At 60.8% G+C, this 57,671-nt stretch carries 49 protein-coding genes, 1 other RNA gene and 1 riboswitch (1 of these 51 running past the window's edge); of the genes, 29 read left to right on the forward strand and 21 right to left on the reverse strand.

Going from position 1 to position 57,671, the window contains the following annotated elements; translation table 11 throughout:
* Positions 1–359: 359 nt before the first annotated feature.
* Positions 360–1,430, reverse strand: coding sequence for a YeiH family protein (locus RV1423_RS18240; protein WP_034299806.1), 1,071 nt, complete (start codon positions 1,428–1,430; stop codon positions 360–362).
* 118 nt (positions 1,431–1,548) lie between these two features.
* On the opposite strand from RV1423_RS18240, the gene RV1423_RS18245 reads away from it, so the two are divergent.
* Entirely contained in the window at positions 1,549–2,454 is a 906-nt protein-coding gene (locus tag RV1423_RS18245; protein ID WP_034299697.1) for a LysR family transcriptional regulator, read from the forward strand.
* A 3-nt stretch (positions 2,455–2,457) separates the two neighbouring features.
* Here the strand turns inward: RV1423_RS18245 and RV1423_RS18250 are convergent, their stop codons facing one another.
* Together RV1423_RS18250 and RV1423_RS18255 are read right to left on the reverse strand one after the other, a co-directional pair.
* On the reverse strand, positions 2,458–3,927 hold the full coding sequence (locus tag RV1423_RS18250) for a sensor histidine kinase (protein ID WP_034299699.1): 1,470 nt from the start codon (positions 3,925–3,927) through the stop codon (positions 2,458–2,460).
* The gene (locus RV1423_RS18255; protein WP_034299701.1) at positions 3,924–4,601 is read right to left on the reverse strand and encodes a response regulator; all 678 of its coding nucleotides are present in this window, start codon (positions 4,599–4,601) and stop codon (positions 3,924–3,926) included. Before RV1423_RS18255 ends, RV1423_RS18250 begins: the two co-directional genes overlap by 4 nt.
* Before the next feature lie 355 nt (positions 4,602–4,956).
* On the opposite strand from RV1423_RS18255, the gene RV1423_RS18260 reads away from it, so the two are divergent.
* The 6 genes from RV1423_RS18260 to RV1423_RS18280 all read left to right on the forward strand — a co-directional run bounded on the left by RV1423_RS18260 (position 4,957) and on the right by RV1423_RS18280 (position 11,515).
* On the forward strand, positions 4,957–5,934 hold the full coding sequence (locus RV1423_RS18260) for a tripartite tricarboxylate transporter substrate binding protein (RefSeq protein ID WP_081768889.1): 978 nt from the start codon (positions 4,957–4,959) through the stop codon (positions 5,932–5,934).
* A 34-nt stretch (positions 5,935–5,968) separates the two neighbouring features.
* A complete protein-coding gene (locus RV1423_RS18265) occupies positions 5,969–7,072 on the forward strand; it encodes an ABC transporter substrate-binding protein (protein WP_034299703.1) in 1,104 nt (367 codons plus the stop codon).
* 229 nt (positions 7,073–7,301) lie between these two features.
* Positions 7,302–9,113, forward strand: coding sequence for an iron ABC transporter permease (locus RV1423_RS18270; RefSeq protein ID WP_034299705.1), 1,812 nt, complete (start codon positions 7,302–7,304; stop codon positions 9,111–9,113).
* Between the two features lie 60 nt (positions 9,114–9,173).
* Positions 9,174–10,253, forward strand: coding sequence for an ABC transporter ATP-binding protein (locus RV1423_RS18275; RefSeq protein WP_034299707.1), 1,080 nt, complete (start codon positions 9,174–9,176; stop codon positions 10,251–10,253).
* A 62-nt stretch (positions 10,254–10,315) separates the two neighbouring features.
* A non-coding RNA gene (locus tag RV1423_RS29140) (sX9 sRNA) lies at positions 10,316–10,390 on the forward strand.
* Positions 10,391–10,453: 63 nt separating this feature from the next.
* A complete protein-coding gene (locus RV1423_RS18280) occupies positions 10,454–11,515 on the forward strand; it encodes a porin (RefSeq protein ID WP_034299709.1) in 1,062 nt (353 codons plus the stop codon).
* 249 nt (positions 11,516–11,764) lie between these two features.
* Here RV1423_RS18280 and RV1423_RS18285 read toward each other — a convergent pair whose 3' ends face one another.
* Complete coding sequence (locus tag RV1423_RS18285) at positions 11,765–12,262, reverse strand: asparaginase domain-containing protein (RefSeq protein WP_034299711.1); 498 nt, start codon at positions 12,260–12,262, stop codon at positions 11,765–11,767.
* A 71-nt stretch (positions 12,263–12,333) separates the two neighbouring features.
* On the reverse strand, positions 12,334–14,949 hold the full coding sequence (locus tag RV1423_RS18290) for a chemotaxis protein CheW (protein WP_034299713.1): 2,616 nt from the start codon (positions 14,947–14,949) through the stop codon (positions 12,334–12,336).
* Positions 14,950–15,275: 326 nt separating this feature from the next.
* On the opposite strand from RV1423_RS18290, the gene RV1423_RS18295 reads away from it, so the two are divergent.
* Positions 15,276–16,031: a hypothetical protein gene (locus RV1423_RS18295; protein WP_034299715.1), complete on the forward strand. Its 756-nt coding sequence runs from the start codon at positions 15,276–15,278 to the stop codon at positions 16,029–16,031.
* On the opposite strand, the gene RV1423_RS18300 is transcribed toward RV1423_RS18295, so the two are convergent.
* Positions 16,009–16,995, reverse strand: a complete 987-nt coding sequence (locus tag RV1423_RS18300; RefSeq protein ID WP_034299717.1) for a D-2-hydroxyacid dehydrogenase family protein — start codon at positions 16,993–16,995, stop codon at positions 16,009–16,011. The genes RV1423_RS18295 and RV1423_RS18300 overlap by 23 nt on opposite strands.
* 86 nt (positions 16,996–17,081) lie before the next feature.
* Entirely contained in the window at positions 17,082–18,086 is a 1,005-nt protein-coding gene (locus RV1423_RS18305; protein WP_034299719.1) for a zinc-dependent alcohol dehydrogenase family protein, read from the reverse strand.
* A 181-nt stretch (positions 18,087–18,267) separates the two neighbouring features.
* On the opposite strand from RV1423_RS18305, the gene RV1423_RS18310 reads away from it, so the two are divergent.
* The 4 genes from RV1423_RS18310 (at position 18,268) to ahpF (ending at position 24,424) form a co-directional block, all read left to right on the forward strand.
* Positions 18,268–19,152: a LysR family transcriptional regulator gene (locus RV1423_RS18310; protein WP_034299721.1), complete on the forward strand. Its 885-nt coding sequence runs from the start codon at positions 18,268–18,270 to the stop codon at positions 19,150–19,152.
* A gap of 518 nt (positions 19,153–19,670) precedes the next feature.
* Complete coding sequence (locus tag RV1423_RS18315; RefSeq protein ID WP_034299723.1) at positions 19,671–21,539, forward strand: phosphoenolpyruvate carboxykinase (GTP); 1,869 nt, start codon at positions 19,671–19,673, stop codon at positions 21,537–21,539.
* A gap of 461 nt (positions 21,540–22,000) precedes the next feature.
* Positions 22,001–22,564, forward strand: coding sequence for an alkyl hydroperoxide reductase subunit C (ahpC, locus tag RV1423_RS18320; protein WP_034299725.1), 564 nt, complete (start codon positions 22,001–22,003; stop codon positions 22,562–22,564).
* 264 nt (positions 22,565–22,828) lie between these two features.
* The gene (gene ahpF / locus RV1423_RS18325; protein ID WP_034299810.1) at positions 22,829–24,424 is read left to right on the forward strand and encodes an alkyl hydroperoxide reductase subunit F; all 1,596 of its coding nucleotides are present in this window, start codon (positions 22,829–22,831) and stop codon (positions 24,422–24,424) included.
* Positions 24,425–24,605: 181 nt separating this feature from the next.
* Here the strand turns inward: ahpF and RV1423_RS18330 are convergent, their stop codons facing one another.
* The 4 genes from RV1423_RS18330 to RV1423_RS18345 all read right to left on the reverse strand — a co-directional run bounded on the left by RV1423_RS18330 (position 24,606) and on the right by RV1423_RS18345 (position 28,277).
* Complete coding sequence (locus RV1423_RS18330; RefSeq protein ID WP_034299727.1) at positions 24,606–25,754, reverse strand: D-alanyl-D-alanine carboxypeptidase family protein; 1,149 nt, start codon at positions 25,752–25,754, stop codon at positions 24,606–24,608.
* Between the two features lie 276 nt (positions 25,755–26,030).
* A complete protein-coding gene (locus tag RV1423_RS18335; protein ID WP_034299729.1) occupies positions 26,031–26,666 on the reverse strand; it encodes an alpha/beta hydrolase in 636 nt (211 codons plus the stop codon).
* A 35-nt stretch (positions 26,667–26,701) separates the two neighbouring features.
* Positions 26,702–27,031, reverse strand: a complete 330-nt coding sequence (locus tag RV1423_RS18340; protein ID WP_034299730.1) for a ferredoxin — start codon at positions 27,029–27,031, stop codon at positions 26,702–26,704.
* 43 nt (positions 27,032–27,074) lie between these two features.
* Positions 27,075–28,277, reverse strand: coding sequence for a VanZ family protein (locus tag RV1423_RS18345; RefSeq protein WP_051516766.1), 1,203 nt, complete (start codon positions 28,275–28,277; stop codon positions 27,075–27,077).
* Positions 28,278–28,330: 53 nt separating this feature from the next.
* Here RV1423_RS18345 and RV1423_RS18350 point away from each other — a divergent pair, with 53 nt between their 5' ends.
* From RV1423_RS18350 to argB, 4 genes are all read left to right on the forward strand, one after another.
* Positions 28,331–29,179: a biotin--[acetyl-CoA-carboxylase] ligase gene (locus RV1423_RS18350; protein ID WP_034299732.1), complete on the forward strand. Its 849-nt coding sequence runs from the start codon at positions 28,331–28,333 to the stop codon at positions 29,177–29,179.
* Positions 29,180–29,184: 5 nt separating this feature from the next.
* Positions 29,185–29,940 carry a type III pantothenate kinase gene (locus tag RV1423_RS18355; protein WP_034299734.1) on the forward strand — a complete coding sequence of 252 codons (756 nt, stop codon included), beginning with the start codon at positions 29,185–29,187 and terminating at the stop codon, positions 29,938–29,940.
* A gap of 34 nt (positions 29,941–29,974) precedes the next feature.
* Positions 29,975–30,712, forward strand: a complete 738-nt coding sequence (locus tag RV1423_RS18360; RefSeq protein WP_034299736.1) for an SPOR domain-containing protein — start codon at positions 29,975–29,977, stop codon at positions 30,710–30,712.
* Positions 30,713–30,799: 87 nt separating this feature from the next.
* Positions 30,800–31,699, forward strand: coding sequence for an acetylglutamate kinase (gene argB, locus RV1423_RS18365; RefSeq protein ID WP_034299738.1), 900 nt, complete (start codon positions 30,800–30,802; stop codon positions 31,697–31,699).
* Between the two features lie 59 nt (positions 31,700–31,758).
* Here argB and RV1423_RS18370 read toward each other — a convergent pair whose 3' ends face one another.
* Positions 31,759–32,673 (reverse strand): TraB/GumN family protein, encoded by a 915-nt coding sequence (locus tag RV1423_RS18370; RefSeq protein WP_034299740.1) that lies wholly within the window; start codon positions 32,671–32,673, stop codon positions 31,759–31,761.
* 30 nt (positions 32,674–32,703) lie between these two features.
* On the opposite strand from RV1423_RS18370, the gene RV1423_RS18375 reads away from it, so the two are divergent.
* Positions 32,704–33,432 (forward strand): pyrimidine 5'-nucleotidase, encoded by a 729-nt coding sequence (locus RV1423_RS18375; RefSeq protein ID WP_034299743.1) that lies wholly within the window; start codon positions 32,704–32,706, stop codon positions 33,430–33,432.
* A gap of 1 nt (position 33,433) precedes the next feature.
* On the opposite strand, the gene RV1423_RS18380 is transcribed toward RV1423_RS18375, so the two are convergent.
* The 4 genes from RV1423_RS18380 to RV1423_RS18395 form a co-directional block, all read right to left on the reverse strand.
* Complete coding sequence (locus RV1423_RS18380) at positions 33,434–34,009, reverse strand: Fur family transcriptional regulator (RefSeq protein WP_034299745.1); 576 nt, start codon at positions 34,007–34,009, stop codon at positions 33,434–33,436.
* A gap of 112 nt (positions 34,010–34,121) precedes the next feature.
* Positions 34,122–35,090, reverse strand: a complete 969-nt coding sequence (xerC, locus tag RV1423_RS18385) for a tyrosine recombinase XerC (protein ID WP_034299747.1) — start codon at positions 35,088–35,090, stop codon at positions 34,122–34,124.
* A 35-nt stretch (positions 35,091–35,125) separates the two neighbouring features.
* Positions 35,126–35,794 (reverse strand): DUF484 family protein, encoded by a 669-nt coding sequence (locus tag RV1423_RS18390; protein ID WP_034299749.1) that lies wholly within the window; start codon positions 35,792–35,794, stop codon positions 35,126–35,128.
* 241 nt (positions 35,795–36,035) lie between these two features.
* A complete protein-coding gene (locus RV1423_RS18395; protein WP_034299751.1) occupies positions 36,036–37,226 on the reverse strand; it encodes a porin in 1,191 nt (396 codons plus the stop codon).
* A gap of 370 nt (positions 37,227–37,596) precedes the next feature.
* On the opposite strand from RV1423_RS18395, the gene RV1423_RS18400 reads away from it, so the two are divergent.
* The gene (locus RV1423_RS18400; protein WP_034299753.1) at positions 37,597–39,177 is read left to right on the forward strand and encodes an SEL1-like repeat protein; all 1,581 of its coding nucleotides are present in this window, start codon (positions 37,597–37,599) and stop codon (positions 39,175–39,177) included.
* Between the two features lie 83 nt (positions 39,178–39,260).
* Here RV1423_RS18400 and dapF read toward each other — a convergent pair whose 3' ends face one another.
* From dapF to RV1423_RS18415, 3 genes are read right to left on the reverse strand one after another with little or no spacing between them, the layout of a single operon-like run.
* Positions 39,261–40,112, reverse strand: coding sequence for a diaminopimelate epimerase (dapF, locus tag RV1423_RS18405; RefSeq protein ID WP_034299755.1), 852 nt, complete (start codon positions 40,110–40,112; stop codon positions 39,261–39,263).
* Positions 40,113–40,130: 18 nt separating this feature from the next.
* Positions 40,131–41,012 carry a lipid A biosynthesis acyltransferase gene (locus RV1423_RS18410; protein WP_034299757.1) on the reverse strand — a complete coding sequence of 294 codons (882 nt, stop codon included), beginning with the start codon at positions 41,010–41,012 and terminating at the stop codon, positions 40,131–40,133.
* Complete coding sequence (locus RV1423_RS18415) at positions 41,009–41,902, reverse strand: lysophospholipid acyltransferase family protein (RefSeq protein WP_255344224.1); 894 nt, start codon at positions 41,900–41,902, stop codon at positions 41,009–41,011. Before RV1423_RS18415 ends, RV1423_RS18410 begins: the two co-directional genes overlap by 4 nt.
* Before the next feature lie 131 nt (positions 41,903–42,033).
* Between RV1423_RS18415 and metK the strand changes: the two genes are divergently transcribed.
* The 4 genes from metK to metF all read left to right on the forward strand — a co-directional run bounded on the left by metK (position 42,034) and on the right by metF (position 46,182).
* Positions 42,034–43,197, forward strand: coding sequence for a methionine adenosyltransferase (gene metK, locus RV1423_RS18420; protein WP_034299760.1), 1,164 nt, complete (start codon positions 42,034–42,036; stop codon positions 43,195–43,197).
* An 82-nt stretch (positions 43,198–43,279) separates the two neighbouring features.
* Positions 43,280–43,356, forward strand: a riboswitch (S-adenosyl-L-homocysteine riboswitch).
* Positions 43,357–43,404: 48 nt separating this feature from the next.
* Positions 43,405–44,820: an adenosylhomocysteinase gene (ahcY, locus tag RV1423_RS18425; protein WP_034299813.1), complete on the forward strand. Its 1,416-nt coding sequence runs from the start codon at positions 43,405–43,407 to the stop codon at positions 44,818–44,820.
* Positions 44,821–44,938: 118 nt separating this feature from the next.
* On the forward strand, positions 44,939–45,292 hold the full coding sequence (locus RV1423_RS18430; RefSeq protein ID WP_034299762.1) for a phage holin family protein: 354 nt from the start codon (positions 44,939–44,941) through the stop codon (positions 45,290–45,292).
* 47 nt (positions 45,293–45,339) lie between these two features.
* Positions 45,340–46,182 carry a methylenetetrahydrofolate reductase [NAD(P)H] gene (gene metF / locus RV1423_RS18435; RefSeq protein WP_034299764.1) on the forward strand — a complete coding sequence of 281 codons (843 nt, stop codon included), beginning with the start codon at positions 45,340–45,342 and terminating at the stop codon, positions 46,180–46,182.
* A 79-nt stretch (positions 46,183–46,261) separates the two neighbouring features.
* On the opposite strand, the gene RV1423_RS18440 is transcribed toward metF, so the two are convergent.
* Positions 46,262–46,870, reverse strand: coding sequence for a 5-formyltetrahydrofolate cyclo-ligase (locus tag RV1423_RS18440; protein WP_051516767.1), 609 nt, complete (start codon positions 46,868–46,870; stop codon positions 46,262–46,264).
* A gap of 26 nt (positions 46,871–46,896) precedes the next feature.
* Between RV1423_RS18440 and RV1423_RS18445 the strand changes: the two genes are divergently transcribed.
* The 7 genes from RV1423_RS18445 (at position 46,897) to RV1423_RS18475 (ending at position 57,381) form a co-directional block, all read left to right on the forward strand.
* Positions 46,897–48,849, forward strand: coding sequence for a lytic transglycosylase domain-containing protein (locus RV1423_RS18445; protein ID WP_034299768.1), 1,953 nt, complete (start codon positions 46,897–46,899; stop codon positions 48,847–48,849).
* Positions 48,850–48,908: 59 nt separating this feature from the next.
* On the forward strand, positions 48,909–49,883 hold the full coding sequence (locus tag RV1423_RS18450; protein WP_034299770.1) for a complex I NDUFA9 subunit family protein: 975 nt from the start codon (positions 48,909–48,911) through the stop codon (positions 49,881–49,883).
* A 37-nt stretch (positions 49,884–49,920) separates the two neighbouring features.
* Positions 49,921–50,622: a glutathione S-transferase family protein gene (locus tag RV1423_RS18455; RefSeq protein ID WP_034299772.1), complete on the forward strand. Its 702-nt coding sequence runs from the start codon at positions 49,921–49,923 to the stop codon at positions 50,620–50,622.
* A 5-nt stretch (positions 50,623–50,627) separates the two neighbouring features.
* Complete coding sequence (locus RV1423_RS18460) at positions 50,628–51,851, forward strand: multifunctional CCA addition/repair protein (RefSeq protein WP_034299775.1); 1,224 nt, start codon at positions 50,628–50,630, stop codon at positions 51,849–51,851.
* A gap of 29 nt (positions 51,852–51,880) precedes the next feature.
* Positions 51,881–52,588, forward strand: a complete 708-nt coding sequence (locus tag RV1423_RS18465; RefSeq protein WP_034299777.1) for a GNAT family N-acetyltransferase — start codon at positions 51,881–51,883, stop codon at positions 52,586–52,588.
* Between the two features lie 83 nt (positions 52,589–52,671).
* Positions 52,672–53,550 (forward strand): phenylalanine 4-monooxygenase, encoded by an 879-nt coding sequence (phhA, locus tag RV1423_RS18470; protein WP_034299779.1) that lies wholly within the window; start codon positions 52,672–52,674, stop codon positions 53,548–53,550.
* Between the two features lie 228 nt (positions 53,551–53,778).
* Positions 53,779–57,381, forward strand: a complete 3,603-nt coding sequence (locus RV1423_RS18475) for an indolepyruvate ferredoxin oxidoreductase family protein (protein WP_034299781.1) — start codon at positions 53,779–53,781, stop codon at positions 57,379–57,381.
* Positions 57,382–57,518: 137 nt separating this feature from the next.
* On the opposite strand, the gene prmC is transcribed toward RV1423_RS18475, so the two are convergent.
* Positions 57,519–57,671 carry the 3' portion of a peptide chain release factor N(5)-glutamine methyltransferase gene (gene prmC, locus RV1423_RS18480; protein WP_034299783.1) on the reverse strand. It continues 702 nt past the right edge of the window, so only the last 153 of its 855 coding nucleotides appear in the window; the start codon falls outside the window, past its right edge; it ends in the stop codon at positions 57,519–57,521.

Below are 57,671 nucleotides of genomic sequence, written 5' to 3' on the forward strand. Positions count from 1 at the left end.
CCGCAGAGGCGGTGCCGGGAACGATCACATGGTATTGCTGCTGGCCGGTGAGGGTCTTGAGATGCGCTGCAAGGCGGGAGGGATTGAATAGATCGGGCATGGCGAGTGTCCTTTACGAGAGGGAGTGCTCGCCATGCTAGAGAATTTCTTTTTAAAAATGTATGGGCTGGATCGGAAAAAGAATTCTATTTTGTAAATATTTTAAAAAATGAAAATATGTCGATGGTGTGCTGGTTGCAATACGATTAAATGTCGAACGAAATTTGTGAAGGGCCGTTTGCCGACAAAACGTTGTATGCAATCAGACTGGCCTCACCTCTCTCCTGTTTCAGATTTGTTCCCTGGTGATTTCAAGAACCTTAAAAGAGACTGCTCACCGCTGCATTGATCGCAGCACCGCCCACGATCAGCCAGACGAACAGCAAACCTCCCAGCAGCAATGGACGGATGCCGGCGCGGCGCACCGACGACAGGTGCGTGGTCAGGCCCAGCGCCGCCATGGCCATCGCCAGCAGGATGGTATCGAGGTCCAGCAGCGCATCGTTGGCGACGACCGGCAGCGGAAACAGAGAATGCAGCGCGACCACGCCGATAAAGGCAAAGGCAAACCACGGAATGCCGGCAGTGCGCGAAGTCTTGGTTGCTGATGAAGCCGATGATGTCGCCGATGTGCGGCGTTGCACGTAAGCCGACAGGATCAGCAGGAACGGCGCCAGCATCATCACGCGCACCATCTTCGCGATCACAGCCGTGTTGGCGGTATGTTCGTCGATGGAACGTGCGGCCGCCACTACTTGCGCCACTTCATGCACGGTCGAGCCGATGTAGATGCCGAAGTCGGCGCGGCCATGCCACCAGCTCAGCCCGTGCAGCAGTGGATACAAGAAGATCGCCACCGAGCCGAACACCACCACGGTCGACACCGCCACCGTCACCTGTTCGCTGCGCGCGCGCAGCACCGGCTCGGTCGCCATCACCGCCGCCGCGCCGCAGATCGAGCTGCCGGCGCCGATCAGCATGACGGCGTTGCGTTCCAACTTGAACACTTTCACGCCGAGGACGTAGGCAATCGTAAATGTCGACGCCAGCATGCAGGCATCGATCAGCACGCCGCCGACGCCGACCTGGGCAATGTCCTGGAAAGTCAGGCGCAGGCCGTACAGCACGATGCCCAGGCGCAGCAGGTTCTGTTTGGAAAACGTCACGCCGCTGCCGCAACGGGCGGCGATGCGCGGGAACACCGTATTGCCCACCAGCATGCCGAGCACGATGGCAATGGTCAGCGCGCTGAAGCCGTGCGCCAGCAGCCATGCGTTCTTGCTGGCTTCGATTGAGACGAACGCCAGCGCCGCGCTCAGGGCCAGGCCTGGAAGGAAACGCAACAGCGGCGGCGAAGAGATGGCTGTTGCCGGAATCGGCGAGCTGTTCATGATGTGCCTGTCATTCATCGATAATTGGAATGAAGGCACTTTACTTCTCTGTTATATAAAAGAAAAACGCGTTATTTTGTTAATATCTACCTAAATAACAGGTAGATTGGGATGTCGAATGAAACTCACCTTGAGGCAATTGCAGATTTTCCTGGCGGTGGCGCAGTCCGGCAGCACCACTGCGGCGGCCGACATGGTGGCCTTGTCGCAATCGGCGGCAAGCGCCGCACTGAACGAACTGGAAAACGCACTCGACGTGCAACTGTTCGACCGCGTCGGCAAGCGTCTGGTCCTCAACGACAACGGCCGCTTGCTGTTGCCGCAGGCGCAGCACATGCTCGACGCCGCCCGCATCATCGAGCAGCAATTTCTCACGCCCGACCAGGCTGGCGCCGAGTTGCACATCGGCGCCAGCACCACTATCGGCAGCTACATGCTGCCGCAGATGGTCGCCGCCTATCGCCGCGATCATCCGCAGTTGCGCGTGCGCGCGCTGGTGGCCAATACCGCCGACATCGTCGCCGCGGTCAGCAATTTCGACGTCGACGCGGCATTGATCGAAGGGCCGTGCCACGCCAGCGATGTCGAGGTCGAACCGTGGATGACCGATGAACTGATCGTGGTCGCCTCGCCGCGGCATCCGTTGGCGGCGCAGGGCAAGAAGCTGACGTTCAAGAAGCTGAGCGAAGCCGACTGGTTGTTGCGCGAAACCGGTTCGGGCACGCGCGAAGCGGTCGAGCATGCCTTGCTGCCTTATCTGCATCACTTGCCGTCGGCCTGCGAGTTCGGCAATTCGGAGGCAATCAAGCGCGCCACCGCGGAAGGGATGGGCATCAGTTGCCTGTCGCGCGCCGTGGTGCAGGACCTGCTGGAATCGGGGCGGTTGATCGAACTGGCGACGCCGTTGCCGGTTTTGCGCCGGCATTTCTATATGGTGCGCAACAAGCATCGCGTGTTGTCGGTGCGCTTGGCGTCGCTGCTCGATTTTTGCCGCACTTGGGCGGTGCAACACGCGCAGCAGTGAGGCTTATTTGCCGGATGCGGGGAAGCGCACCTTGACCAGCAGTCCCTGATGGTCGGCGCCATCGGCGAGAATGATTTCGCCGCCGTGCGCCGACGCGATGTCGCGCACGATGGTCATGCCGAGTCCGGCGCCATGCGGATTGGCGAGTTGCGCCGACGGCGCGCGATAGAACGGTGCGAATACGCGCTCGCGATCCGCGGCCAGGATGCCGGCGCCGCTATCTTCCACTTCCAGCACGGCGCAGGCGTGTTCGCCGATGTTCTCCCTGAACACGCGCACAGTGATTTTTCCGGCCGCAGGCGTATAGCGGATGGCGTTGTCGAGCAGGTTGACGACCAGCTCATGCAGCAGCAGGGGACTGCCGTCGATCAGGATGTCGCCGACGGCGTCAAAGGCCAGGTCGATGCGTTTGGCGACGGCGTTTTGCGCTAGCTCCAGCGCCGCCTGGCGCGCCGCGTCGGTGAGCGAAACCGGCACCACGCCGCCTTCGGCTGCGCCGTGTTCGGCGCGCGCCAGCGTGAGCAGACGATTGGCCAGGTGCACGGTGGAATCTGTGGTGCCGGCAATGCTCTCGACCAGCTCGCGTAGCCCGTGCAACTCATGCAGCGCGCGGGGATCGCGGGGGGCGCGGTCGAATTCGCGCAGCGCCAGTTCGGCCTGCGTCTTCAATACCGTCAGCGGCGTGCGCAGTTGATGCGAGGCGTCGGCAATGAAGCGGCGCTGTCCTGTGATCAGGGTCTGCAGGCGTTCCATGTAACCGTTCATGGCCAGCACCAGCGGCCGCATTTCCTTGTGCACGCGATCGGGATCGAAGCCGGACAGGTCGGTCGGCGCGCGCGACTCGACGTCGCTGCGCAACTGCATCAGCGGGCGCAGCACGAAGCGCACCGCAAACCAGACCAGCAGCGCCGCCACCGTGACCAGCACGCCTTGCCGCCACATCGTGTCGAACAGTATCTTGCGCGTCATGCCGCGGCGCGCGTCCATGGTTTCGCCGACTTGGATCAAGGCGATGCCGCGCATCGTGTCGTCGTAGACCGGTTGATACAATGCTGCGATGCGCACCGGCTGCTCGTGGTAGTCGGCCTGATAGAAGCGCACCAGCGCCGGGTAGGCTTCCGAACGTTTGACGTCGGCCGGCAGCGGCGGCAGGTCGTCATAGCCGGACACGAATTCGCCCCTGACGCCGGTGACCTTGTAATAGATGCGGCCCAGCGTGTCGGTTTCGAAACTGTCGAGCGCCACATACGGCACGTCGGCCACCACCTGGCCGTTGACCACCGAGACGCGCTCGGCCAGCGCGCGCGTCGATGCCAGCAACGAGCGGTCGTAGGCGATGTCGGCCACTTCCAGTGCGTTGTAATACACCGAGACCGCATCCACCGCAACCAGGATCAGCAGCGGCACCAGCAGCCAGCGCATCAACTGGCCGCGCAGGCTGCCGAGCCTGGCGGCGGCGAAATTCGCTATCATCCCGCTGCTTGCAAGAGATAGCCCAGGCCGCGCAGGGTGGTGATGGAGACGCGGTCCCGCTCGACGGCGTCGAGTTTCTTGCGCAGGCGATGGATGTAGATTTCGATGGCGTCGATGTTGGCGTTGTCGTCCAGCGAAAAAACTTCCTGGAACAATTTTTCCTTCGGCACGGTGCGGCCGGCGCGCACGATCAGCGCCTCGAGCACGGCGTGTTCGCGCGGCGTCAGCGCCAGCATGGCGCCGCCATAGCTGAACATGCGCGAGACCGTGTCGAAACTGAGCGCGCCGCAATTGACGGTCACCGCCTCGTTGCCCTGGGTGCGCCGCAGCAAGGCTTTCACGCGGGCTTCCAGCTCGACCAGTTCGAACGGCTTGGCAAGATAATCGTCGGCGCCGAGGTTGAGCCCGTTGACGCGATCGTTGAGGCCGCCGCGCGCGGTCAGGATCAGCACCGGCGTGCGGCTGCCGCGGGCGCGCAGGCGTTTCAATACTTCCAGTCCATCCATCTTCGGCAGCGTCAGGTCGAGGATGACCAGCGCATACTCCTGCGTCAGCAGCAGGCTGTCGGCGTCGCCGCCGTTGTTGGCGCATTCGACGGTGAGGTGCGCATCCTGCAGGGCCTTGGACAGCCAGCGGGAAAGTTCGACGTGATCTTCAACCAATAGAATGCGCATGATGCCTGTGCCATGAACAAGAGACGAAAACGAAAGACGCGAATTAATTGCTATCAGGCCCTAATACAAGGAAAGAACCATGAACGGACCGACACCGAAAATCAGCGTGCAAGCAGCGACAGTTGCGGATGCTAACAGAAGCCGGACCTTTGCAATAGCGGCGGCGCAGCATGTCGCCGGACTCTTTCGCGGCACTGAAAGCCGAATGAAAGTTTGGCCGGGTAGCATGCGCCCACAACATCAAATCAAGAATAATAAAAATCCTACATTGGAGACACAGCATGATCTCGTTGCGTATTTTCGCGTATTCGCCGTACCGCCTATCCAATATCTTGCGCAGCGTCTGACGGCCGTCATGAAACCGGTCCTCCTGCGTCATCTATCGTCGGCTTGCGTGTTCGCCACTCTGTTCGCCTTGTGCGCCTTGTCTGCGCAGGCGACGGAGTGCATCGTCCCGGCCAAGCCCGGCGGCGGCATGGATGGCGCCTGCCGGATGATGCGCAAGGTGTTGCCGACGAAGGATGGCGTCGCCGCAGCGGTCAAGATCAGTTACTTGCCGGGCGGCATCGGCGCCGTGGCCTGGAGTTCGGTGGTGTCGCAGCGGCGCGGCGGGCCGGACACGCTGGTGACGTTTTCCGGCGGTTCGCTGCTCAACCTGGCGCAAGGAAAATACGGCAAGGCGTCGGTGTCTGATGTGCGTTGGCTGGCCGGCGTCGGCGCCGACTACGGCATGATCGCCGTGCGCAGCGATGCGCCGTACAAGAACCTGCGCGAGTTGATCGACGCCATGCGCAAGGATCCGGGCAAGATCACCATCGGCGTCAGCGGCACCATCGGCAGCCAGGACTGGCTCAAGGTGGCGATGATCGCGCGGCGCGCCGACGTCGATCCCAAGAACTTCCGTTTCGTTGCGCTCGAAGGCGGCGGCGATTCGTTCACGGCGTTGCAGGCCGATCACGTGCAGGTGGTCTCCGGCGACGCGTCGGAGGCGGCGTCCTACCTCAAGGACGGCAAGTTCCGCGTGCTTGCGGTGCTGTCCGAGCAACGCCTGCCGGGCGTGCTGGCCGATGTCGCCACCGCGCGCGAACAGGGTTTCGACGTGGTGTGGCCCATCATCCGCGGCTTTTACATGAGCGCGCACGTGTCCGAGGCCGACTACCGACGCTGGGTCGCGGTCTTCGACCAGGCCATGGCGAGCGAGGAATTCAAGCGCCAGCGCGCGGCCAGCGGACTGTATCCGTTCGCCATGACCGGCGCGCAACTGACCGATTACGTCCGCAAGGTAGTCGAACAATATCGCAAACAATCGCAGGAACTGGGGCTGGTCAGATGACCGCGCCTGCCTGCTCATAACCAGGAGATCTCGCATGTTCGTAAAACGCCGCATCATCACCGTACTGGCCTTGGCTCTGCCGCTGGCGGGCTTGTCCGCGGCCGCGCTGGCGCAGGCGCCCAACTATCCGGCCGACTACGCCAAAATCATCGAGGCGGCCAAGAAGGAAGGCAAGGTCGTGGTCTACAGCACCACTGATTCCAAGGCGGCCGAATCGCTGATCAGGGATTTCAGCGCCCTGTATCCGGCGGTCAAGGTCGAATACAACGACATGAACTCGACCGAGGTCTATAACCGTTTCATCTCCGAAGTCGCAGCCGGCGGCGCCACCGCCGACGTGATGTGGTCGTCGTCGATGGACTTGCAGATGAAGCTGGCCTCGGAAGGTTATGGCCTGGCCTACAAATCGCCTGAAGGCGCGGCGGTTCCCGCCTGGGCCAACTGGAAGGACACCGCTTACGGCACCACCTTCGAGCCCGCCGCCATCGTCTACAACAAGCGCCTGGTGCCGGAAGCCGAAGTGCCCGCCACCCACGCCGACTTTACCAAGTTGCTGACCACCAAACTCGACAAGTACAAGAACAAGGTCACCACCTACGACATCGAAAAATCCGGCGTCGGCTTCAGCCTGATTACGCACGATCTCAAACTCAATCCGCAATTCTGGGATTTCGCCAAGGCGCTGGGCGGCGTGGCGGTGCGCGTGCAGTCGTCCACCGGCACCATGCTCGAACGCATTTCTTCCGGCGAAAACCTGATCGGCTACAACATTCTCGGACCCTACGCGCTGACGCGCGCCAAGAAGGATCCGTCGATCGGCATCGCCTTCACCAAGGATTACAACCTGGTGCTGTCGCGCGTGATCTTCGTCAACAAGTCGGCCAAGAACGTCAACGCCGCCAAGCTGTGGCTGGACTACATCCTGTCCAAACGCGGCCAGACCATCATCGCCAACGACGCGCAACTGTTTGCGATCCGCGGCGACGTCACCGGCGCCACCACCTCGGCTGAACTGAACAAGCAACTGGGCGCGGCGCTGAAGCCGATGCCGGTCAATACCGATCTGCTCGAGTACCTGGACCAGACCAAGCGCCTGGCCTTCCTGAAGCAATGGAAGGATGCGGCAGGCAAGAAGTAAGTTGCATCGGCAATTCGTAACAAACCGCAATAAACCGCAATAAACCGCAATAAACCGCAATAAACCGCAATAAACGATCCGGCTGACCGGTCGGATCGCGTTTTTCAAGACCATCACCGCTCACCATCGGGAAGTCGCGTTTGCGCCTGCCCAGGCCGCAGGCTTGTCCGGATTTTCGGAGAGGCTGGCGACGGTAGGCGGCGACAGTCTCTTTTTGGACGGCAGGATTATGCAAACACTTTCAACTCATCCACGCACCGAGAGCGCCGGCAAGCGTTTGTCGGTACGCCTGAACTGGCCACGCGGCGTGGTCGTTGCACTGACGGCGCTGGCCATCTTCGTGCCGTTGCTGCTGATTTTTTACCAGAGCTTTCTGTCGGCGCCGTTCTTCGCGCCGGTCAAGACGCTGACGCTGGATTCGTACCGTTTCATTTTTGACGATTCGGATTTTCGCCAGGCCTTCGTCAATGGCTTTTATTTGGCCTCGGGACTGGCGCTCATCGCGGTGCCGCTGGGCGGCATGCTGGCCTTCCTGATGGTGCGCACCGATCTGCCGGGACGCGGCTGGATCGCGCCGATGCTGCTGGTGCCGATCTTCGTGTCGCCGATGGTGATTGCGTTCGGCTATGTGGTGTCGATGGGACCGGTCGGCTTCTACACGGTATGGGCGAGGAATTTGTTGTCCTGGGTCGGTTTTGAAGGTGATCCGTGGAATGTGTATTCCTTTCCGGCCATCGTCGTCATCGCCGGGCTGACGCACGTGCCGCACGTCTATCTCTATGCTTCCGCCGCGCTCAAGAGCCTCGGCTCCGACGTCGAAGAAGCCGCGCGCGTGTCGGGCGCGTCGCCGCTGCAAGTGGCGCTCAACGTCTCGCTGCCGATGATCATGCCGGCGCTGGCGTATTCGGGCGTGCTGGTGTTCTTTCTCGGTTTCGAAGTGTTCGGTTTGGTGCTGGTGCTCGGCGATCCGGAAGGCCATCTGGTGCTGGCGACTTATCTCTACAAGCTCACCAACAAGCTCGGCACGCCTTCGTATCACTTGATGGCGGCGGTGGCGGTGTGCCTGGTCGCGGTGACCATGCCGCTGGTGATGCTGCAGCGCTGGCTGCTGAAATCGGCCAACAAGTATGTCTCGATCAAGGGCAAGGGCGCGCGCCAGAAGGCGCTGCCGCTCGGCAAATGGCGCTGGATCGCGTTCGCGCTGATTGCTGCATGGCTGCTGTTCACGGTCATCGTGCCGCTGTCGGGCATTGCGCTGCGCACCTTCGTTTCGCACTGGGGCGATGGCGTCACGCTGCTGGAAGTGCTGACGCTGCAAAATTTCCGCGACGTCTGGAGCCAGCCTTCGCTGGTGCGCGGCATCGTCAACACCGTGCTGATCGGCGTCATCGGCGGCGCCCTCGCGGTGGTCTGCTACAGCGCCATCGCGCTGGCGATGCATCGCAAGAACGACGGCATTACCCGCTTCCTCGACTACAGCGTGCTGGTGCCGCGCGCAGTGCCAGGTTTGCTGGCCGGCCTTTCCTTCCTGTGGGTGTTCCTGTTTGTGCCGTCGTTGTTGGACAACTTCCTCAAGGGTTTCGACAACGATGCGGCGCGCTGGCTGGTCGACAGTTTCATTCCGCAATTGCGCTCGCTGCGCTCGACCATTTTCTCGGTCTGGCTGGCGTACTCGGTGGTGTGGATGGCGTACGGCCTGCGCTTGATCACCACGGCGCTGCTGCAAGTCGGCCCGGAACTCGAAGAGGCGGCGCGCGCCGTCGGCGCCCGGCGCGGCCAGGTCACGCGCGACGTCACGCTGCCGCTGGTCAGGTACGGCCTGCTGGGCGCGTGGCTGATGGTGTTCCTGATTTTCGAGCGCGAATATTCGACCGGCGTCTACCTGCTGTCGCCGGGCACCGAAGTGATCGGTTCGATGATCGTCTCGATGTGGGCCGCGGGCGCGGTGGAACTGGTGGCGGCGCTGTCGTTCATCAACATCACGCTGGTCGCCATCGGTCTCGGCATCGCCTTGCGCTTTGGCATCAAGCTCCACGATTAATTTGTCTTATGCATTGCTGCCGCGGCCGAGTCGCTGCGGCACGTTTCTAAAGGAATCATCATGTCAGAACTCAGCGTCAACGATCTGCACCTCGACTACGGCAGCGGCGCCGCCGCCAATCCGATTCTCAAGGGCGTCTCCATGCAATTGCAGCGCGGCGAGGTGGTCGCCTTGCTCGGGCCTTCCGGCAGCGGCAAGACTACCCTGCTGCGCGCGGTGGCCGGGCTCGAATCGCCCAAGGCGGGCACCATCGACATCGCGGATCGTCGCGTGTTCGACGGCGCGCGCAACTTTGAGATGCCGGCCGAAGAACGCAATCTCGGGCTGGTGTTCCAGTCCTATGCGCTATGGCCGCACAAGACCGTATTCGACAACGTCGCCTACGGTCTCAAGCTGCGCAAGATGGGCGGCAGCGAGATCGCCGAACGCGTGAAAACCGTGCTCTCGCAACTCGGCCTGGGCCATCTCGGCGAGCGTTTTCCGCACCAGTTGTCCGGCGGCCAGCAGCAGCGCGTGGCGATTGCGCGTGCGCTGGTCTACAACCCGCAGGTCATCCTGCTCGACGAACCGCTGTCCAACCTCGACGCCAAGTTGCGCGAAGAGGCGCGCGCCTTCCTGCGCGAACTGATTGTACGGCTCGGCCTGTCGGCGCTGATGGTGACACACGACCAAGGCGAGGCGATGGCGATTTCGGATCGCATCCTGCTGCTCAACAACGGCAAGATCGAACAGCAAGGCACGCCGCAAAGCATGTACCAGACGCCGGACACGCTGTTCACCGCCGAATTCATGGGCAGCAACAACCGTCTCAAGGGCAAGGTGCTGCAGCGCGACGGCCGGCGCGTCACCTTGCAGGTGGACGGCGGCACCGTCGTCGCCAGCGCGCGCGGCGCCAACGCCGGCCATGAAGTCACGGGCATCATCCGCCTCGAACAGGTCCGCATCTCGGACCACCAAACCGACAACGCCATTCGCCTGCCGCTCTCCACTTGCATGTACCTGGGAGATCGGTGGGAGTGTCTGTTCAAAGCCAAGAGCGCGGACAGCACCACGGTCGGCTTGCGCGCCTACGCGCCGCACAAGCTGGATCAGGGAGAGTACTGGCTTAGCCTGCCGGAACAGGCGTTGTGGGCCTTCTGAGAACCTGCCCGTGATCTTACTGCGAGGCCGTGATCCGGCAGCGGGAGGTGCTCGGAATCCTCATGTACTCAAGCACATTCCGGTTCCTGTGCTCCGTCCGCCTCCGGCTGATGGCCTCTCGCTACAGATCGTGAACAGGTTCTGATAGACGGAAAGTGAAACACAACCATAAAAACGATTTTTACCAAGGAGAACGCAGAGTGCAAAAGAAACTAATCGCAACAGCCATCTTGTCGGTCCTGAGCGGCGCGGCAGCGGCGCAAAGCACCGTGACCGTCTACGGCCTGATCGATACCGGGGTGGAGTATCTCAACCATGCCGGCGCCAACGGCGGCAGCGTCACGCGCCTGAGCTCCGGCGCCATGAACACGTCGCGCATCGGCTTTCGCGGCAGCGAAGACTTGGGCGGCGGCCTGAAGGCGATCTTCCAGTTGGAAAACGGTTTCAAGCTCGACACCGGCGCCTTTGACGGCGATGCCAACCAGTTGTTCAACCGCCAGTCCAACGTCGGCCTGGAAGGCGCTTTCGGCCGCGTGGTGGCGGGGCGTTCGTTCAGCACCACCTATGATTTCATCCTGCCGTTCGATCCGATGGGTTACTCGGGGCAATACTCGTGGGTGACTTCCGCCGGCGCCACCGGCGGCCGCAAGGACGGCATGCCGACCGGCGTGTCCAACATGGTCAAGTATCAAAGCAACTTCGGCGGCTTCAAGCTGGGTGCGATGTATGGCTTCGGCGAAGTGGCCGGCAGCGTCAACGACTCGTCGAAATACGGCGTCGGCCTGGGCTACGGCAACGGTCCGTTCTCGCTGGCGGCGACCTACGATCGGGTCAACGGCACGGCGGCGCTGGCCGGCGGTGCTTACGACAAGACGTCGACAGTGCATCTGGCCGGCGGCTATCAGGCGACCGAGGCGTTGAAATTCAACCTCGGTTATCGTTACTACAAGAAGACGCTGACTTCCGGTGCGGCCGACCTGCGCAGCGACTTCTATTGGGGCGGCGGCAGCTACAAGCTGACGCCGGCGTTGACGCTGATCGGCACGATCTACTATCAGAACCAGAAGAACCTGGCGACCGATGCCGATCCGATCATGTATTCGCTGCGTCTTAAATATGCGTTGTCCAAGCGTACCGATCTGTACGCCAGCGGCGCCTATGCCAAGGCCAAGAACAATCAGTTGGTCGGCCTGTCGCGCGATGATGTCGGTTACGGCAACAATCAGGTCGGCGTGACGCTGGGCATGCAACACCGGTTCTGACCGCGATTTTCGCTACAAGCTGTGACGAGAAAAAGCGAGGCTTCGGCCTAACGCCGTTCAGTCAAGCCCATTTTCCTTGCCGTGGTCCCGGCGAAAGCTGGGGCCCAGTGTCGTGAAAACGTCCGATGCGACGCTGGATCCCGACTTTCGTCAGGACGACAGTTGTGATGGACCGACAAGCTTTTAAATTTAATTGAACGGCATTGGAGGATTCGGCCTCGCTTGTTTATGGCAGGGCGGGGACGATATTCAGTCTTGCGGATCGATCGGTTCGAACACGCCGGCGCTGCGATTCTTGGCGACCTTGTCCCAGTCGAACACGCGGCCGTTCATCGCGACATAGACGCCATGCGGCAATACCTGCGCCACGCCGCAGGCGAAGCCGAAGTTGAATTGCGCGTCGGAACCCCGAACGGCGTAGGGAATCATGGCGCCGGTCAGGACCAGCGTCTTGGCCAGTTGCGCGGCACCCAATACGCGCGCGGTGTCCTGCATCGTATCGGTGCCGTGGATGATCACGATGGCGTCTTCTTCGGCGCGGTCGCACGAGGCAAGCACGCGGCGGCGGTCGATGTCCTGCATGTCGAGCGAATCGAGCAGCGGCAATTCTTCGAGCGTGGCGGGCACCGTCAGGCGCGCACGCGCGATCACCTCCGGCAGATGGCTGTTGGCGAAGCCGAGCTGGCCGGCGATTTCATCGTAATGCTTGTCGAAGGTGCCGCCGGTGGCGATGATGCGTAAAGTCATGATCGTGGCAAATCAGGAAAAAGTCTTCGCCATCATACTCCACATCCCGTCATCGGCAGCGCTTCGCAGGCTCAGGCCGCGAGCAGTTCGACCGTGCCGACGCCGTCCGCCCGAGACGCTGCGGCGGCTTGGGCTGCCACTGCTTCGGCCATTTCCTGCGGCACCGGGATCTGACCGTCGATCAGCAGCGCAAACAGGCGCGCAACGTCGATCGCCTGGATCAGCAACTGGCCGTTGTTGGCCTTGATCACTTGGGTCACGAGCATCGACGCGCCTTGCATGGCGAACGGCGTATGCATGATCTGGGACGGGGTGAATTGCGGCACGGCATGCAATTCATCGACCAGCAGGCCGATGGTGTGTTCGCCTTCGCGCACGATCATGACCTGGCTGCTGCCGCTGACGGCGGAGCGCGTGCCGCGCATCATCTGGCCGAGGTCGAAGACCCAGATGAATTCCTTGCGGTTGTCGTCGCGTTGCAGGCCGAGTACGCCGATCTGATCCGCGCGCGCTCCCATCGAGGTCGGCAGCACCGCGCTGTAAGGCACCGCTTCCACCACATGCGCGGCGGAAATCGCGAACAGGTTGCTGTCGCTGAAGAAGGTCGCGTATTCGCTGCCGTCGGTGATGGTTGGATCGGTTTCCAGCAAATACTGGCGGCTGTCGGTTTGCGAACCGGCGCCTTGCACCGCGCCGAAAGATTCGAACACCACGGCGATGATGTCTTCCTGATAACCGTCGCTGACCTTGAATTCGCGATAGCCGCTCGATACCGAGCAGGCCACGATGGCGTACTCGCCGTCATGCACCGTCACCTGCGAAGCGCGGCCGCCGTTGGCGATGGCCAGCAGCGCCGGATCGATCTCCAGCGTGTCGCCGACCGTGCGTGCATCGTCGGTGGTCGAAATGATGCGTGCGTTACGGTCGATGTAATAGGCCTTCATATTCTTCTTGCCGCTGATGCCGCTGCCGAGCATGTTGGAAAACTCCGGCGTCGAATCGAACACGATGCCGATGCCGCCGACGACTACGGCTTCGTTCTCCAGGTCGCGGATCGCCGCATGATAAATATAGGTTCCCTTGCCGTCATACAGCGAGGTCGGTGCGAACGGGCTCACATGGTATTGCTGTTGCGTGCGCAGCGACAGCACCTGCTTCAGGCTGTCCTCGTCGATGCGGCTGCCGACGATGGCGTCAATGCCGTCGCCGGTGCTGGCGACGATGCGGCCGTCGCGATCGTAGACGAAGATGCGCGTGTAGACCGTATAGAGTCCGTTGATGTAGGACAGGATATTGGTCATCTTCCCGACCGTCTCTTCGTCCTGTTGCGGTTGCGCCAGCGCAGTGCGCAATTCCGGCGTCAGCGCCCACCAGCGGCAATCGTCGGAGCGTTCATACAGGTTGCGGTCGAGCAGGTCGACCAGCAGGCTGGTGGTGAATTCCGCGTCGCGCATGCCCGACACCAGCACGGTCTGATAGAGATCGTGGATCGATTGCGCGAACAGCTCGTTGCTGCGGTTGCCGGTTTCGCTGATCTGGTCGAGGATGGTTTTGAGTTTGAGCATTTCGCCGCGCTGGCCGGCGGTCATGACCTGGCCGTTCCAGACGATGCGCTGGATGGTTTTGGCGGCGGTCATGATGTCATACAGCGGCGGGCAGAATGAATGGGCATGCGATAGCAGGCCTTCGGCGATGTCCGGCGACAGCTTGCTGAGCGCGTCGCTGATGACGCCGCTGAAGGAGACTTCCACCGGGATCATCACCTGTCCTTGCCAGCCGGCCGGGCCGGGATAGCCCTGGTAGCCGTCGGAGGACACCGTGCGCACCAGGTATTCACGGCCGCAGAACAGCATCAGCGCGGCGTTGCCGTCGCGGTTGACCGGCACTTCGGTGCCGACCGGAATCCACAGTTTGTCGGCGCTGGCGATCACACGGTTGTCGGCGTCGAGCAGCAGCATGTTGGAGCGTGCTTCGGCGTCGCGGTGCGACGAAAAGATGCCGGCCATTTCTTCTTCAAAATGGAAGCACAGGCACAGGATGCCGACTACCGCACCAGTTTGGGGATGCTGCATGCGGCGCGAGTAGATCAGCGCGCGCTCCTTGCCCGGACGCAGGTCGCTGAAGCGGAAAGTCTCGACATAGCCGTCGGAATTGATCGTCTCGGCGATCAGCGGATCGGCGCTGTGTTCGAGCGGCGTGGCCGGATCGATCTGCACCAGCACGTTGCCCTCGGTGTCGAGCAGCATGATCTCGTCGTAGACGGTATATTTGTTGCGGTACTCGCGCAGGCGGTAGCGGATGGCGTCCGTATCGTCGGTGATGCCGGCGACGAAATTGCACAATTCGCGGTCGGTGGCGAGAAAGCCCACGTCGGCGGTGCGCTCGAACAGGTTGCGCACCACAATGTCGATCACGTATTGCGCCTTGGTGCCGATTTCGGTGAGCACGTTGCGGACTTTTTCCTGGACCAGGCTGACCACCAGTTCGCGCTCCAGGCGGCTGAAGCCGGTGCGCGTTGCCGCCATGGTCGGCAGGATGGTCTTGGCTTCGCTGGGGCAATTCATTTTTGCGGACGCTTCGATCACACGCCACATCAGGTTCAGTTCCTGCAGCGACTGTTCGCATTTTGTTACGTCGCGCATGTACGGCAAGAAGGTCTCAGTTTGAATTGCTACGTGTTCGCTCATGTGGTGTCCCTTTTTTATTGAAGAAGTCCGTAAGAACCTATCCGCGCCCGCTTATGTTTAATGATTGATGTTGGCACTCAATTGTTGTTACGCAAATTGCGTGCCACGCATTCTATTGGCAAAACGATATTCATGTTGTCTACAAGATCGTCCGCAAAGCCGGATGCAGAGCGGGTCTTGTTAATTTCCACACGGCAATCGAAGAGGCGTTTTCCGCATGCGCGGCAACTGCGTCGCGAATTGTTTTTCTCAATCGGTCACACCGTCGTCATTGCTCGGTCACAGCGCAGTCAGTCAGATTTTCCATAGTTGGATAAAATCGAACCATGAAACCGATCGCACCCGGCACCGTCATCTTCCATCGCCATCGTGGCTATGGCGTCATCGTCTCCGTCAATTTGCTGACGGGATGGATTTCCGCGCGCTTCGGCAGCGAGGTGCGTACGCTCGACCTGAACCTGTCTTCCGATGAAGTGCAGCATGCCGACGGCACGCCCATTCTGTTCCGCCGCCAGCCGCCGGACCGCATGCCGCATGCGCGGCTGATGGCGATGGTGCGCGAGCTGCATGCGGCCGGTTATCAGCGGCTGTATCTATATAGCTGGCCCAAGCCTTCTGGATTGCACTGGCGTTGGCATTTGTTCGCCGGCTCGCGGCAGTGGATAGAGCGTCCGTGGCGCGAAGGGTGGTACGGCTCGGGCGCCGATTACAATTTCAATCCGATTTTCGGTTGGGGCGACGTGCCCGGCGCGACCACGCAGGAACTGGCCAAGGCGCTCGCGCAAGCCGATCCGCACGGGCTGGCGCAGGCTCTGGGCCGCGACGAAGATCACACCGAGTGGTTTGCGTCGGTCTGCGAGGCTTTATTGCCGAATTATGCGTACAGCATGGGATGGGACCACGCCGGGCCGATGCCGGAGCATCTGCCCGTCATTGCGGTGCGCCGGGGAGTGGAGCCGTATGCCGGATCGCCGCTGTCATGGCCGCCTGGCTGGACGCATTTATGGAAGGTGTCGCACGCTCAGCATCTGCGGTATGCGCCGCCGACGCCGATCCGGGTCAAGCCAACGCCTCAGGATTGAGCACGTTTTTCGGTGCGCCGTTGGCGAAGTCGACGATGTTCTGGAACGCCGCGCGGAAATACAACTCGTAGCCATCTTTCTCCACATAGCCGAGATGCGGCGTGGCGACCACGTTGTCCATGCGCAGCAGCGGCGCATCTTGCGGCAGCGGTTCGGTCTCGAATACGTCGAGTCCGGCGAAGCCGGGGCGGCCTTGTTGCAGGGCGGTTTCCAGCGCGCCGGTTGCGACCAGTTCGGCGCGGCTGGTGTTGATGAAGGCGGCGGACGGCTTCATGCGCGCCAGGTCTGCTGCCGTGACGATGCCGCGGGTGGCGTCGTTCAGGCGCAGGTGCACCGATATGATGTCGGCCGTTGAAAAGAATTCTTCCTTGCCGGCCGCAGCCAGGTAACCGTCCTGCTGCGCTTGCGCCAGACTGGCTTCGCGTCCCCACACCAGGACCTTCATGCCGAACGCCTTGCCGTAACCGGCAACCATGCGGCCGATTTTTCCGTAGCCCCAGATACCCAGCGTGCGTCCCTTGAGCGCGGTGCCGATGCTATTCCATTGCGGATCAGGCGAGACTTGCTGCCAGGCGCCGGCCTTGAGCGCCGCCGTGTATTGCGGGATGCGGCGCGTGGCGGCCATGATCAGCGCCCAGGTCAGTTCGGCCGGGGCGGTGGGATCGCCGACGCCTTCGGCGATGGCGATGCGCTGCGCGGTGGCGGCGGCGACATCGATATGGCCGCTGACTTTGCCGGTTTGCGAAATCAGTTTGAGCGACGGCAGCTTTTCCAGGACGGCCTTGTTGAACGAAGTGCGCTCGCGGATCAGCACCACCGCCTCAAAAGGCGTCAGCCGCGCAACCAGTTGTCCCGCGCCGCGCACGCTATTGGTGAACACTTTTACGTCGTGTCCGTCCAGCATCTTGAAGCAATCGAGCAGGCGGACGCTGTCTTGGTAGTCGTCGAGGATGGCGATCTTCATGTGGTCTCCGAAAGGCGGTTGATGTGACGCAAAGCGACATCATAAAGCGCCTGCCGGTTTTTTGCCGTCCTCGCTTCCACTTGCTGTCAGGCGGGAATGTCGATCACCAGTTTGCCGCGCGCACCGCCGGCGTCGATGAGATCGTAGGCGGCATCGGCCCGTTCCAGCGCGAAGTTGCGCGGGTCGACCTGCACGCGGATGTCGCCGGCGTCCACCAGCCTGGCGGCTTCGCGCATGATCTTGCCATGTTGTGCGCGGCCCTTTCCGGTGAGCAGCGGCATCAGCGTGAACACGCCGGAATAGGTCGCGGCGCGGAACGACAGCGGCGCCAGCGCATGCGTGCCCCAGCCGAGGCAACTGACGACATGGCCGTGATAGCGGCGCGCCGCCGTGAAGGAGGCGTCCAGCGTGGCGCCGCCGACGGTGTCGTAGACGATGTCGAAGCCTTCGCCGCCGGTGTATTGCTGCACGTACTCGTCGACAGTGGCGGCGCGATAGTCGATGAAGGTCGCGCCGTAGCCGGCAATGGCGTCATGCTGTTCCGCCGAACCGGTAGCATAGACATCGGCGTCGAAGGCCTTGGCGATCTGCACGGCGATGTGGCCGACGCCGCCGGCGCCGCCGTGCACCAGCACTTTCTGGCCGGCGCGCACTTTGGCGCGGTCGACCAGACCTTCCCACGCGGTGATGAAAATCAGCGGCAGCGCTGCGGCTGTACGCATGCCGATGGCGGCCGGCTTGTGCGCCAGCAGGTCGGCATCGACCGCTGCGAACTGCGCCAGCGAACCCTGCACGCCGCCGACGCCGCCGGTCATGCCGTAGACTTCGTCGCCCACCTCGAACGCGCTCACTCCGGGGCCGACGGCTGCGACCGTGCCGGCCATGTCGATGCCGAGCACGGCCGGCAATTGCGCTTTGGCGTGCGCCGCCTTGCCGGCACGGATCTTGGCGTCGAGCGGGTTGAGTCCGGCGGCTTCGATCCGGACCAGCACCTGACCGGGGCCGGCATCAGGACGGTCTATCCGGGCGATTTGCAACGGCGCGCCATAGGCGCTCAGCAGTACGGCGGTCATGGCGGAACGAGAGCTCATGGTGTTTCCTTTCGATGGCTGTGGATGGTGGCGCCGGGTGCTTTTGCGTTCGGCGATGAATGCAAGTCTAGAGAGAGGAAGGGCACAGAAAAACAGGTCCGGCCGCAATACAGAATGATGAAAACGTGGATAATCGAATGATCGGCGACGCCATCGCCAATCGCTCGTGAAGAAGAAAAGCATGGATCGCCTGGATGCCCTGAAAGTGTTTTGCAACGTCGTCGAAGCCGGCGGTTTCAGCCGCGCGGCGGACCGTCTCGGTATTTCGACATCGTCGGTGACCAACCAGGTGTCGGCGCTGGAGACGCATTTCCGCACCAAGCTGCTCAATCGCACCACGCGCAGCATGTCGCTGACGGCGGAGGGCAGGCAATGCTATGAACGGGCGCTGCTGCTGCTGGGCGGCATGAGCGAGCTGGAAGAAAGCATGACGCAGTCGCAGATGCTGCCGGCCGGCACGCTGCGCGTCGACATGCCGAGCGTGATCAGCCGCCGGTACATCGCGCCGGCGCTGCCTGAATTCCTGAAGGCGTACCCGGACATCGCGCTCAGGATCACGGTCGGCGATCGCATGATCGACATGGTCGAGGAGGGCGTCGACGTGCTGATCCGCATCGGCGACCTGCCGGACTCCAACCTGATTGCCAAGACAGTGTTCAAGACCAGCTACATGTGCTGCGCGTCGCCGGAATTCATCGCCCGCCGCGGTGTGCCTGGAACGCCGCAGGAACTGGCCGATTTTTCGTGCCTGGGTTTCCTCAATCCGCGATCGCGCATGGTGCGGCCGTGGCAATTCAGCAAAGGCAAGGAAAGCTATACGCATGTGCCCAAAGGCGCGCTGGCGATGGACCACGTCGAATCGCTCATCGAGGCGGCCAAAGCGGGCTGCGGCATCGTGCAGCAGATGTCGGTCTCGCTGACCCCGCCGGTGCGCAACGGCGAACTGGTGCCGGTCTTGCAGGACTGGCTGGCGCCCGGCCCGGATGTTTCCGTGCTGGTCCAGCAACAGCACCATCGCGCGGCCAAGATCAAGGCCTTTGTCGATTTCGTCGCAGGTATTTTTTAGGCTGCCGTTTTCCCATTTTTCCTCCTGAGTTTTCCTGATGCTGCGCAGCAATGTCAGGAAATCGCCGACATCAGATAGGCCATTTGTCCTGTGCACTTTAGCTGCGCGGCGGTGTCCATCCAATAAGGCTTCGGCAGGCGAAACCGCTTTTGTTGCACTGCTTCGTAATGAAAAAACGCAATTGCGTTAAAAGCAGATTCCCTACTATATTAGTCGGTTACTTTCCACTACAAATAGACAGGGTACGGGTGTACAATCGCCGCCTGATTTTCATAAAAACACTGGTTGCAAGGCAATTTGCCGCAGCAGGATTTTATGAAACGATTCAGTGACGACCATGGCTCAATTCCGGTAATTCCGCTTACTCCGCGGTGCGCCGCGCAGTCATGACCTGACTGCATTCGACAAGACCGCCGTACCACCGGCTCGATGGCGCCATCCGCCTCGCCGGCTGCCTGCAACGACGATCCTGCCGTGCCAACGATTTCGACTTACTTTAGGCATTGGAGGTACTGTTTATGAATCAACCCGTAATGGAAGGCGTCGCCGCGTTGAACGTCCCCGCTTTCGTCAAACACCGGAAACTGATTGACTGGGTCGCGGAAATCGCCGCGCTGACCAAGCCGGAACGTGTCTACTGGTGCGACGGTTCGCAGGAGGAATACGATCGCCTGTGCGCCGAGATGGTCGCTTCCGGCACGATGAAAAAGCTGAACCAGGAAAAGCGCCCGAACAGCTACCTGGCCTGCTCCGACCCGTCGGACGTGGCGCGCGTGGAAGACCGCACCTTCATCTGCTCGAAGAACAAGGACGACGCCGGCCCGACCAACAACTGGACCGATCCTGCCGAAATGCGCACGACCCTGAACGGCTTGTTCGCCGGCAGCATGCGCGGCCGCACGTTGTATGTGGTGCCGTTTTCGATGGGGCCGCTGGGTTCGCCGATCGCGCACATCGGCGTCGAGTTGTCCGATTCGCCGTACGTGGTGGCGAACATGCGCATCATGACCCGCATGGGCCGCGCCGTGTACGACGTGCTGGGCGCCGACGGCGAGTTTGTGCCGTGCGTGCATTCCGTCGGTGCGCCGCTGCAGCCCGGCCAGAAAGACGTTGCCTGGCCGTGCAACCCCACCAAGTACATCGTCCACTATCCCGAGACCCGCGAAATCTGGTCCTACGGCTCCGGCTACGGCGGCAATGCGCTGCTCGGCAAGAAGTGCTTCGCCTTGCGCATTGCATCGACCATGGGCCGCGACCAGGGCTGGCTGGCCGAACACATGCTGATCCTCGGTGTCGAATCGCCCGAAGGCAAGAAGCATTATGTTGCAGCGGCCTTCCCATCGGCCTGCGGCAAAACCAACTTCGCCATGCTGATTCCGCCGAAGGCGTTCTCGGGCTGGAAGGTCACCACCATCGGCGACGACATCGCCTGGATCAAACCCGGCGCCGACGGCCGCCTGTACGCGATCAATCCGGAAGCGGGTTATTTCGGTGTGGCCCCAGGCACCAACGAAAAGACCAACTTCAATTGCATGGCTTCGCTGCGCGCCAACACCATCTTCACCAACGTCGCGCTGACCGATGATGGCGACGTCTGGTGGGAAGGCATGAGCAAGGAAGCGCCGGCACACCTGATCGACTGGCAAGGCAAGGACTGGACGCCGGAAATCGGCAAGGAAACCGGCCGCAAGGCGGCGCATCCGAATGCGCGCTTCACTGTCGCCGCGACGCAGAATCCCGTCATCGACGCAGCATGGGATGACCCTGCCGGCGTGCCGATTTCGGCCTTCATCTTCGGCGGCCGTCGCTCGACCACGGTGCCGCTGGTGACCGAGGCGCGCAACTGGGTGGAAGGCGTCTACATGGCCGCGACCATGGGTTCGGAAACTACTGCCGCCGCCGTCGGCCAGCAAGGCGTGGTGCGTCGCGACCCGTTCGCGATGCTGCCGTTCACCGGCTACAACATGAGCGATTACTTCCAGCACTGGCTGAACCTGGGCCGCAAGATCGCCGCGTCGCCGGCCGAGTTGCCCAAGATCTACTGCGTCAACTGGTTCCGCACCGACGCCGACGGCAAGTTCGTCTGGCCCGGTTTCGGCGATAACATGCGCGTGCTGAAGTGGATGCTGGAACGCATCGAAGATCCACAAGGCGTACGCGTCGGCGGCGTTCCCCACATCTTCGGCGTGTCGCCGCGTTACGAAGACTTGCAATGGGACGGCATCGATTTCACGCCGGAACAGTTCGCCATCATCACGTCGATCGACAAGGCGGCCTGGATCAAGGAAGTCGAGTTGCACAGCGAGCTGTTCGACAAGCTCAAGTATCACTTGCCGAAGGAACTGGCCGAGGTGAAGGCGCAACTGGAGAAGAAGCTGGCGGCGTGATGTAAGGTCAAGTCAATGTAAAACGTAAAACGGCCATCGAACGATGGCCGTTTTCTTATGTCCGCCGTATCGTGCTGCATGTACCGCATGCATGTGGTCCGGCGTCTTTACCGATTGGTCCGGTCGTCACGATGTCTTTGGATCGTCACGCAAGCATTGCCGCGCTGAAGTAATATTGCGGCGGGAACGAAATTCCGTCTCCCGATTTCTACTTAAACGGCAAGTCGGCAGTGTAAGCGATCGCCTTTGGCGACGCATCGGGACAGGTTCAGGCCTGCGGTTGCATTTGAGGCTTTCGCGCTCATATGCGTCCTATTCTTCGTTACACGCAGCAAGCCGTTTCACACGAATATCGATAGCAGAAAGCAATCGAAAGTATTAAACAAATAAATTTGATTAATATATAGAGTCGCTTTACTATTTATTCACTCTCTTTCAACCCCCAAGTAAAGGAAATAGCAATGTCCCTGATCAATACGACAATCAAGCCATTCAAGGCAACTGCTTACCACGACGGCAAATTCGTCGACATCACCGAAGCAAGCCTGAAGGGCAAGTGGTCTGTGTTCGTGTTCTACCCGGCTGACTTTACTTTCGTCTGCCCGACAGAGCTGGAAGACCTGGCCGACAATTACGCGGAATTCAAGAAACTGGGCGTGGAAGTCTACGGCGTGTCGACCGACACCCATTTCGCGCACAAGGCATGGCACGACACATCGGAAGCCATCAAGAAGGTGCAATACCCGCTGGTCGGCGATCCGACGGCGACGCTGGCGCGTAACTTCGAAGTGTTGATCGAAGAAGAAGGCTTGGCGCTGCGCGGTACATTCGTGATCAATCCGGAAGGTCAGATCAAGGTTCTGGAAATCCATGACAACGGCATCGGCCGCGACGCTTCCGAATTGCTGCGCAAGGTCAAGGCAGCGCAATACGTTGCTTCGCACCCAGGCGAAGTCTGCCCTGCAAAGTGGACTGAAGGCGCAGAAACGCTGAAGCCTTCCCTCGACCTGGTCGGCAAGATCTAATTTAAATCGCTGATTGGGCTACTGCGCGATTCGATCTCAAGACTGCGATGCTCGCCGTACATTCGTACGGCTGCGCTTCTCCTCTCGACCTCGAACCGCTCGCTACGCTTACTCAACGATTTAACGTAGCAGATAAGAAATAAAGCAGCAAAAATTGAAGTACCAGTCCGGGCTCGGCGCAAGCAACGCCGCAGAGCTCACGAGGCCGAGCGGCGGAGTCCGGACAATATTGAAGTCTCACATCAGAGGAAAGTGGAAATCATCATGTTGGATGCCAATCTCAAAGCCCAATTGAAAGCCTACCTGGAAAAGGTCACGCAGCCTATCGAGATCGTCGCGTCGCTGGATGATGGCGCCAAGTCCCGTGAGTTGCAGGAGCTGCTGCAGGAAATCGTCTCGCTGTCCGAGCGCATCACGCTGGTCGAGCGCAACGATCACGCTGCACGCAAGCCGTCCTTTTCATTGAATCGCCCCGGTACCGATATCAGCGTGCAGTTCGCCGGTATCCCGATGGGCCACGAATTTACGTCGCTGGTGCTGGCGCTGCTGCAGGTCGGCGGCCACCCCATCAAGCTCGACGACAAGGTGATCGAACAGATACGTAACCTGGACGGCGATTACGCTTTTGAAACCTATATCTCGCTGACCTGCCAGAACTGCCCGGAAGTCGTGCAGGCGCTCAACGTGATGTCGATCATCAATCCGCGCATCCGCTCCGTGACCGTTGACGGCGCGTTGTTCCAGGACGAAGTCGAGAAGCGCCAGATCATGGCTGTGCCGACCGTCTACATGAACGGCGAAGTGTTCGGCCAGGGCCGCACCGGCGTGGAAGAAATCCTCGCCAAGCTCGACACCGGCGCTGCCGCCCGCAAGGGGGAAGAACTGAGCGCGAAGGAAGCTTACGACGTGCTGATCGTCGGCGGCGGCCCTGCCGGCGCGGCTGCGGCAATCTATGCAGCGCGCAAGGGCATCCGCACCGGCGTCGTCGCCGAACGTTTCGGCGGCCAGGTGCTGGACACGCTGGCGATTGAAAACTTCGTCTCCGTCAAGGAAACCGAAGGTCCGCAATTTGCGGCCGCCCTGGAGCAGCACGTCAGGGCCTACGACGTCGATATCATGAACACGCAACGCGCTGAATCTCTGGTGCCGGGTGAAGGTCTGATCGAAATCAAGCTGGCCAACGGCGGCGTGTTGAAGGGCAAGACCGTGATCCTGTCGACCGGCGCGCGCTGGCGCGAAGTCAACGTGCCGGGAGAGCGCGAGTACCGCAACCACGGTGTCGCCTACTGCCCGCACTGCGACGGTCCGCTATTCAAGGGCAAGCGCGTCTCCGTGATCGGCGGCGGCAACTCCGGCGTGGAAGCGGCAATCGACCTGGCCGGCATCGTCAGCCATGTGACGTTGCTCGAGTTCGCGGCGGAACTGAAGGCCGATGCCGTGCTAGTGCGTAAGCTGAAAAGCCTGCCCAACGTGACCATCGTCACCTCGGCGCAAACTACCGAAATCACCGGCGACGGCAAGAAGGTCAACGGTATCGGTTACAAGGAACGCGTCAGCGGCGAAGTGAAGCACATCGAACTGGAAGGCGTCTTCGTCCAGATCGGCCTGGTGCCGAATACAGAATGGTTGAAGGGTACCGTTGCGCTCTCCAAGCACGGCGAAATCGAGATCGACGCCAAGGGCCAGACTTCGATTCCGGGCGTGTTCGCAGCAGGCGACGTGACTACCGTGCCGTACAAGCAGATCGTGATCGCGGTCGGCGAAGGCGCGAAGGCGGCATTGAGCGCCTTCGATCATCTGATCCGCACTTCCGCTCCGGAAGAAGCGCCGGTTGCCGTGAAGGAAGCCGTCGCTGCCTGATGCGTGAACCGCCGCCGGTTCAGTGGCATTTGTTTCAGCAGTAGGTTATAGCAGTAAGCAGATACAAAAAACCACCGTGATGAGCTGAACCCCGAAAGTTGGACATCAACTTTCGGGGTTTTTCATCAGGTGGCTTTTTATTGCGCTGAAATCTCTCAGCGCAGTGGCGATGCCTGCGAGATTACTTGAACAGCAAGCGCAGCGTATCCCAGGCGCGTCCGACGATGCCGGCCGGGCCCACCGATTCCAGCGCCACCAGCGGCAATTCGGTGACGGCCTTGTCGTCGATCATGATCTTCAGGGTGCCGACCTTGGCGTTTTCCGAAATCGGCGCGATCAGGGGATCGTTGCGTTCGACGCGCGGCTTGATCTTGTCGGCGCTGCCCTTCGGCACGGTTACGTAGACGTCGTGTGTAAAGCCGATTTTGATCTTGCCTTGCGAACCCTTCCAGACGTCGGGCGTGTCGACGGCCTGGCCCTTGCTGTACAACTTGACGGCGTCAAAATTCTGGAAGCCCCAGTTCAGCAGCTTCTGGCTTTCCTGCGTGCGGACCTGGTCGGACACGGTGCCGATCACCACCGAGATCAGGCGGCGTTCGCCGTTGGCGACCGGGCGCTTGGCCGAAGTGATCAGCGAATAGCCGGCGCTTTCGGTGTGACCTGTCTTCATGCCGTCGACCGTCGGATCCAGCCACAGCAGACGGTTGCGGTTGGGTTGGGTGATGTTGTTGTAGGTGAATTTCTTGACCGAATAATAAGTCTTGTAGAACTCGGGGAAATCGTTGATCAGGTTGCGGCACAGGATCGCCAGATCGCGCGCGGTGGTATAGGTGTCCGGGCTGGGCAGACCGTGCGGATTGCTGAAGTGGGTGCCGGTCAGGCCCTGGCGTTGCGCTTCGCGGTTCATCAGGACGACGAAGGCGTCGGAGGTGCCGGAGACGGCTTCGGCCAGCGCTACGGCGGCATCGTTGCCGGATACCGAGATCAGGCCGTACAGCAGGTTGTTGATCGAGACCGGCTTGTTCGGTTCGATGAACATCTTGGAGCTGCTCGGATCGACTTTCCATGCATTGACGGAGACGTTGATTTCCTGGTTCAGGTCGAGGCGTTTGTCGCGCACGGCGGCGAAAGCCAGGTAAGCCGTCATCAGCTTGACCAGCGATGCCGGCTCGACGCGCATGTCGGCTTCTTGCGAGGCCATGATCTGGTTGCTCGACGCGTCCAGCAGGAGCCAGGATTTGGCGGCGACGCTAGGTGGGGGAAGGCTCTGGGCAACGGCTGCCGAGAAGGTCAGGACGGAGGCGGCGAGGGCCGCGAGTAGTTTTTTCATCTTCGGGTGTAAGAAATGTGTCCCGCCGGGCTGCATGCGGGACTGTCGTTTGAAAAGAGATGAGTGAACATCGAACCGGGATTATAAACGCCGAGCCTGACAACAAGGCTGCGCGGGGTTGACTTGCAGAGTATTCCTGGCCCATGGTCCGTAGCGAGAGGCCGTCAGCCGGTGACGACCGGAGCGCAGGATACCGGAGTGTACTTCTGTACACGAGGATTTCGAGCACCGGACGGCGCCGGATCACGGCCTCGCAGTAGGACCATGGGACAGGAATCAGCGATGCCACATTTGGACTATCAGGTTCTTGATATGTTGCAGTTTGCGATGAAAAAAGTGATCCGCGCCGGGAATCACGATTACCGGCAATTCCTGCGGGCGTGCCCAGTCGAACACTGCGGAGAGCGGAATGGTGTCGTCCAGCTCGCCGTGAATCAGGATGGTGTCGGCGGGAACATCCGGCATCGGCCATTTGCCGGCGGCGGTCCCGACCAGCGCCAGGCGTTCGGCCGGCGTTCCTTCGGCGATCAGGCGCTGCTGCAATTGCGCCTGCACGAAAGTGCCGAACGAGAAGCCGCCGAGCGCCAGCGGCAGATCCGGATATTGTCCGCGCATGTGAGCCAGCAGCAGCGCCATGTCGTCGGTCTCGCCCTTGCCGTGGTCATGTTCGCCTTCGGACTTGCCGACGCCGCGGAAATTCATGCGTACAGCGACATAGCCGAGCGCCAGGAAGGAGCGCGCCAGCGTCTGTGCGACCTTGTTGTCCATGGTGCCGCCGAACAGCGGATGCGGATGGGCGACCAGGGCCAGGCCGCGCGGCGCGGCAAATTGTTCGGGGTCGGGCAGGTCCAGCGCACATTCAAGCTGGCCGACGGCGCCGGGGATCAGAAACGATTGGGTGTGGGCGTTCATGCTGTGGAGACTTCGTTATTGCTCGGATGCGTTGCTCAGATTTTCAGGCGATCGACGACTTTGCCGTTGACGATGTGGGAGTCGATGATTTCATCGATGTCTTCATTGTCGACGTAGGTGTACCACGTACCTTGCGGATAGATGACCACCACCGGACCTTCTTCGCAGCGTTCCAGGCAGCCGGCCTTGTTGATGCGGACTTTGCCTTCGCCGGCCAGGCCGAGTTGTTTAATGCGTTTTTTCGCGTGTTCCTGAGCCGCTTGCGCGCCCTTGTCGGCGCAGCAGGTGCGCCCGCCGGGTTCGCGCTGGTTCAGGCAGAAGAAAACGTGGTGTTCGTAGAATGGTTTGTCTGGGGTAGCTGCCATGATGCTCGCGAGGAGTGGGCCAAAGGCACAATCATACACCGCGTCATTTCTGGCCGCCGGGTTTGCGATGTACCGGATGATAGAGGAACCACAATGCCAGGAAGGGCCACAGCACGGACAGGAATTGCGCGGCGCCGTCGAAGTTGAGGAACTTGCCTTGTACCCAGGTCTGCAGGGTCGAGACGAAATAGGGGTTGGCCGGCACCGCATTGGTCGCCAGCAGGCTGAAGATCAGACCCAGGGCGGCGATGCGCCGCTGCGCGGTGGGCGGTGCGAACGACAGCCCGGCCAACATCAGGCCGCCAATGATCATGCCGCCCGCGGCGCCTGGCGTGAACCAGGCGAAGGCATTTTCCGGCGCGAAGAACAGAGCGCACGACAGCGATTTGACGAATACCGCGCTCAGCAGGTAGACCGCCGTCAGCATGTTGCGCGGCGCCTGTTTGCGCAGCAGCAGGAGCATGGTCAGCACCGCGCCGGTCAGGCCGCAGGCGGTGACGATGATTTCGGCGAGCCAGTATTGTTCGGCATTGAGCTGGGCGTTGTTGGTCCACCAAGTGGCGAGGTCGATCGGCGTATCGAGCAGGTCGGACAGCAGGCTCGACAGCGGCGGCACCACATGGCCGAGGCCGAACAGGTGGTTTTGCGGATAGATCAGCGCCAGCGGCCACAATCCGACCACCACCAGGCCGCGGCTGGCTTCGCGCGAGAACCAGCGCCGCCGTACTTCCAGCAGGCGGCTTTCGCGCAGGAAGTAGCGCCGGGTCCAGGCGCCGATCAATGCACCCAGCAAGGTGCCGCAACTATTGGTGAGCAGGTCGAGGTTGGATGGAATGCGCGTCGGCAGGTAAGTCTGTACCGCTTCCATGATGGCCGACAGGGCGACGCCGGCAATCAGGCTCAGCGGCACCGCCCAGGTCGAACGCACGCGCGGATACAGCGCATAGACTACCAGCGCGCCGAACGGCGCATAGCCGACGATGTTGGTCCACAGGTCGAAGCCGGTCCAGTAGTACGGCAGGCGCGCCCACAGGTAATCGAAAGGCAACAGGCCCATGTCGCGCCAGCCGGAAAACGGGTACCAGCTTGCATATACGATCAGCAGGGTATAAATCAGCAGGCTGACGCGCGCAAACGACGACGCCGTCGGCCTGGCTGCTGCCGCGGTTGCGGGAGCAGAAACTGGCGCAGAAGCGGGCTGGGCGGCTGGAGAGGGCGGCTGTGGCGGTCGTTGAGGAGCGTCCATGCCTGCGAGGGTAACCGATTTCTCCTTCGCTTGCACCTTGGACAACCGTTACAATGTGGGCCATGCATGCTTCAGAAACCACCACTGCCGCGACGATTTCCGCCGGGCGCATCGCGGCGTTGATCGCCAGTTCCTGCAACGGCAACGCCAAGACCGTTGCCATCGAAGTCGTCGCCGAGACCGGCTCGACCAATGCCGACTTGCTTGCCCGCCTGGGCGTGTTGGAAGGCCCGACTTTGCTTGTCGCCGAATCGCAGACCGCCGGCCGCGGCCGTGCCGGGCGACCTTGGCGGACGACAGCGACTTCGGCGCTGACGTTTTCGCTGGCATGGAAATTCAGGCGTCCGGTGCACGGCCTGATCGGCCTGCCGCTGGCGGTGGGTGTTTCCTTGGCCGAAGCGCTGGGCATTTTCGGCATCGATGTCGAACTGAAATGGCCCAACGACGTGTTGCGCGACGGCGCCAAGCTGGCCGGCATCCTGATCGAGACCGCACAGGATAAAGCCAGGGACAGGGAGGGCGACGTCAGCGAAACCTGGACCGTCATCGGCATCGGCGTCAATCTGATGATGCCGCAGGAGTTGCAGGACCGCATCGGCCGGACGGCGGCCGATGTCTCCGAGTTGCTTGCACACGAGCGCGAGCGCCTGCTGGCGATTTTGCTGAGCGCCTTGTCGGATGCGCTGGCGGATTTCGAAGCGCGGGGCTTTTCGCCTTTCGTTGCGCGCTGGAATCGCTTGCACGCCTATGCCGGGCGGATAGTGCGCATCCTCGACGACGCGCGCGTGGTGCATGAAGGCACCGCCGTTGGCGTCGACGACCAGGGCTGCTTCCTGATGGATACCGCCGGCGGTCGCGTCGCCGTCGTCGCTGGCGACGTTTCTTTGCGTCTGCAGGAGTGAACGCCATGCTGCTGGTCGACGTCGGCAATACGCTGATCAAATGGGGCATTCCCGCAGATAAGGTTTTTGTTGCCGGCAATGCCGGGCGCTGGCTGCATGCGGGTTCCATGGCGCGCGGCGAGGTGGCTGCGCTGACGCAGGCATGGCAGGGCCTGCCGGTGACGCGCGTGATGGTGTCCAATGTTGCCGGTCAGGCAATGAAGGAGGCGCTGCAAGCGGCCTTGCATGCCGCATTCGGCGCAAGGGTGAAAATCGAATGGTTCGCGTCGCAGCCGCAGTTGGCTGGCGTGCGCAACCATTACAAGAATCCCGGCCAGCTTGGTTGCGACCGCTTTGCTTCCGCCATCGGTGCGCATGCCTTGTACCCGCAACGCGCATTGATCGTCGCGACCTGCGGCACCGCGACCACGGTCGACGCGGTGACCGCCGACGGCGATTTTCTCGGCGGCATGATCTTGCCCGGCCTGGGCGTCATGGCAACATCATTGGCTCTGAATACCGCGCAGTTACCGCAGATACAGACCATCAGCGCCGTCGCCACGCCATTTGCGGACAATACTACCGACGCCATCATCGCCGGTTGCATTGCCGCACAGGCGGGCGCCATAGAACGCGCGGTCGCCGCGCACCGGGTGCGACACGGCGAGGTCTTGTGCGTGCTGGCGGGCGGCGCCGGGCCGGTGCTGATGCCGTATGTGGCGGCACCCTGCGAAAACGTCGATAATCTCGTGCTGATCGGGCTGCATGCAGCGGCCGCGTGACGGACGCGGCAACCTTCATAAATCGGACTGAACGATGCTGAAATTGTTTTTTTGGCTACTGCTGATTGGGAATGCGGCCCTGTTTGCCATGCAGCGGGGCTATCTGGGCACAACTGTGTCCGAACGCCACGAACCCAAACGTCTGGCGCAACAACTGCATCCCGAGACGCTCAGCATTTTGCCGGCCAATAGCGAGAAGCTGGTGGCGCCGGTCAAGGCCGATGCAGCCGACGCTGTCAAAGACGCCAAGCCGGATACGTCGCCGGAAAGCAAACCTGACAAGCCTGAGGCAAAGGCGGAAATGATCTCCTGTATCGAAATCGGCAATTTCAATGGCGTCGAAGCGCGCAAGTTCGATGCTCAACTGGCCAGCCTGAATCTGGCGGTCAAGCCGACCATGCGCAATGTCCAAGAAGCGGCCAGCCACATGGTCTACATCCCGTCGCAGGATGGCAAGGACGGCGCCGAGCGCAGATCGGCCGAACTGCGCCGTCTCGGCATCCAGGATTTTTATGTGATACCGGAATCGCAACCCAATCCGGCCCTGCGTTGGGCGATTTCCCTGGGCGTGTTCAAAACAGAGGAAGCGGCGAAAGCCTACATCGGCCAACTGATCCCCAAGGGCGTGCGCAGTGCCCGCATCATGGCGCGCAACGTCACCTCGACCAGGCAGGCTTATCAGTGGCGCAATGTCGATACGGCAACCAAGGCGGCCCTCGACGGCCTCAAGGCTAAATTCCCCAACCAGGAAATGCATGGCTGCACAGGCTGAAAACGCAACATCCGCCACAATCGAATCCCGCTTTCCATGTAAAATCGCGGACATTCCGAATATCTCTCCCTGCCCAGGATTTGCGCTATGACCGACTTGACCGATCTGACCAACGTTGACCCCACCATCAAGGCAGAAATTCTGGCGGAAGCCTTGCCGTACATCCGCAAATTCCACGGCAAGACCATCGTCGTCAAATACGGCGGCAATGCGATGACCGAAGAGCGTCTGAAGCATGGTTTTGCGCGCGACGTGATCCTGCTTAAGCTGGTCGGCATGAATCCGGTTGTGGTACATGGCGGCGGTCCGCAAATCGACAATGCGCTCAAGAAGATCGGCAAGCAGGGCACTTTCGTGCAGGGCATGCGCATCACCGATGAAGAAACCATGGAAGTGGTGGAATGGGTGCTGGGCGGCGAAGTGCAACAGGACATCGTCATGCTGATCAATCATTACGGCGGCCAGGCAGTCGGCCTGACCGGCAAGGATGGCGGCCTGATTCGCGCACGCAAGATGCAAATGCCGGACAAGGAAAACCCGGGGCAATTTCTCGATATCGGTTTCGTCGGCGAGATCGAAGCGATCAATCCGGCGGTGGTCAAGGCGTTGCAGGACGATGCATTTATCCCGATCATTTCGCCGATCGGCTTCGGCGACGACGGCCAGGCATACAACATCAATGCCGACGTCGCGGCCGGCAAGATCGCCGAAATCCTGCATGCGGAAAAATTGATCATGATGACCAACATTGCCGGTGTGCAAGATAAAAAGGGCAATTTGCTGACCGATCTGTCGGCGCGCGAGATCGACGAAATGTTCGAAGACGGCACGATTTCCGGCGGCATGCTGCCGAAGATTTCGTCGGCGCTGGACGCGGCCAAGTCAGGCGTGAACACCGTCCACATCATCGATGGTCGCATCGAGCATTCGCTGCTGCTGGAAGTGCTGACCGAGCAGGCGTTCGGCACCATGATCCGCTCGCATTAAGCCTCGCATCGTACCGAAGGCGTCGCCGGGAGACCGGCGGCGCTTTTTTTATTGCGCATTCAATAAATGCGTTCGACCTTGTAGCCGCGTCGTTGCAGCAGCGCGGGCACGCCAGTGGGGCCGACCAGGTGCAGGATGCCGATGGCGGCGAAGATGCGGTCCTGCTTCCCGAGCAACGCTGCGATGCGATCGGTCAATACGGGATTGCGCTGGTCCAGCAAGACCTCCTTGGTGAAACGGCCGACGAAGCTCTTGTCGCTGGCCATTTCATCGAGTAAGCCTTGCAGGCCGTCGAGGTCGGCGGTGCGCCAGAATTCCGCCAGTTCCACCACTTTGGCGGCGTCGTCGGGATCGTCCAGCTCCTTGATGGTGTCTTCCAGCAGCAGGCTTTGCTGTTGTTTGCTGAGCGTGCCGAACAGTGCGAGCTGGCTTTCCGCGCCTTCGAGTTCGATGACTGGCTTGTTGCGCTTCTGGATGAAATCGGCAAGATGGCTGTCGACCGCGAGGTCGGAGCGATATCCCTTGCTGTCGAATTCCTGCACCGTCAGCAGGCTGGCGATCATCCAGGGGCGGAAGCGTGCAATCGCCTCGATGGGGATGTGGTATTTCTTCAGCGCGGCCTGTACCTGTTGCTGCAGTTGCGGAGTGAGTTCAGTCTGATAGCTTTGTCCTTCGGGATAGAAGCCGTACCGTAGCACCGCTGCTTGCATGGCCGGCGTCTTTTGGGGATCGATTTCGAGCGCGATGGCGGGGGCTTGCTCCAGCGCTTGCATCACGCGCGGCTCAAGCGGATAGAAGTTGGCGGCGCCGACATGGATGGTGCCGAACAGGTAAAGCGTGTGGCGCGCATCCTGCACCTTGAACAAGGCGCCGCGATGTTCCGCATGCGTGGCGGCCGTTGCGTTCTCGGCGTTCGCCGCCGGCACATAAAGACAAAACAGCCAGCCGAATATCACTATAATCAGGCGTCGCATCGTTGCGCTTTCCTCATTGACTTCATCATCGTGCCGAATACTACACCGCTCTGGCTTTTCGATCTCGACAACACGCTGCATAACGCGTCACATGCGATTTTCCCGGCGATCAACGCCAACATGAATGTTTTCATGGAGCGCGTATTGAAAGAACAGGGCCTGCCGTCCGACCAGGATGCGGTCAACGAGATGCGTCAGCGCTACTGGCGGTTGTATGGAGCGACCTTGCTGGGCATGGTGCAACATCATCAGGTGAAGCCGGAAGCGTTCCTGCACGATGCGCACGACTTCGACGACCTGTTCGGCATGATTCGCGCCGAGCGCGGTTTGCTGCATCTGCTAAAGCGTTTGCCGGGGCGCAAGATCCTGCTTACCAACGCGCCGTTGCGCTACTCGCGCGATGTGGTGCGGCATCTGGGATTGCATCGCCATTTCGACAAACATATTTCCATCGAGTCGATGCGCGTGCACGGCAAATTGAAACCCAAGCCGTCGCGGCAATTGCTGCAAAAGCTGTTGGCGCGCGAACGCGTCGCCGCGCATCGCTGCATCCTGGTGGAAGACACATCGGTGAATCTGAAATCGGCTAAAAAGCTGGGTTTGCGGACTGCATGGGTGACGCAGTATCTGGCCGGAAATCCGCATTTCTCCACGGCCGGCGTGCGCAGGATGCTGACAATGCATCCGTCTTACATCGATGTGAAGGTGCGTTCCGTGCGCCAGTTGACCGCGCATTTGCCGCGCTTGGCGGGCTGTTGATTCAGTCCGCGCAGTCGGCGCACCAGCCTTTGATGGTCAGTTCGATTTCGTGACTCTGGAAGCCCTTGCCGAGGGATTTTTGCAGGGCCGTCTGCAATTGCGCTACGGTGGTCTGGCGCTTGCCGGTGGAAGGCAGTACGCTTTCCAGGAAGCCGGCCTCACCGCTGCCGTCCAGGCAAAACACGCGGGCGCAGCGGGTGCATTTGAAATGGCCGTGCTGATGCTGAGCGTGGCCATGCGTATGCTGATGGCCGGCGTGGTCATGGTGCTCGGCGCCTGCGCCGGCGTTGTAGCGAAAAATGCGGTCGTCGCTGGCGATCTTGTGCGCCAGGCCGGCTTCGGTCAGGCAATCGAGCGCACGATATAGCGTGACGCGGTCCATGTCGACCAGTTTGTCCTGAATGTCCTGATGCGACACGGCGCTGCGCGCGCTTAGCAACGCCGCCATGACGCTCACGCGCGCCTGCGTGACGCGTACGGATGCGTCGCGCAATTGCAGCTCGGCCAGGGCCTGCGCCTTGGCCGGATCATGGGCGAGAGCAGTTGGCGTGGCGGTGTCGGCGGGTTTGGATTTCATGGGATGTCGCTGGTGTAAGCAAGCGTCCGGATGCGGCGCTTCATCAAGGGGTTACGCGAATTATGCCGCAATTCCATGCAAGTGGCTTCGTTCCCGGCCTATTTGCGGCGGCTTATTTGGAAGTGATTTTTTTTGCGCGCGGATGGGCGGCGTCGTAAACCTGGGCGAGGCGCTGGAAATCCAGCGAGGTATAGACCTGGGTGGCCGTGATGGAGGCGTGGCCCAGCATTTCCTGCACCGCCCGCAAATCGCCGGAACCTTGCAGTACATGCGAGGCGAAGGAGTGGCGCAGCACATGCGGATGCACATTGGTGGCCATTCCGAGCGCCTGGCCGTGCGCCTTCAGCCGCAGTTGCGCTACGCGCGGCGACATGCGCGTGCCGCGCTCGCTCAGGAACAGCGCGCGCCGGTCTGCATCGGCATGAAGGGAGAGCACGGTTTCACGCGCGTTGAGCCAGTTCCTGAGAGCTTCCATGGCCGGCTGGCCTACCGGCACGTTGCGCATCTTGTTGCCTTTGCCGGTGACCGTCACTTCGCAGCTTTGCATGTCGATCCAGCCTGCCGATGTGTAGCCGGCTTCCTGCCTGTATTGCACGTCCAGCCCCGTCAACTCGGAAACGCGCAGGCCGCTGGAGTACAGCAGCTCGAACATCGCGCGATTACATAACTGCGCCGGTGCGTCGGCATTTTTAAGCGGATTGGCATGGGATACCAAATGGACGGCATCGTCAGCAGCCAGCGCCTTGGGCAGCGGTTTGGCCTTTTTGGGCGCTTTGACGCCATCGACCGGATTCGATTTCAGATTGCCCTGTTCGGACAGCCAGTCGTAAAAACCGCGCCAGGCCGAGAGTTTGCGTGCGATGGAGCGGGCGTTGAGGCCTCTGCCGTGCAGTTGCGCGGCGAACTTGCGGATCTGGAAATGGGTGACTGCCGCCAACGCGACGCCAGCGGCTTGCGCCAGTTCGGTCAATTCCGTCAGGTCGCGGCCGTAGTTGCTGACGGTGTGCGGCGACAGCATGCGCTGGCTCTGCAGGCTGTCGAGATAGCGGTCGAGTTCGGCTGGATTGGCGTCGTCGCTCACACGGTTGGATCGCAAGGATCGGAAATTAGGATGATTCAGTGTAGCAGGCAGGCTAGCGCGGCGCTGGCGGTTTCGCCGATGCGGCTCAGAAAGTCGGTGGCCATGTCTGCCGTGAAGCGGCTTGGGTCGGGCGAGCCGAGCACCAGCAGGCCGAAGGATTCAGGTGCTGCACTGACGCGCAGCGGCAACATCGCCACGGATTTCACGGTTGTCGCGTCTTCCAGCCAGCCGGCGGCTTCGAAGTCGTTGTTGGCGCCGCAGAACGGCGTGGTCAGTCCGTTGGCGAAGATGCGAGCGTCTTCCGACACTGCAGCGGTGAACCAGTTGTCGCTGTGGCTTTCGGCGATGTTCCACAGACGCAGGGTAACTTGCGGGACGTTGAAGATTTCCCGCAGACTGCCGGTCAGCGTCCGTGGCAGATCAGCGTCGTTGCGAGCCAGCAGCAGCGCGCGCGTCCATGCTTGGAATTTGCCGGTGATTTCGTCGTTTTCTTGCGCGATGCGCAGCAGGTCGGCCATGTGCAATTCCTGCACCTTGATCTTTTCGCGCAGAATTTCCATCTGGCGCTCCTGTAAGGAGACGGCGCGCCCGAGCAAAGGGCTGGTCAGCTTGATCCGGCCCAGCAACTCGGCATGTTCCTCAAAGAAATGAGGATGATCGAGCAAATAGTCAGCAATCGAATCTGAGTCCAAATGGGGGGTCATGTGCGTTTTTGTTGGGTTGAATATTTTCAGCGTCTTGCTGTGCCAGGCCGATTCGGCATTGCATATCCGCAATATCGCGAGATTATCTACGCTATCGTTGGTGCTGACAACCTGATTCTTGGTAAGGCAAATCTGGCTCCGCCAATAAAAACGGGCTCACATGATTGCTCATGTAAGCCCGAATCGTTCAGTTAAGTATCTGATTTCCTGACGTTTTCACGCCAGAGGCCAGAGGCTTAAATTAGAACTTGTGACGGATACCAACAGTAACTGCTGTTTGGCTAGCGTCGTTACCAGTTGTGTCAGCATACACGCCTGGGTTCTTCATGTCTTTAGCACGCAGGTTCGACACGAATGCGTACAGGTCGGTACGCTTCGACAACCAGTAGTCTGTACCCAGGTTGAATTGGGTCAGTTTACCCTTGCCGCTCAGGCCGTCGAAGTCAGCACGAGTGTACTGAACGCTACCCAACAGTTTCAACGAAGGAGTCAGCGAGTATGCTGTACCCAATTCGTACATGTCAGCCTTCTTCGACAGACCCAGAGTAGCACCAGTCACACGGGTTGCGTCTGTCAGGCCAGTCACTGCAACGGTGTTCAAATCTTGCTTGACGCGCGAGTAGTTACCATAAACGCGTGCAGGACCGAACTGATAGCTAGCAACAACGTTCAACACTTTAGCTGCCGAAGCGCCTGCGTTAGCAGCGCCAACAACAGTGCTCAGAGGAGCAGCATTAGCGAGCAGGGAAGTATCGCTAGGTGTAGGACCTTGCTTCGATTGATAGTAGTTGATACCCAGGCCCAGTGGGCCGTTGTCGTACTTACCGCCCAGACCAAACGATTGGCCAGCGCTAGTCTTGCCAGCTGTTTCGCCGAAACCGTACATCAGGTTACCGGTGAAGCCACTCAGGTTGTTCGTGGTGTAGCTGATCGAATTGTTAGTGCGAACACCTTGCAGACGGTTCAGGTTAGAGCCGGAGTTCTGGATAACACCACCGAAGTCAGCCACGGCTGTGTAGGCGCTGATAGTGTCAGCCCAGTCAGTTTGACGACCGAGCAGAACCGAACCGAAACCACCGGCCAGACCGACAACCGATTTACGACGGAACAGGTTAGTTGTGCCTGGATCTTGGCCATTCAAAGCACCGTTGTCGTTGTTGAAGCCGGTTTCCAGGTTGAACACTGCGCTCAAACCGCCGCCCAGATCTTCAACGCCCTTGAAACCGATGCGCGAACCTTGGATAACGCCGGAGTTCATTGCAAACTTGCTGCCAGTGTTAATACCTGTCACGCCTGGTGCATTTGTAGTTTGAGCTTTGCTTGTGTATGTAACGCCAGTATCAATGATACCGTAGATAGTAACGGAGCTTTGTGCTTGTGCAGCACCTGCAAACGCGCCGAGAACGGCCAGTGCAAGCAGAGATTTTTTCATTTGACATCCTTCTATAAAAATAGTCTTGAGGATCCGTACATCTAGTCGGATGGTGAGACATTAAGGGTTCTCATTGGCGATGACCGTAGATTGGTCGTTTGGCGGACAGACTTTTGGTTGAAATTTCGAAACCACTGCACGAGTGTTGTTTTTTTCTAACGCTTTCACGGGGGATATCTTATGGACGGGACTTTTTAGGTTCTGCGCCGGTCGGAATACGATGAAATTGTCTTTGTGCCAAGAAAATGCCGCTTAAAGACTTGAATTGTTGTTTTAAAGCTCCAATTTTGTCTCTTAAAACCGAGATTAAAAAAATATTATGATTTATAGGGGATAATTTTTTCCTTCGAAAGAGAGTTTGGATTGATTTATGGCGAGTCGGGAAGATTTGGCAGTTATTCGAGCGGCGCGCGCCGGCCAGGCAGAGGCGCAATTGGCGCTGGGCCGGCGCTATCTGTTTGGCGGCAACGGTTTGCCTCAAAGTTTCGCTACCGCCCTGCATTGGCTGGACCGGGCGGCGCGTCAGGGGGCGGCGGATGCCTGGACGTTGATCGGCGAGCATATCCCTTATGAAGTCGTGGCGCAGGCGCCCAGGCCGTTGGACTATGTGATTTGGTATGAGCGGGCCTTTGACGCCGGACGGAAAGTCGCAGGACTGGCATTTGCGCGCCTGGTGTTGTCGCAAAAGGCACAACCCGATGCGCAATCCATGCTCGGCAAAGCGGTCAAGGTGCTCGAAGCCGAGGCAAATGCCGGCACGGCAGAGGCGCAGTGGCTGTTGGCGCAGCAAAAGGCCGGCGAACAGTCCATCGGTAATCCGCAGGCGCAGGCCGATCGGAAGGCGGAAGGCATCCAGTGGGCACAGAAAGCGGCCGACGCTGGCGTGGGTCCGGCGCAGTTGGCGCTGGCGGATGCCGCCTGGCTGCGCCTGGATCGGGACGATTTCATCCGGCGGGCGCTGCCGCTGGGGAGCTCCCTGCTGGCGCAGTACAGCGCCGAACTGCCGCAACTGAATGCGCCGTCCGAGGCCTTGGCCCAGCGTCTGGGGCAAGGGAACATCACGTTGCTGTCGCGGCTGGCGCAAATTCTGAACGACATCAAGGATATCTCGGCAGATGAAGCACAGCAGTTGCTTGAGCTGGCGGCCTATGCCGACGACAAGTCGGCGCAGCTTTCGCTCGGGCTGTTCTTTGCGCGCATGAATGAAGACGGTGGACGGGCTTTCCCCGGTTGCGGCTCGGCTAATTATAAGAAGGCGATACGCTGGCTGACGCTGGCAGGCGAGCGCGGCCTGGCGTCGGCCTGGTACGCTCTGTCGCGGATTTACCTGAAGCCCGAGTTTTCCCAGCGCAACCTCGCCGACGCCCAGCATTATCTGGAGCGCGCCGCCGAAATGGGGCACGCCATGGCGCAACTGGAATGCGGCAGCAGCGCCTGGCGCAATCGCCGCGACGATCCGGCCAACGACGTGCGTGCGGTGTACTGGCTGCAGAAGGCGGCGTCCCAGAATCATCCCGATGCGCGCGATTTGCTCGGCAAGATTGCCGATCGGCCTGCGCCTGCCGCGTGGGCGATTGATGCCAAGCGCCACATGACGCGCGATTTCCTGAGCGCCTATCCTTTCCTGGCGGCGCGCCTGGAATTGGCGATCCTGTTCGGCCTGACGCGGCCGGAAGCCTTGCTGATCGATTTGAGGCAAGCCGATTGCGGCCATTGCCTGGTGGTCGACATTCGCGATTACTATGCGCGCAGCAAACGGCGCCTGATATTAATAGAGACCGGCGATGAGCGGCAGGTGCTTAATCGCATCGGCCGCCTGTTTGAAGACGTCGATTGCAGTCTCAGCGGGCCGGAAGGCAATTACCGGCAACGCCTCTATCGCCTGAAAACCGCATTGCCGCAGGAGGCCGAGGAGCGCGAAGAAGAGCGGGATCTGGCGGAGCAGTCCTGACGTTTCGCTTGTCATTCTGAAAAAAAAGAGATGGCTGCCTGGCCATCTCTTTTTATTTTGTCATCGGCGCTGGACGAAACAGGTCAGATCTCTATTTCGCCCTCAAACACCGACACCGCAGGACCGGTCATCAGGACCGGCTTGCCGGGCCCGGCCCAGTTGATCACCAGTTCGCCGCCGTGAGTCTGCACCGCCACTGGCGCATCCAGCAGGCCGCGCCGTATGCCGGCGACCACCGCCGCACAGGCGCCGGTGCCGCACGCCAGCGTCTCGCCGGCGCCGCGCTCGTAGACGCGCAGGTTCACGTTGCGGCGATCGACCACTTGCATGAAGCCGGCGTTGACCCGCTTCGGAAAGCGGGGATGGCGTTCGATCAGCGGACCGTCCTCCAATACCGGCGCGGCTTCGGTATCCGCGACGATTTGCACGGCATGCGGATTGCCCATCGACACGACGGAAATCCAGGCGGTCTTGCCGTTGACGTCGAGCGGCCACAAAGTATCGTCGCCTTCGGTCTTGCCAATCAGGCCTGAAGAATCGAAAGGCACCTGCTCGGGCGCCAGTACCGGCGCACCCATGTCGACCGTGACGCGGCCGTCGTCTTCCAGGGTCGGTTCAATCACGCCGGACAGGGTTTCCACGCGGATGACGCGCTTGGTCGTCAGGCCCTTGTCGCTGACGAAGCGGGCAAATGCGCGCGCGCCGTTGCCGCATTGTTCGACTTCGCCGCCGTCGGCGTTGTAAATGCGATAGCGAAAATCGATGCCTTCCGACTGCGGCCGCTCCACCACCAGCATTTGGTCGGCGCCGATGCCGAACCGGCGATCGGCAATGAACTTCCATTGCTCCGGCGTCAGGGCGATGTCCTGATGGATGGCGTCAACGACAACGAAGTCGTTGCCGGCGCCGTGCATTTTGGTGAATTTGATTTTCATGACCAGATTATAGGGCGGCTATTCGTTTTTGCCGTATACATTAGGTGTGCCCGGCGGCTGGGTTTTAAAGCGCTTGTGGGCCCAGAAATATTCCGCCGGCGCTTCCAGCACGCGTTCTTCGATGAAGGCATTCATGCGGCGCGTGGCTTCGAGGATGTCGTCGCCGGGATAATTTTCCCACGCCGGGTAAAAAGTGGTTTTCCAGCCCTTGTAGTCCGGCAGGAAGGTGGTGATCACAGGAATCACGTGCGCCTGGGTTGCCGCGGCGATGCGGGCGGTAGCGGTCAGGGTCGCCGCCGGCATGCCGAAGAAAGGCACGAATTCGGCATCGCGCAGGCCGAAGTCCATGTCCGGCAGCATGATGAACGGCAAGCCCTCGCGCATGGCGCGGATGATGGGTTTGACGCCCTTTTCGCGCGACAGCAAGGTCACCGGGCGGAAACGCGAGCGGCCTTTGAGCAGCGCGCGGTCGACCACCTCATTCTGTTGTTTTGCGTAAATGGTGCATACCGACAAATCCGAATTGAGCACTAGCGCGATGCCGGGGATTTCCAGGCAGACGAAGTGCGGGCAAAGCAGGATGGTCGGGCCGGACTTGATGACGTCGACCGGGACGTTCGGCTCGACCTTGATCAGGCGCTTGAGGCGCGCTTCCGAGGCCCACCACAGAATGCCGCGTTCCAGCGCGCTGCGGGCATAGGCCTGAAAGTGGCGCCGCGCAATGGCTTCGCGCTCGGCTTCGGTCTTGTCCGGAAAGCATAGGCGCAGGTTGGTCAGCGTGATATGGCGGCGCGGCTTCATGATGATGAACAGCAGCGAGCCGAGTGCTTCGCCTATACGGCCGAGGATGGGCAGCGGCAGCCAGTGCAGCAGCCACATCAGTGCAATCAGCGCCCTCATTGCGCCGCTCCGGGCGCGGAGACGCCGGGCGGCGTCTTGTAGCGGTTGTAGCTCCAGATGTATTGCGCCGGACAGCGCGCGATCAATTTTTCCATCGCCAGATTGATGGCGCGCGCCTGCTGTTCCGGCGTGTCGCCGAGGGTTTCTTCAAAGGCGACGAAGCGGATCACGAAGCCGCGGCCCCATGACAATCGTTCGGCATACGACAGAATGATCGGCGCGCCGCTCATCTGGTGCATCTTTGCCGACAGCGTCATGGTGTAGGCCGGCTTGCCGAAAAAATCGGCCCAGACGCCTTCGCCATGTTGCGGCACCTGGTCCGGCAGCAGGCCGATGGCCTTGCCGCTTTTCAATGCCTTGAGCAGGACGCGCACGCCGGACAGATTGGCCGGGGCAAGATGCAGATTCGGGCGCGAGCGGGCGCCTTCGACCAGCGGCTTCAATGCGGCTTTGCGCGGCGGACGGTAGAGCGCGGTCAACGAGGTCTTCTCGGCAATGGCTTGCGCGATGATTTCAAAGCAGCCCAGATGCGGCGTCAGGAAAACCACGCCGGTTTTGGCGTCCAGCGCCTGTTGCGCCAGTTCCCAGTTTTCGATGCGGGCGGTGCGCAACACGCGTTTTGGCGCAGCGCACCAGATGAAGGGCAGCTCGAAGATGCCTTTGCCCGATTCGTTGATTGCAGTAGACAAATATTGTCGGTAGCCGGCCCGGGTCAGATTTTCTTTCAGGCGCTTGCGGTACGACGGCGAAGCCAGGTAGACGAGCCATCCCATCGCGATCCCGATCAGGTGCAGCAAGGGCAGCGGGAGCAGTGATAGCAGGCGGAATAAAGAAAAAAGCATACTTGCCGTTACCGTGAATAATGCTGTGAAATTGCCGAATTTTTGCAAGACGCGTAAAATAGCACGAAAGCCGTCGAGTTAATGACAACTTGCGAGACGGGATATAAATTTCGCTAAAGCGTCGCAGGCTCTGAGATAGGCCGCGACATGGTTAAATCTCTACACTGCAGGAGCCTGTAATGTCCAACGAGTATCTTTTCACTTCCGAATCCGTTTCCGAAGGCCATCCAGACAAGGTCGCCGACCAGATTTCCGACGCGATTCTGGATGCCATCTTTGCGCAAGACCCGTTGTCGCGCGTTGCCGCTGAAACCTTGTGCAACACCGGCCTGGTCGTGCTGGCTGGCGAAATCACCACACGCGCCAATGTCGACTACATCGACGTCGCCCGCGAAACCATCAAGCGCATCGGCTACGACAACGCCGACTACGGCATCGACTACAAGAGCTGCGCCGTGCTGGTCGCCTACGACAAGCAATCCCCGGACATCGCCCAGGGTGTCGACGAAGGCAAGGGCCTGGATCTCGACCAAGGCGCCGGCGACCAGGGCCTGATGTTCGGTTACGCCTGCGACGAAACGCCGGAACTGATGCCGGCAGCAATCTATTACGCCCACCGCATCGTCGAGCGCCAGTCGCAACTGCGCAAGGACGGCCGCCTGCCATGGCTGCGTCCGGACGCCAAATCTCAGGTCACGCTGAAGTACGTCGACGGTCGTCCGGTCGCGATCGACACCATCGTGCTGTCGACCCAGCATGCGCCCGAAATGCAACACAAGGCCATCGAAGAAGCCGCGATCGAAGACATCATCCGTCCGGTCGTGCCGGCTGAATGGCTGAAAAACACCCGTTACCTGATCAACCCGACCGGCCGTTTCGTCATTGGCGGTCCGCAAGGCGACTGCGGCCTGACCGGCCGCAAGATCATCGTCGACACCTACGGCGGCGCAGCGCCGCACGGCGGCGGCGCGTTCTCCGGCAAGGATCCGTCCAAGGTCGACCGTTCGGCAGCCTATGCCGGCCGCTACGTTGCCAAGAACATCGTCGCCGCCGGCCTGGCGTCGCGTTGCCAGATCCAGGTGTCGTACGCCATCGGCATCGCCAAGCCGACTTCGGTGATGGTCACCACCTTCGGCACCGGCAAGGTCAGCGACGAGAAGCTGGCGCAATTGGTGCAGGAGCATTTCGACCTGCGCCCGAAAGGCATCGTGCAAATGCTCGATCTGTTGCGTCCTATCTATCAGAAGACCGCCGCTTACGGCCATTTCGGCCGCGAAGAGCCGGAATTCTCGTGGGAACGCACCGATAAGGCTGCTGCGCTGAAGGCTGCCGCCGGTCTGTGATTGTTGCGGCGATCCGGTCTTTGTGGCCGGATCGCCGCTGTGCGCTGGCATTGCGTACATAAAGTGATTTACAATGCATGTCCGTATCAAGGAGCGTTGCGACAAGACATCGATCTTGCCAGGCTTGATACCGTCACCAAGCAACTGCGCTCACGTTACTTTTTTTCTGATTTTCTATGAAAGGAGGGCGTGAAGAACGCCGCAGTCATGACTACCAATTCCAAATTTACCGATTATGTGATCGCCGATATCGGCCTGGCGCAATGGGGCCATAAAGAGATCAAGATCGCTGAAACCGAAATGCCCGGCCTGATGGCCATCCGTGAAGAATTCGCTGCTGCGCAACCGCTGAAGGGCGCGCGCATCACCGGTTCCATCCACATGACCATCCAGACCGCCGTGCTGATCCAGACGCTGGAAGCGCTGGGCGCCAAGGTGCGTTGGGCATCCTGCAACATTTACTCGACCCAGGACCACGCCGCCGCCGCGATCGCCGACAAGGGCACGCCGGTGTTTGCGTTCAAGGGCGAGTCGCTGGACGACTACTGGGAATTCACCCACCGTATCTTCGAATGGCCGGGCGCCGAAGACCAGCAAGCCAACATGATCCTCGACGATGGCGGCGACGCAACGTTGCTGCTGCATCTCGGTACACGCGCTGAAAAGGATGCCTCGGTCTTGAACAATCCGACGTCGGAAGAAGAAATCTGCCTGTTCAATTCCATCAAGAAGCGCCTGGCCAGCCATAGCAACTGGTACTCCTCGCGTCTGGCGCAAATCAAGGGTGTGACTGAAGAAACCACGACCGGCGTGCATCGCCTGTATCAGATGCACAAGGACGGCAAGCTGGCCTTCCCGGCGATCAACGTCAACGACTCCGTCACCAAGTCCAAGTTCGACAACCTGTACGGCTGCCGTGAATCGCTGGTCGACGGCATCAAGCGTGCCACCGACGTCATGATCGCCGGCAAGGTCGCCGTCATCGCCGGTTACGGCGACGTCGGCAAGGGTTCGGCACAGGCGATGCGCGCGCTGTCGGCGCAAGTCTGGGTCACCGAAGTCGATCCGATCTGCGCGCTGCAGGCCGCGATGGAAGGTTATCGCGTCGTCACCATGGATTACGCGGCCGAACACGGCGACATTTTCGTCACCTGCACCGGCAACTATCATGTGATCACGCACGAGCACATGAAGAAGATGAAAGACCAGGCCATCGTTTGCAACATCGGCCACTTCGACAACGAAATCGAAGTTGCCGCGCTGAAGCAATACGCCTGGGAAAACATCAAGCCGCAAGTCGACCACATCATCTTCCCCGACGGCAAGCGCATCATCCTGCTGGCCGAAGGCCGCCTGGTCAACCTCGGTTGCGGCACCGGCCATCCGTCCTACGTGATGAGCTCGTCCTTCGCCAACCAGACCATTGCCCAGATCGAATTGTTCGTCAATACCAAGAACTATCCGGTCGGCGTCTACACGCTGCCCAAGCATCTGGACGAAAAGGTCGCGCGCCTGCAACTGAAGAAGCTCAACGCGCAGTTGACTACGCTGACGGCAGAACAGGCGGCCTACATTGGCGTCAAGACGGAAGGCCCTTACAAGCCTGAGCACTACCGTTACTGATCGGTTGCCGGAATGCCGGTCGATGCGTCGACCGGCGTCCGGCGCTTGCATTACCCGCACTCGCCGGATTCAAGGCCTTGCGGCAATCCGGCGAGGGCGCCGCTCGAAAGGAAACCTCATGCGTTTGCTCGTTCTCTGGCTGATCAATGCACTGGCCCTGCTGGCAGTCCCTTACCTGATGCACTCGGTGCAGGTCGACAGCTTCGGCGCGGCCCTGATTGCCGCCCTGATCCTCGGCTTTGTCAACACGCTCGTGCGCCCGGTACTGGTCATTCTGACCCTGCCGGTGACGCTGCTGACGCTGGGGTTGTTCATCTTCATCATCAACGGCCTGATGTTCTGGGTGGTGGCGCAACTGGTGGGCGGTTTCCATGTCGCGGGTTTCTGGTCGGCCGTCGGCGGCGCCCTGTTGTACAGCATCGTTTCCTGGGCGCTGTCCACGCTGCTGCTGAAATCCGGACCCAGTCAGTAACATTGACGCATCGATTGATGCCTTGACCGTCTTTGGATGGCTTTCTCATGACACAACATAATTTCAGCATCGAGTTTTTCCCGCCCAAGACGCCTGAAGGCACGGAAAAACTGCGCGCCACACGCGCCAAGCTGGCCGAATTGCGGCCGAAGTATTTTTCGGTCACTTTCGGCGCCGGCGGTTCGACCCAGCAAGGCACGCTCGACACCGTGCTGGAAATCATGCGCGAAGGCCATGAGGCCGCGCCGCATCTGTCCTGCGTCGGCAGTTCGCGTGCGACTTTGCGCAACATCCTCACGGAATACAAATCGCACGGTATCAGGAAGCTGGTCGCGCTGCGCGGCGATTTGCCGAGCGGCTTCGGCGCGGTCGATCTGTCGTCCGGCGAATTCCGCTACGCCAATGAACTGGTCGAATTCATCCGCGCGGAAACCGGCGACTGGTTCCACATCGAAGTCGGCGCCTATCCGGAAATGCATCCCCAGGCCAGGTCACCGCAGGAGGATGTCCAGAACTTCGCGCGCAAGGTGCAGGCCGGCGCCGATGCGGCGATCACGCAATATTTCTACAACGCCGACGCCTATTTCAACTTCGTCGATGAAGCGCAGAAACTGAATGTGAACGTGCCTATCGTGCCCGGCATCATGCCGATCACCAACTATACGCAACTGATGCGTTTTTCCGACATGTGCGGCACCGAGATCCCGCGCTGGATTCGCCTGAAGCTGGCCAGCTACGGCGACGACGCAGAGTCGATCCGCGCTTTCGGCCTCGACGTGGTCACGCAATTGTGCGAACAGTTGCTGGAAGGCGGCGCACCAGGCCTGCATTTCTACACGCTGAACCAAGCCGGCGCGACCATGGCAATCTGGCAACGCCTGGTCGACTGATCGCAGCTTGTTCTCGTCAGCATCGAAAAAACCGGCTGCGCAGCCGGTTTTTTCTTGGCGCAGCAGATTGCCGGTGCGCTCATGATCCGGTGATGATCAGGTCCAGCGCAATATCGTGCGCCTGCGCCGTAAAGTCGACCCGCGCATCGGCATAGGCGACGCCGATGGCCAGCGGACGCGGCGCTTGCGCCAGCGTGCGATCGTAGAAGCCGCCGCCATACCCCAGCCGCATCTGCGCGGCGTTGAAGCCCAAGCAAGGAATCAGCAGCGCTTGCGGGCGCACCGTCTCGGCATGCGGCGGCACCGAGGTGCCCATGGCATCTTTGGTCAGCGTTTCTCCCGGCGTCCAGCGGACGAATTCCAATGGGGCATCTTTTCCGCGAATTATCGGCAACGACAGGTGCACGCCTTGGGCATCCAGCGCGTTATAAGCCAAGTGCAGGTCAGGTTCCTGGCGGATCGGGTGGTACACGCCGAGGCTGGCGACCGGATTTTGCTGCAGCCAGGCCAGCAGGCGGGCGCATATGGCGGCTTCCGCCGCAGCTTTGGCGGCAGGCGTCATGGACTTGCGGGCAGCCAGCAACCGGGCGCGCAGTATGGATTTTTCTGCAGGCGCCGTTGTGTCTTCCTCCACGGTTCCAGGGGCATCGGTTTGCAGAGTGTCGCGTGCTATCCTTGAAGTCGTCATCTGTTTCACTCTAAGGTTGTATAAGAATGCAATTAAAGAAATGCTTGGTCGTGATTACATGCGCCGCTGCGGCGGTAATCAGTTTTACCATGCCTGCCTATGCGCAAAAACGTCTTTCCGCCAATGCTTCGCCAGATGACGTTTTCCTTGCATTGCGCGACGCTGCCCGGATCGACGATTCGGCCGCCGCGCTCAACCTGGCGGCACGCTTGCCTGACTATGTCATTCCTTCCTATGTCGACTATTATCGGCTGAAACCGCGCGTGCGCGACTTTACCGCGCCGGTGTCGGAGATTCGCGACTTCCTCAGCCGCTATGACGGCAGCGCCATTGCCGACCGTCTGCGCAACGACTGGTTGTTGGCGCTGGGCAAGACCGGCGACTGGACCACTTTCGATGAGCAATATCCGCTGTTCGTGCTGAACGACGACGTACAGGTGAAATGCTTCGCGCTCAATTCGCGCGCGCTCAAGGGGCAGAACGTCGCCGACGAGGCGCGCGCCCTGCTGACCAGCCCCAAGGACTACGGCCAGGGGTGCAGCGACCTGATCGGCACGCTGGCGCAGAACCATCAGTTCGGCGAGAGCGACCTGTGGGCGCAGATCCGCCAGGCCGTTGAGGCCGGCAACATCACCGTGGCGCGCCGCGCGGCGGTGTTCACCGACAACGGCGACGTCAGCCTGCAGCAGGTCATCGACAAGCCGGCCATGGCATTGGCGCGCGGGCCCGGGCAGGGACGCACGGCCCACGAGTTGTATATCGTCGCCATCGGCCGCGCTGCCAAGAATAATCCGCAGCAGGCCGCCGGTTTTCTGAGCGGCGCTTCCGGCCTGACGGCGCAGGAGCAGGCGGTCGCCTGGGCGCAAATCGCCTTGCCGGCGTCGATGAAGCTGATGCCCGAAGCGATCGATTACTGGCGCAAGACCAAGGACGCGCCGCTGTCCTACGAAGCGTATCAGTGGAAAGCACGCATCGCCTTGCGCGCCGGCGATTGGAAGATGGTGAAGTCGACCATCGACGCGATGCCGGCTACGCTGCGCAGCGACATCACCTGGACCTATTGGCTGGCGCGCGCGCAAAAGGAGGAAGGGCAGACTGAATCGGCGCAGCGCCTGTTCCAGTCGATTGCCTCCAACGTCAGTTTCTATGGGCAACTCGCGACAGAAGAGCTGGGCCAGAAGATCGCGATCCCGCCGGGACCGCCACCGGCAACACCCACCGAAATCTCGCCAATGACGCAAAACGCCGGCTTCAAGCGCGCACTCAAATTCTATGAGCTGAACATGCGCTACGAAGGCATCCGCGAATGGAACTGGGAATTGCGCAAGATGAACGACCGCCAGTTGTTGGCCGCCGCCGAGTTTGCGCGTCAGAGCGACGTGCTCGACCGCATGGTCAATACCTCTGACCGCACCAGGCAGGAAATGGATTTCACCCAACGCTTCCCGGCGCCGCACCTGACCGAGATGAGCGCCAATACGCGGCCGCTCGGACTGGAGAACGCCTGGGTCTACGGTCTGATCCGCCAGGAGTCGCGCTTCATCAAGAATGCGCGTTCCTACGTCGGCGCATCCGGCCTGATGCAACTGATGCCGTCCACCGCGAAGTACGTCGCCAAAAAAATCGGCCTGAGCGAATTTACGCAAGACCAGATCAACGACATCAATACCAACCTGCTGCTCGGCACCAGTTACCTCAACATGGTGCTCAACAACCTGGACGGTTCGCAGGCACTGGCGACCGCGGCCTACAATGCCGGACCGGGGCGTCCGCGCAGTTGGCGCTCAACGTTGAGCCGGGCGGTCGAAGGTGCAATCTTCGCTGAGTCGATCCCGTTCAACGAAACCCGCGGCTACGTCAAGAACGTGATGTCCAACGCCACCTACTACGCCGCCATGTTTGAAAACAAGCCGCAGTCGCTCAAACAGCGTCTTGGCATGGTGGCGCCACGCACCAATACTCCGACCGACTTGCCTTGATCTGACCTGCCCTGACAATGCTGCGGTGAGGCGGGAAGCAAAGAAAGCGATGACTGACCATGGCACATAAAAATATACTGATCATCGGCGGCTCCGGCTTTATCGGTAGCCAGGTAGTGGCGCAACTGGCGCGTACCACCACCAGCAGGATCACAGTGCCGACCCGGCGCTACGAACGCAGCAAGCATCTGCTGGTGATGCCCACTGTGCGCACGACTATTGCGGACATCCATGACGAAGCCGTGCTGGACCGGCTGGTGGCGGAAGCCGATGCCGTCGTCAATCTGGTCGGCATCCTGCATTCGCGCAGGGGCCCGCGCGGCAGCGCATACGGTCCCGATTTTCAGCGCGTCCACGTCGATTTGCCGCGCAAGATCGTCGCTGCCTGCGCCAAGCACGGCGTCAGGCGCTACCTGCACATGAGCGCACTGGGGGCGTCGGCGCAGGGGCCGTCGATGTATCTGCGCTCCAAGGCCGCCGGCGAGGCCGCCGCCTTTGCCGGCGCGGGGCTAGGCGTGGCGGCGACGGTGTTTCGGCCTGCGGTGGTGTTCGGCGAGCACGACAATTTCCTCAATATGTTCGCGGCCATGCAAAAGCACTTTCCGCTGATACCCTTGGCTGGCGCCAATGTCAGATTCCAGCCGGTGTATGTCGGCGACGTTGCCCAAGCCTTCGTCAAGGCGTTGCAAAACGAAGCCACACGAGGCCAGACCTATGAACTGGCCGGGCCGCACGTCTACACGCTGCGCCAACTGGTGCGCCTGGCGGGGATTTGTTCCGGTCATCCGCGACCGATCATCGGATTGCCGCCGATGTTGGCGTCTTTGCAAGCCTTTTTCCTGGAGCATTTGCCGGGACGCTTGATGAGTCGCGATAATCTTGCTTCCATGCAGGTGGATAATGTCGCGACCGGTCCGATGGCGGCTGAACTGGACATCGAACCCACCGCGCTGGAAGCGGTCGCGCCGCGCTATCTCGCCGGCGTGGACATGCAACAGCAAATGGACGCCTATCGCCGCGGCGCAGGACGCTGACGTCATACAAGGCGCGCAAGTCATATAAAGGACAGACATGCAGAACACCGAACTTGATCCGACCCTGTCGGCAACCTTGGAGAAAGCCGGAAAGAATGCCATCACATTGGTCATCGGCAACAAGAATTATTCGTCGTGGTCGATGCGTCCGTGGGTGGTGCTGACCGCGTTCGACATTCCTTTCCACGAAGTCCGCATCTGCCTCGACCAGCCCGACACCGCCGGCAAGATCGCCGAATATTCGGCGTCCGGCCGCGTGCCGGTGCTGATTGACGATCAGACACGCATCTGGGATTCCCTGGCGATTTGCGAGTACCTGGCCGAACAATTCCCCGACCGTGCCCTGTGGCCGAAAGAAACCGCCGCTCGCGCCGTGGCGCGTAGCATCACCGCCGAAATGCATTCCGGCTTTACCGGCTTGCGCAGCGCCATGAGCATGGACATTCGAGGCAGCTATCCGGGCAAGGGCCGCACACCCGAGGCGCAGGGCGACATCGGGCGCATTTGCGAGATATGGGAAGACTGCCTGGCGCAGTTCGGCCATCATGAATTCCTGTTCGGCGACTTCTCGATAGCCGATGCATTTTACGCCCCGGTGGTGATGCGCTTCCGCAGCTATCACGTGTCGCTGGCGCCGGCGCTGCAAGCCTATGTCGACCGTGTGGTCGCACATTCCGCCGTAGCGCGCTGGGTCGCCGAAGCGTTGGCGGAAAAAGAAGTCCTGCCCGACCATCGTTGAGCGCCATGAGGACCTATGTCGTCGGCGGCGCCGTGCGTGACGAACTGCTCGGCCTGCCCGTGCAGGACCACGACTACGTCGTCGTCGGCGCCAGGCCGGAAGACATGCTGGCCAAGGGCTTTCGTCCGGTGGGCAAGGATTTTCCGGTATTCCTGCATCCCAAGACGCAAGAAGAATACGCGTTGGCGCGCACCGAGCGCAAGACCGCGCCGGGTTACAAGGGTTTCGTCTTTCATACCGACAGCGCCGTCACGCTCGAACAGGACCTGGCGCGGCGCGACCTCACCATCAACGCCATCGCCAAAGGCGAAGACGGTGTGCTGGTCGATCCCTATAACGGTCAGGAAGACATTCGTCGGCGCGTGTTCCGGCATGTCTCCGACGCTTTTGTCGAGGACCCGGTGCGTATCCTGCGGGTGGCGCGTTTTGCGGCGCGCTTCCCCGGTTTCACCGTCGCGCCCGAAACCAATGCGCTGATGCGCAAGATGGTGAGCGCCGGTGAAGTCGACGCGCTGGTGCCGGAACGCGTCTGGCAGGAACTGGCGCGCGGCATGATGGAGCAGACCCCCTCGCGCATGTTCAACGTGCTGCGCGAATGCGGCGCGCTAGCGCGCATCCTGCCGGAGCTGGACGCCTTGTGGGGCGTGCCGCAGCCGGCCAAATACCATCCCGAAATCGACACCGGCGTGCATGTCATGATGGTGCTCGATTATGCTGCCGGCAGGTCGTATCCGCTGGGCGTGCGCTTCGCGGCGCTGATGCACGACCTCGGCAAAGGCACCACGCCGCCCGATCTGTGGCCTAGCCATCACGGCCACGAAGGGCGCAGCGTGGAACTGGTCCTGGATATTTGCGATCGCCTGAAAGTCCCCAACGATTGTCGCGACCTGGCCGTGATCACCGCGCGCGAACACGGCAACGTCGGCCGCGCATTCGAATTGCGTCCGGCCACCGTCGTCAACTTGCTGGCGCGCTGCGACGGCTTCCGCAAGCCGGAACGCTTTCGGGAAATGTTGCAGGCGTCGGAGTGCGACTGTCGTGGCCGCACCGGTTTTGAAAACGCCGAATTCCCGCAGTACGGCTACCTTATGGGTGCGCTGAAGGCTGCGCAGGCTGTGGATGCCGGCGCGATTGCCGCCAAGTACAAGGAACAGCCGCAGCGCATCCCTGAAGCAATTCTGGCGGCGCGTACGGAAGCGGTGGCAGAATACGCCGTTACCGCCCGTTAAACCGATTCCATTCTTCGATTCCATCCTCCATGTCGAAACTTGCCACGCAACTGCGCGCCCGGCTGGACCGCCTGAAGCACGCCATCAGCGCCATCGCCGAAGCATCGGACAAGCCGATGATCCTGGTGAAGGAGCTGTCGCCACGTTCGCGGCGGCACCTGCTGCGGCACTTCCTCGCGCTGGAAGAAAAGGACCGGCTGCTGCGTTTCGGCACCAAGCTGTCCGACGATTTGGTGACGCGTTACGTGGAAAAGATCGATTTCTCGCGCGACACCATTTTCGGCGTCTACGACCGCAAGATGCGATTGCTGGGCGTCGGCCACCTTGCTTTCGCGCCGCGCGAAGCAACGCCCGTCAGCGGCGCCACCATCAAGGCGCGCGTGGCGGAGTTCGGCGTCTCGGTGTCGGCGGCGGCGCGCGGCATGGGCGTCGGCACCAAGCTGTTCATGCGCGCGGCGATCCATTGCCGCAATGCCGATGTCGATACGCTTTACATGCATTGCCTGTCGTCCAACAAGGTCATGATGCATATCGCCAAGAAGGCCGGCATGGAAATCCATCGCGATTACGGCGAAGCCGATGCCTACCTCAAGCTGCAGCCGGCCAATTCCGCGAGTGTGTTTCATGAGGCGATGGAAGAACAGGCGGCGATGCTCGATTACATCATCAAGGCCAATATGCGTGCGCTGTTCAAATGGATAGGCAAGGTCACGGGCATCGGCAAGCCTAAAGCCTGAACGGCCTGAATGCGCCGGACGGCGGAAACCGGCGCAATAATCGGCGCATAATACGGTCATCAACGTATTTCATATCGAATTCCATGGAAACCACCGTCTCTACCGACGATTTCTTTGCCAGCGTCGCGACAAAATCGGACAGCGGGGCATTGCGCGGCGACTACACGCACGCCGACAAGAACTACGTCGTGGCCCAGAACTGGGCAGCCTATACGCCTGAACAACACGCGCTCTGGCGACGACTGTATGAACGCCAGGCCAAGCTGATTCCGGGGCGCGCCTGCGACGTCTTCATCGACAGCGTCAAGGCGCTCGACGTGTCGCAAGGCATTCCGCAATTCGACCGCACCACCGAAGCGCTGCACCAGGCCACCGGCTGGCAACTGGTCGCCGTGCCCGGCCTGGTGCCGGACCAGACCTTCTTCGAACATCTCGCCAATCGGCGCTTTCCGGTCACGGTCTGGCTGCGCGAAGAGCACGAGTTCGATTACATCGTCGAGCCCGACGTCTTCCACGATTTCTTCGGCCATGTGCCGTTGCTGTTCAATCCGATCTTCGCCGAGCATTTGCAGGAATACGGCAAGGGCGGCCTGAAGGCGCTCAAGCTCGACGGCCTGGCCTTCCTGGCGCGGCTGTACTGGTACACCATCGAGTTCGGCCTGATCCAGAGTCCCGAGGGTTTGCGCATCTATGGCGCCGGCATCCTGTCGTCGGGCGGGGAGGTCGAATACTGCCTGCGCAGCCCGCAACCCAATCGCATTCCGTTTCAGGTCGAGCGCGTCATGCGCACCTTGTACAAGATCGATTCTTATCAGGAAAGCTATTTCGTCATCCGTGACTTCCAGCAACTGTTCGACGACACGGCGCCTGATTTCACCGCGCTGTACGAACGCCTGAAAGTGCAGGATGCGTTGCCGGCCAATACCTTGTTGCCGGGAGAACAAAACCTGCCGGTCGCCTGATCCGCTGCATCGCGATCCCCGGCCCCTGCTCACCCGCAGGGGCTTTTTTTTTGCGTCGGTGCAGTTCAGCCGTGTTGCGGCGTGCGTAGCGGCAATATGCCGCTTGTGCTACTGTAACCGCATCAAAAGAAAGAAACGTTTTGCCCACAAGGTGAAAGAGTTTTAAATGGCGCCTCGAACGGGCGCATGTGCAATCAAAGACACGATTTTTGGCACGGAGACAAGCGTATGAACGCACCCTTACCTTCCAGTCAACGCCTGTTGCTGGATGATATTTCCCTCGACGACAAGTACGCACTGGAGCGCGGCCGGGTTTTCATGACCGGCATACAGGCATTGATACGGCTGCCGATGCTGCAGCGGCAATGCGACGTCCGGGCGGGATTGAATACGGCAGGCTACCTCACGGGCTATCGCGGCTCACCGCTGGGCACGGTCGACCAGACCGCCGCCAAGGCGCAAAAATATCTCGACGCCGCCCACGTCAGATTCCATCCCGGCATGAACGAAGACCTTGCCGCCACCGCCGTGTGGGGTACGCAACAGGTCAACCTGTTTCCGGGCGCGCAATACGACGGCGTGTTTTCGCTGTGGTACGGCAAAGGCCCCGGCGTCGATCGTTGCGGCGACGTTTTCAAACACGCCAACATGGCCGGCACATCGCGGCACGGCGGCGTGCTGGTGATCGCCGGCGATGACCATGCCGCCAAGTCCTCCACCACCGCGCACCAGAGCGAACACATCCTGAAAGCCTGCGGCATTCCCGTGCTCTATCCGTCATCGGTGCAGGAATACCTCGATTACGGCCTGCATGGCTGGGCCATGAGCCGCTACACCGGCCTGTGGGTGGCGATGAAATGTGTGACCGACATCGTCGAATCCGGCATGTCGGTGATGATCGATCCGCAACGCGTGCAACCGCTCATTCCCACCGATTTCCTGCTGCCTCCGGATGGTCTCAACATCCGCCAGCCAGACACCGTGCTCGAGCAGGAAACGCGGATGAACGTCTACAAGTGGTATGCCGCGCTGGCCTACGCGCGGGTCAACAAGCTCAACCAGATCATCTGGGACAGCCCGCATGCGCGCATCGGCATTGTTACTGCCGGCAAGTCCTATCTCGATACACGTCAGGCGCTCTACGATCTCGGCATTGACGAGCAAGTCGCGCGCGACATCGGCATCCGCCTTTACAAGATCGGCATGACCTGGCCGCTGGAAGCCGAAGGCGTGCGCGAGTTTGCACAGGGCCTGGAAGAAATCCTGGTGGTCGAAGAGAAGCGCCAGATTCTCGAATACCAGCTCAAGGAAGAACTCTACAACTGGCGCGACGACGTGCGTCCGCGCGTGGTCGGCAAGTTCGACGACACCGGCGAATGGAGCGGATCGCCGCGCGAAGGTCACGGCAACTGGTTGCTGCCGGCGACGTATGAACTGAATCCGGCGCAGATCGCGCGCGCCATCGCCACGCGCATTTCAAAATATTATGCCGGCCATCCAATCGAGCAGCGCGTCAAGGCGCGCATCGCCTATCTGGAAGCCAAGGAAGCCACGCTCAACATCAGCACCAAACCCGATCCCAACAAGGATCGCATTCCGCATTTCTGCTCCGGCTGTCCGCACAATACCTCGACCAAGTTGCCCGACGGCAGCCGCGCCCTGGCCGGCATCGGCTGCCATTACATGGTGACCTGGATGGATCGCGAATCGACCATCTTTTCGCACATGGGCGGCGAAGGCGTGACCTGGGTCGGCCAGGCGCCGTTCACCAGCGAGAAGCATGTGTTTTCCAATCTCGGCGACGGCACCTATTTCCATTCGGGTTTGCTGGCGGTGCGCGCAGCAGTGGCGGGCAAGGTCAACATGACCTACAAGATCCTCTACAACGACGCCGTCGCCATGACCGGCGGACAAGAGTTCGACGGCCCGCTCGACCCGGCCATGATTTCGCGCCAGTTGGCGGCGGAAAACGTGGCGCCCATCATCGTCGTCACCGACGAACCGGACAAATATCCCGTCGGCACGCCGTGGGCAGAAGGCGTGACGATCCGCCATCGCAGCGAACTCGATGCCGTCCAGCGTGAACTGCGCGAAGTGCCGGGCGTATCCGCGATGATCTACGACCAGACCTGCGCTTCGGAAAAGCGCCGTCGCCGCAAACGCAATGCTTATCCCGATCCGGCCAAGCGCGCCGTCATCAACGAAGCCGTGTGCGAAGGCTGCGGCGATTGCAGCGTGCAGTCCAACTGCCTGTCGGTGGAGCCGCTGGAAACCGAATTCGGCCGCAAGCGCCAGATCAACCAGTCATCATGCAACAAGGATTACTCCTGCGTGACCGGCTTCTGCCCGAGTTTCGTCACCGTGGAAGGCGGCAAGCTCAGGAAGACCAAACGCGTGTCGGCGACGAAGAATGAATCGGAAGAACAAGGCGCGGCGCCGGCCTTGCCGCAGCCGCAATTGCCAGCCATGAGCGACACCTACGGCATCATCGTCACCGGCATCGGCGGCACCGGCGTGATCACCATCGGCCAGATCCTGGCGATGGCGGCGCACGTTGAAGGCAAGGCTTGTTCGGTGCTCGACATGAGCGGCCTGGCGCAAAAGGGCGGGCCGGTGATGTCGCATGTGCGCCTGTCGGAACATGCCGACGATCTGTACTCCACGCGCGTCGGCACCGGCGCGGCGAACCTCGTGATCGGTTGCGACGTGATCGTCACCGCCAGTCGCGACGCCTTGTCGCGCATGGGCGAAGGACGCACGCATGCGGCGGTCAATTCGACGCAGATGCCGACCGCCGCTTTCGTGCGCAATCCCGACTGGCAGTTCCCGGCGGCGTCCGCCGAGAGCAGCATCCAGAACGCCTGCGGCAAGGAGCGCGTGGCGTTGATCGATGCCGGCAATATCGCCACCGCCCTGATGGGCGACGCCATTGCGACCAACATGTTCATGCTCGGCTATGCCTGGCAGCAAGGCTGGGTGCCGTTGTCGGAAGCGGCGATCCTGAAGGCCATCGAACTCAACGCCTTGTCGGTCGACTTCAACAAGCAGGCATTCGGCTGGGGCCGAGCCGCCGCGCACGATGCCGGGGCCGTGGCGCAAGCTGCGCGCCGCAACGGCATGACGGCGCAGGTGATCGACTTCAAGCGGCCGCCGTCGCTGGATGAAGTGCTGGCAAAACGCGTCGACTTCCTGACGCAGTATCAGGATGCTTCGTATGCGCGCCAGTACAGCGATTTCGTCGGGGAGGTGCGCCGTGCGGAAGCGGCTTTGGGCGAACCTGCCAAGGCGATGAAACTCAGCACGGCAGTGGCGACTTATCTGTTCAAGCTGATGGCTTACAAGGATGAATACGAAGTCGCACGCCTCTACACCGCGCCTGCTTTCCGCGAAAAAATCGCAGGCATGTTCGAAGGCGACTATCGGTTGAAATTCCACCTCGCGCCGCCGCTGCTGGCCAGGCATGACGCCAACGGCCACCTGATCAAGAAAGAATATGGTCCGTGGATGATGCGCGCCTTCGGCGTGCTGGCGAAGTTGCGCTTCCTGCGCGGCACGCCGCTTGATGTATTCGGCTATACCGCCGAGCGCAAACAGGAGCGCGGCCTGATCAGCGCATATTGCAAGACGGTGAGCGGTTTGCTGGATCGGCTCAATGCCGGCAATCTTGCACAGGCCGTGGCGATTGCGCGTATCCCGGAAGAGATTCGCGGCTATGGCCATGTCAAGGAGCGTCATCTGAAAGCGGCGAAGCAGAAGGAAGCGGATTTACTGCGAATGTTCGACGCCGGTCAGAAGCCGAATGCACCGGAAGGCGGCAAACAGGCGGCTTGATTTTTCCTGTCGACGAAACCGACAAGCATCGTCGTTCCAGCGGACGCTGGGACCCAGTGTCGTACAGCGTCCAAGGAAAGTTTGCCCGGTGCGACGAACGCCGCTGGGTCCTGACTTTCGTCAGGACGACGGTGGTTTTAGTTTGAAGCGACCGCGAGTTTTCCGCCGCTCACGCGTTCGATGCCCGCCAGATCGCGCCAGCTTTGCACTTTCGCAAAACCGCGCTGCGCCAATACATCCCGCACGGCTTCCGATTGATCATAGCCATGCTCCATCAGCAGCCATCCGCC

It is taken from the genome of Herbaspirillum sp. RV1423 (assembly GCF_000577615.1).
Classification (GTDB): domain Bacteria; phylum Pseudomonadota; class Gammaproteobacteria; order Burkholderiales; family Burkholderiaceae_D; genus Herbaspirillum.

Bases quoted from the DNA above. Each gene is read 5' to 3' on its own strand.
- RV1423_RS18475 (WP_034299781.1), top strand. From the start codon at position 53,779: ATGAACGCACCCTTACCTTCCAGTCAACGCCTGTTGCTGGATGATATT.
- ahpF (WP_034299810.1), top strand. From the start codon at position 22,829: ATGTTGGATGCCAATCTCAAAGCCCAATTGAAAGCCTACCTGGAAAAG.
- RV1423_RS18370 (WP_034299740.1), bottom strand. From the start codon at position 32,673: ATGCGACGCCTGATTATAGTGATATTCGGCTGGCTGTTTTGTCTTTAT.
- RV1423_RS18450 (WP_034299770.1), top strand. From the start codon at position 48,909: ATGGCACATAAAAATATACTGATCATCGGCGGCTCCGGCTTTATCGGT.
- RV1423_RS18380 (WP_034299745.1), bottom strand. From the start codon at position 34,009: ATGAAATCCAAACCCGCCGACACCGCCACGCCAACTGCTCTCGCCCAT.
- ahcY (WP_034299813.1), top strand. From the start codon at position 43,405: ATGACTACCAATTCCAAATTTACCGATTATGTGATCGCCGATATCGGC.
- argB (WP_034299738.1), top strand. From the start codon at position 30,800: ATGACCGACTTGACCGATCTGACCAACGTTGACCCCACCATCAAGGCA.
- RV1423_RS18250 (WP_034299699.1), bottom strand. From the start codon at position 3,927: ATGATAGCGAATTTCGCCGCCGCCAGGCTCGGCAGCCTGCGCGGCCAG.
- RV1423_RS18445 (WP_034299768.1), top strand. From the start codon at position 46,897: ATGCAATTAAAGAAATGCTTGGTCGTGATTACATGCGCCGCTGCGGCG.
- RV1423_RS18430 (WP_034299762.1), top strand. From the start codon at position 44,939: ATGCGTTTGCTCGTTCTCTGGCTGATCAATGCACTGGCCCTGCTGGCA.
- RV1423_RS18345 (WP_051516766.1), bottom strand. From the start codon at position 28,277: ATGGACGCTCCTCAACGACCGCCACAGCCGCCCTCTCCAGCCGCCCAG.
- RV1423_RS18410 (WP_034299757.1), bottom strand. From the start codon at position 41,012: ATGAGGGCGCTGATTGCACTGATGTGGCTGCTGCACTGGCTGCCGCTG.
- RV1423_RS18455 (WP_034299772.1), top strand. From the start codon at position 49,921: ATGCAGAACACCGAACTTGATCCGACCCTGTCGGCAACCTTGGAGAAA.
- dapF (WP_034299755.1), bottom strand. From the start codon at position 40,112: ATGAAAATCAAATTCACCAAAATGCACGGCGCCGGCAACGACTTCGTT.
- RV1423_RS18300 (WP_034299717.1), bottom strand. From the start codon at position 16,995: ATGAAGATCGCCATCCTCGACGACTACCAAGACAGCGTCCGCCTGCTC.
- RV1423_RS18245 (WP_034299697.1), top strand. From the start codon at position 1,549: ATGAAACTCACCTTGAGGCAATTGCAGATTTTCCTGGCGGTGGCGCAG.
- RV1423_RS18440 (WP_051516767.1), bottom strand. From the start codon at position 46,870: ATGACGACTTCAAGGATAGCACGCGACACTCTGCAAACCGATGCCCCT.
- metF (WP_034299764.1), top strand. From the start codon at position 45,340: ATGACACAACATAATTTCAGCATCGAGTTTTTCCCGCCCAAGACGCCT.
- RV1423_RS18255 (WP_034299701.1), bottom strand. From the start codon at position 4,601: ATGCGCATTCTATTGGTTGAAGATCACGTCGAACTTTCCCGCTGGCTG.
- RV1423_RS18305 (WP_034299719.1), bottom strand. From the start codon at position 18,086: ATGAGCTCTCGTTCCGCCATGACCGCCGTACTGCTGAGCGCCTATGGC.
- RV1423_RS18395 (WP_034299751.1), bottom strand. From the start codon at position 37,226: ATGAAAAAATCTCTGCTTGCACTGGCCGTTCTCGGCGCGTTTGCAGGT.
- RV1423_RS18285 (WP_034299711.1), bottom strand. From the start codon at position 12,262: ATGACTTTACGCATCATCGCCACCGGCGGCACCTTCGACAAGCATTAC.
- RV1423_RS18315 (WP_034299723.1), top strand. From the start codon at position 19,671: ATGAATCAACCCGTAATGGAAGGCGTCGCCGCGTTGAACGTCCCCGCT.
- RV1423_RS18340 (WP_034299730.1), bottom strand. From the start codon at position 27,031: ATGGCAGCTACCCCAGACAAACCATTCTACGAACACCACGTTTTCTTC.
- ahpC (WP_034299725.1), top strand. From the start codon at position 22,001: ATGTCCCTGATCAATACGACAATCAAGCCATTCAAGGCAACTGCTTAC.
- RV1423_RS18460 (WP_034299775.1), top strand. From the start codon at position 50,628: ATGAGGACCTATGTCGTCGGCGGCGCCGTGCGTGACGAACTGCTCGGC.
- RV1423_RS18270 (WP_034299705.1), top strand. From the start codon at position 7,302: ATGCAAACACTTTCAACTCATCCACGCACCGAGAGCGCCGGCAAGCGT.
- RV1423_RS18350 (WP_034299732.1), top strand. From the start codon at position 28,331: ATGTGGGCCATGCATGCTTCAGAAACCACCACTGCCGCGACGATTTCC.
- RV1423_RS18310 (WP_034299721.1), top strand. From the start codon at position 18,268: ATGGATCGCCTGGATGCCCTGAAAGTGTTTTGCAACGTCGTCGAAGCC.
- RV1423_RS18290 (WP_034299713.1), bottom strand. From the start codon at position 14,949: ATGAGCGAACACGTAGCAATTCAAACTGAGACCTTCTTGCCGTACATG.
- RV1423_RS18240 (WP_034299806.1), bottom strand. From the start codon at position 1,430: ATGAACAGCTCGCCGATTCCGGCAACAGCCATCTCTTCGCCGCCGCTG.
- RV1423_RS18335 (WP_034299729.1), bottom strand. From the start codon at position 26,666: ATGAACGCCCACACCCAATCGTTTCTGATCCCCGGCGCCGTCGGCCAG.
- RV1423_RS18275 (WP_034299707.1), top strand. From the start codon at position 9,174: ATGTCAGAACTCAGCGTCAACGATCTGCACCTCGACTACGGCAGCGGC.
- RV1423_RS18390 (WP_034299749.1), bottom strand. From the start codon at position 35,794: ATGACCCCCCATTTGGACTCAGATTCGATTGCTGACTATTTGCTCGAT.
- RV1423_RS18265 (WP_034299703.1), top strand. From the start codon at position 5,969: ATGTTCGTAAAACGCCGCATCATCACCGTACTGGCCTTGGCTCTGCCG.
- RV1423_RS18400 (WP_034299753.1), top strand. From the start codon at position 37,597: ATGGCGAGTCGGGAAGATTTGGCAGTTATTCGAGCGGCGCGCGCCGGC.
- RV1423_RS18465 (WP_034299777.1), top strand. From the start codon at position 51,881: ATGTCGAAACTTGCCACGCAACTGCGCGCCCGGCTGGACCGCCTGAAG.
- metK (WP_034299760.1), top strand. From the start codon at position 42,034: ATGTCCAACGAGTATCTTTTCACTTCCGAATCCGTTTCCGAAGGCCAT.
- RV1423_RS18360 (WP_034299736.1), top strand. From the start codon at position 29,975: ATGCTGAAATTGTTTTTTTGGCTACTGCTGATTGGGAATGCGGCCCTG.
- RV1423_RS18355 (WP_034299734.1), top strand. From the start codon at position 29,185: ATGCTGCTGGTCGACGTCGGCAATACGCTGATCAAATGGGGCATTCCC.
- RV1423_RS18295 (WP_034299715.1), top strand. From the start codon at position 15,276: ATGAAACCGATCGCACCCGGCACCGTCATCTTCCATCGCCATCGTGGC.
- RV1423_RS18330 (WP_034299727.1), bottom strand. From the start codon at position 25,754: ATGAAAAAACTACTCGCGGCCCTCGCCGCCTCCGTCCTGACCTTCTCG.
- RV1423_RS18260 (WP_081768889.1), top strand. From the start codon at position 4,957: ATGAAACCGGTCCTCCTGCGTCATCTATCGTCGGCTTGCGTGTTCGCC.
- phhA (WP_034299779.1), top strand. From the start codon at position 52,672: ATGGAAACCACCGTCTCTACCGACGATTTCTTTGCCAGCGTCGCGACA.